Consider the following 55894-nt stretch of genomic DNA (forward strand, 5'->3'; position numbering starts at 1 on the left):
CTCGTACTGGACGTACTTGGCCGACTCCGACAACGCGGCGAGGTGCGGTGCCAGGCGTCGCGGGCCCGCGAAGATCGACCGGACAGGACCTAGGTCCTGTCCTTCGCCTCGTTCGGGTCCTTCGTCCTGAGGGCGAGGCCCAGCGCGTAGTCGGGCCACCACGTCCCGGCGGCCGGGCCGCCCCGGCAGGGGCCGTCCGAGTCGCCGGGGCGCTTGATCCAGAGATAGGCGTCCAGCAGCTCGTTGCCGGTGTTGGTGGTGGGCGGTGAGCCGAGCGCCCGGCCCGGCGGGTTGCACCAGGCCTCGTCCCGGTTGCCCCGCAGCGGGCCCGCGCCGTTCCTGCTGGTGTCGACGGTGAAGTGGACATCGCCGAGCAGCCCGGAGAGCCGGGTGCCGTACGCCTTGACCACGTCGTTCGTCTGGAAGTTGGAGACATTGAGCGAGAAGCCGTCGGCCGAGGCGATCCCGGCCCGCCGAAGCGGCTCGGTGAGCCTGGTGGGGTCGGAGATCCAGTCCGGATTGCCGGCGTCCAGATAGACCCTGGTACGCGGCTGCCGCTTGAGCCTGTCGATGGCGTGGGCGAGCAGCTCGTACCGCTCGTCATGATGCTCCGCCGGGGTGCAGCCGTCCGTCAGATGCGGGATGGCGTCCGGCTCCAGGATCACGATGGCCTCGGCGTCGCCGATGGCCTCGGCGAAGGCGCCGATCCAGTCGCGGTAGTACTGGGCGTCATGGGCACCGCCCGCGGAGTAGAGCCCGCAGTCGCGGTGGGGGATGTTGTACGCGACGAGGACGGCCGTGCTCCCGGTGTCCTTCGCGCCGCGTACGACCCGGTCGATCCCGGGCTCGGGGTTGTCGCCGGCCGGCCATTCGGCCACCGCGCGTTCGGAGATCCGCCGCAGGGCCTTCGCGTCGTCCGTACGCCCCTGCCTCTCCCAGGCCCTGACCTGGCGGGCCGCATCGCTCTGCGGGTCGATCCAGAAGGGCGAGGACGTGGTGGGGGCGACTTCGCCCCGGAGCGCGGAGGGCCCGGTCCGCCCGGCCCGCTCGGTCCGCTCGACGGAGTCCTTGCGGGTCTCGGGCGAGCAGCCGGTGGCCGCCAGCGCGAGCACCGCCGCGAGGGCGGCGGAGGTGAGCGAGCACGGGCGGCGGCGCGTCGCGTGCGGGCGGTGTGGTCCCCGGCTGGACATCCAGCCCCCTCGGAAGATGACTGGGCAGTGACAAGACCGGCATATCGTTACATAACACTGCATCGGTGGTGAGGCGCGACACCTCCCGGGGCGGCCGGGCCGACCGAACGGACCGAAGTTCGAGACAGGGCCCTCCGTGAAGTGACCTCTCGGTAGGGTCGGAGCCGTGCCGAAACCGCTCAGCCTTGCCTTCGACCCCATCGCCCGCGCCGACGAACTCTGGCAGCAGCGCTGGGGACCCATGCCGGCCATGGCGGCGATCACCTCGATCATGCGCGCGCAGCAGATCCTGCTGGCCGGCGTGGACGCGGTGGTCAAGCCGTACGGGCTGACGTTCGCCCGGTACGAGGCGCTGGTGCTGCTCACCTTCTCCAAGGCGGGCGAGCTGCCGATGTCCAAGATCGGCGAGCGGCTGATGGTCCACCCGACGTCGGTCACCAACACCGTCGACCGGCTGGTGAGATCCGGTCTGGTCGACAAGCGGCCCAATCCGAACGACGGCCGCGGCACGCTCGCGTCCATCACCGACAAGGGCCGCGAGGTGGTGGAGGCGGCCACCCGCGATCTGGTGGAGATGGACTTCGGGCTCGGGGCGTACGACGCCGAGGAGTACGCGGAGATCTTCGCGATGCTCCGCCCGCTGCGGGTGGCGGCCAGGGACTTCGACGACGCGGGCTGAGCCGGGGGGCCCGTCGGCGCCGAAAGGGCCCGGGATACGCTCGGGGCCATGAAACAGAGCGTGCTGTCCCGCTACCGGGTGATGGCGTACGTCACCGCCGTATGGCTGCTGGTCTTCACCGTGGCGATCATCCTGAAGTACGGATTCGACACCGGCGACACGATGCTGATCTCCCAGATCCACGGTGTGCTGTTCATCGTGTACGTCGTCTTCGCCTTCGATCTGGGCTCCAAGGCGAAGTGGCCCTTCGGCAAGCTCCTCTGGGTGCTGGCGGCGGGCTGCATCCCGGTCGCGTCGTTCTTCGTCGAGCCGAGGATCACCCGCGAGGTCCGGCCGCTGGTCACGGACCGCGAGCCCGCCACCGCCGAGGCCTGACGGGTCCGCCGGGTCCCGCCCGAGTCCGCCGCGGCGCCCCGCTTCCGCCCCTCGGGAGCCCCGCCCGCACGAGGTGTGGGCGGTTTGGCATCGACATTTACTTGGACGTCCTAGTAAATTTGAATCCATGGACGCCATGGAGGAGGGCCGCCTGCGCTGGCAGGCCCGGTACGACAAGGCCCGCAAGCGCGACGCGGACTTCAGCACGCTCTCCGGTGACCCGGTGGAGCCGGTCTACGGGCCCAGGCCCGGCGACACCTATGAGGGCTTCGAGCGGATCGGCTGGCCGGGGGAGTACCCCTTCACCCGGGGGCTGCACCCCACCGGCTATCGCGGCCGGACGTGGACGATCCGCCAGTTCGCCGGATTCGGCAACGCCCAGCAGACCAATGAGCGCTACAAGACGATCCTGGCCAACGGCGGAGGCGGGCTCTCCGTCGCCTTCGACATGCCGACGCTCATGGGCCGCGACTCCGACGACCCGCGCTCGCTCGGCGAGGTCGGCCACTGCGGGGTCGCCATCGACTCCGCCGCCGACATGGAGATCCTCTTCGGCGGAATCCCGCTCGGTGAGGTCACCACCTCGATGACCATCAGCGGCCCCGCCGTCCCGGTCTTCTGCATGTATCTGGTCGCGGCGGAGCGCCAGGGCGTCGATCCGGCCATACTCAACGGCACGCTCCAGACCGACATCTTCAAGGAGTACATCGCGCAGAAGGAGTGGCTCTTCCAGCCCGAGCCGCATCTGCGTCTGATCGGCGATCTGATGGAGCACTGCGCCACCTCCATCCCCGCGTACAAGCCGCTCTCCGTCTCCGGCTACCACATCCGCGAGGCCGGGGCGACGGCCGCGCAGGAGCTCGCGTACACCCTCGCGGACGGCTTCGGCTATGTGGAGCTGGGGCTGAGCCGAGGGCTGGACGTGGACACCTTCGCGCCAGGTCTCTCCTTCTTCTTCGACGCCCATCTCGACTTCTTCGAGGAGATCGCCAAGTTCCGCGCGGCCCGCCGGATCTGGGCGCGCTGGATGAAGGAGGTGTACGGCGCGCGGACCGACAAGGCGCAGTGGCTGCGCTTCCACACCCAGACGGCGGGTGTCTCGCTCACCGCGCAGCAGCCGTACAACAACGTCGTACGGACGGCGGTGGAGGCGCTGGCGGCCGTCCTCGGCGGTACGAACTCCCTGCACACCAACGCGCTGGACGAGACCCTCGCCCTGCCGAGCGAGCAGGCCGCCGAGATCGCGCTCCGTACCCAGCAGGTGCTGATGGAGGAGACGGGTGTGGCCAATGTGGCCGACCCGCTCGGTGGCTCCTGGTTCATCGAGCAGCTGACGGACCGGATCGAGGCCGACGCCGAGAAGATCTTCGAACAGATCAAGGAGCGCGGTCTGCGGGCCCACCCGGACGGACAGCACCCGATCGGCCCCGTCACCTCCGGCATCCTGCGGGGCATCGAGGACGGCTGGTTCACCGGCGAGATCGCCGAGTCCGCGTTCCGGTACCAGCGGTCGCTGGAGAAGGGCGACAAGCGGGTCGTCGGCGTCAATGTCCACCATGGCTCGGTCACCGGCGATCTGGAGATCCTGCGGGTCAGCCATGAGGTCGAGCGCGACCAGGTGCAGGTCCTGGCCGAGCGCAAGGGCGCTCGGGACGACGCCCGGGTCCGTACGGCCCTGGAGGCCATGCTGAGCGCGGCCCGCGACGGCTCGAACATGATCGCCCCGATGCTGGAGGCGGTACGGGCCGAGGCGTCGCTCGGCGAGATCTGCGGCGTGCTGCGCGAGGAGTGGGGGACGTACACGGAGCCGCCCGGCTTCTAGAGGAGCTGCACGCGGTGCGGGCGGCCGTCCCTGGTCGAGGTCGAGGGGGCGGCCGTCCGCCGTTTCCCTCCGCCCCCTCCTGCTCTCTGCTCGCGAATACCTCTGAGTGAGAGCTAAAATGGGGGAATGGCCACGGAGGAGTTCCCCGACTCGCTCGCCGTCGTCCTCGCGGGCGTCCAGCGGATGATGCGGCGGCGGCTGCGTGAGGGCTTTCCCGTACCGCCGCTGCGCGGCGCGCAGATCGAGCTGTTGCGGCTGGTCTCGGCGCGTCCGGGGATCCGGGTGTCCGACGCCGCCAAGGAGCTGTACCTCGCCGGCAACTCGGTCTCCACCCTGGTCAATCAGCTCAGCCGGGCCGGCTATCTCCTCCGTGAGACCGACCCGGACGACCGGCGTTCCGCACGGCTGCTGCCCACCCCGGCGGTCGAGGCGCGGCTGAGCGAATGGGACGTCCGCCGGCGCGCGCTCATGCGCGAGCAGGTGGAGCAGCTGTCGGACGAGGACCGCGAGGCGCTGGCGGCGGCCCTTCCGGCGCTGCGCAGACTCGCCGCGAACCTGCGTGAGGAGGGGGGAGCGGCGACAGCGGGAGTGGGGGGACGGAGAGTGGAGGGAACATGACCGACACACCGTTCACCGGCGACGCCGGGCGCGACGGCGCGGAGCCCGGGGGCGCCGGTCCTCCGACAGCCGGCCGGGTGGAGCCCGCCGGGCCCGACGCCGTCAGCTGCCGCGGACTGGACTACGCGTTCGGCGAGACCAGAGCCGTCCAGGACCTCGACCTCTCGGTCCTCGCGGGCGAGGTCTTCGGGCTGCTCGGTCCGAACGGCGCGGGCAAGACCACCGCGATCCGCTGCATCACCACCCTGCTGCCCGTCCCGGCGGGCATGGTGCGGGTGTTCGGGCACGACGCGGCGAAGGAGAAGATGGCGGTACGCCGCCTGCTGGGCTACGTGCCCCAGCAACTGTCCGCCGACGCCGCGCTGACGGGCCGCGAGAACGTGACGCTCTTCGCCCGCGTCTTCGACGTCCCGCGCCGCGAGCGGTCGGAACGGGTCGCGCAGGCGCTGGCGGCCGTCGATCTGACCGGTGCGGCCGACCGGATGGCCAAGACATACTCCGGCGGCATGATCCGCCGGCTCGAACTCGCCCAGGCGCTGGTCAGCGCGCCGAGACTGCTCATGCTCGACGAGCCGACGATCGGCCTCGACCCGATCGCCCGTACCAGCGTCTGGGAGCACATCAACGCCGTACGGCAGGCCACGGGCATGACCGTGCTGGTGACCACCCACTACATGGACGAGGCCGATCAGTACTGCGACCGCGTCGCACTGATGCATCACGGGCGGATTCACGCGCTCGGGACCCCCGGTGAGCTGAGGGCCGAGCTGCGCGAGCGCCGGGCGGCGTCGGGCGTGTCCGGTGCGCCGGCCGCGCGGGGCGCTGCGGGCGCTTCCGGCGCTTCCGGCGCTTCGGGCGAGAAGGACGCCCAGGACGCCCTGCCGACGCTGGAGGACGTCTTCAGAGACGTGGCAGGCAGCGGTCTCGACGAGGAGGGAGGCGACTTCCGAGATGTCAGGAGCACCCGCCGCACCGCGTCCCGCGTCGGCTGAGGAGACCGGCCCCGGCCGGCTGGACCTGCTGCTCGTCCCACCCCGGGCCCGGACCGGCTGGCGCGTGCTGCCCGCCAGGGTCATCGCGATGTGTGTGGTCGAGCTGCAGAAGCTGCGCCACGACCGGACCGAGCTGTACACCCGGGCCGTTCAGCCCGCGCTCTGGCTGCTGATCTTCGGTGAGACCTTCACCCGGATCAAGGCCATCCCCACCGGCGGCATTCCGTATATCGACTTTCTCGCGCCCGGCATCATCGCCCAGTCCGCGATGTTTATCGCGATCTTCTACGGCATCATGATCATCTGGGAGCGGGACGCCGGCATTCTGACCAAACTGCTGGTCACGCCGACCCCCAGAGCCGCGCTCATCAGCGGCAAGGCGTTCGCCTCCGGGGTGAAGGCGCTGATCCAGGCGGTGGTGGTGATCGTCATCGCCACGGCCCTGGGCGTCGGTCTGACCTGGAACCCGCTGCGGCTGCTCGGGGTGGCCGTCGTGGTGGTCCTCGGCTCGGCGTTCTTCTCCTGTCTGTCGATGACGATCGCCGGGATCGTGCTGACACGTGACCGGCTGATGGGTATCGGCCAGGCCATCACCATGCCGCTCTTCTTCGCCTCGAACGCCCTCTATCCGGTGGCGATCATGCCCGGCTGGCTCCAGGTGCTGAGCAAGCTGAACCCGCTGAGCTACCAGGTCGACGCGTTGCGCGGGCTGTTGCTCGGTACGCCGTCCCATCTGCTGCTCGACTTCGGCGTACTGCTGGTGGCGGCGGCCGTGGGCATCGCGGCGGCCTCGTCGCTGCTGGGACGGCTGGCGCGATGACGCCACCCACGACCCCTGTGAACCGGAGTCAGTCCTGTACGGCGGCCAGACCGCCGAGCAGCAGGGTCGTGAACGTACGCGCCCACTCCTCGTCGACCGGCACCGCGCTGACCAGGGTGCGATGGACCACCGCGCCGGCGATCACATCGAAGATCAGATCCGCCGTACGGGCCGCCTTCACGCTGTCCTGCTCGCGGGGGAGTTCACCGCGGGTCTGGGCGCGTTCGCGGCCCAGCAGCACCAGCCGCTTCTGGCGGTCGACGATCGAGGCGCGGATCCGGGCCCGCAGCGCCTCGTCCCGGGTGGACTCCGCGATCACCGCCATGAGGGCCGTCTTGGTCTCGGGCCGTTCCAGCAGCGCCGCGAACTGGACCACCACGCCCTCGACATCGGCCGCCAGGCTGCCCCGGTCCGGCAGCTCCAGCTCGTCGAAGAGGACCGCGACCGCGTCCACGACGAGCTCGCTCTTGGCCGGCCACCGCCGGTAGAGCGTGGTCTTGGCGACGCCCGCCCGGGTCGCCACATCGCCCATCGTCAGCTTGGACCAGCCCAGCTCACCCAGCGCGGCCCGGGTCGCCTCCAGGATGGCGGAGTCGGCCTCGGCGCTGCGGGGGCGGCCTCTTCGACTGCACATGACGGCGACCATACCGGCCAGTAGCCCAGGTGTTGTGAGCCAGTTCACCGGATGGATCTTCCCCGTCATACCGCCCGGCCGTTACGCTACGGGGCGTAGCGAAAGCGGAGGCCGGTACGCCCGTCACGCGGCGGTGTGCCTACCGCTTTTCAGAAGTGCGCGCGGAGGGGGGAGGATGTACTCATGCAGCCTAGGAACATGTCCATGAGCGGCGTCGTCGACCTCGCCGCTGTGAAGGCGGCCGGTGAGGCCAAGGCGAAGGCGGAGCAGGCCCGCGCGGAGGCGGCCCGTCAGGGCGGCACCGCTGCCGTACCCCCCTCCAGTCTGGTGATCGACGTCGATGAGGCGGGCTTCGAGCGCGATGTCCTCCAGCGGTCCACCGAGGTCCCGGTCGTCATCGACTTCTGGGCCGAGTGGTGCGAGCCGTGCAAGCAGCTCAGCCCGGTGCTTGAGCGGCTGGCGCGCGAGTACGGCGGCCGGTTCGTCCTCGCCAAGATCGATGTCGACGCCAATCAGATGCTGATGCAGCAGTTCGGGATCCAGGGCATCCCCGCGGTCTTCGCGGTGGTGGCGGGACAGGCGCTGCCGCTCTTCCAGGGCGCGGCCCCCGAGGCCCAGATCCGGGGGACCCTGGACCAGTTGATCCAGGTCGGCGAGGAGCGCTTCGGGCTGACCGGTATCGCGGTCGACCCCGGCGCGGAGCCGGACGCGGCGGACGGCGCCGAGCAGGAGGCCGCCGAACCGGAGGGACCGTACGACGCCCTGCTGGAAGCGGCCGTACGCGCGCTGGACGCCAATGACTTCGCCGGCGCCTCGCGGGCGTACCGCGACGTACTGGCCGACGACCCCGGCAACTCGGAGGCCAGGCTCGGCCTCGCCCAGGCCGAACTGCTCGCGCGCGTACAGGACATGGACCAGGCGCGGGTACGCAAGGACGCGGCGGAGAAGCCGGGCGATGTCCAGGCGCAGATCGCGGCGGCCGACCTCGATCTGGTCGGCGGACATGTGGAGGACGCCTTCGGCCGGCTGGTCGAGGCCGTGCGCCGGACGGCCGGGGACGACCGGGAGGCGGCGCGGGTGCGGCTGCTGGAACTGTTCGAGGTGATCGGCGGGGACGACTCCAGGGTGACGGCGGCGCGTTCGGCTCTGGCGCGGGTTCTTTTCTGATGCGTTGAGGTAGTTGAGGTATTCGCCGGTTTTCTGGTCGCCGACTCCGCGGTGTGCTCGCGGATTTGGCGACACGGCGTCGACAGCGGTCGCGCTTTACCAAAACTTGGTAAAAGCGGCTGCTGTTACTCGCAGTAAATCGCCCCCCTTGCCCTGTCCCGCTATGCGGGACAATCGCCGCTTCTGTCGCACCGTTGGGTCGCACCCTGTGTGGCCGCCCGACACCGCCGGGTCGCCCGCTGGTTATCGGGCCGTTACTAGCCAGTAACGAACCCCCTTGTGTCCCGGGCGCGAATGCACCACGATCGGCGACGCTCGGTCCAATTCCGCACCAGCACGGCAGCCAGCCGCGCCGTCGGTCCTGGGTCCCCACCGAGCGGACCGGCGGCAGCGTCCGCCGGCCCGGACAGGGGGGTTCCTGCCTACCCGGCAGGGCCTGTCCAGAGGTTGCGCGAAGGCGTGGCCAGTGGTTGTCGCTCGGGGGTGATCGCCGGTGGTTCCGGACGCGGTTGGCGCCTCGGGCACGGGCGCTCTCCTTCCCGAGGACGTAGCACTTCTCCCATCCCAGGACGGGCTCCCACCCGATCCGGAGATGTACGTCCGAGAAGGAGGACATTCATGGAGTCCCAAGTTCGAGGCGGGACCAGATGGCGGCGGTTCGCCGTCGTCATGGTGCCGAGTGTGGCCGCGACGGCGGCGATAGGTGTCGCGCTCGCACAGGGGGCGCTGGCCGCGTCGTTCAGCGTGTCGGGGCAGAGTTTCAAGGTGCGGGCCGAGAAGCTGGTCGGCTACAACTTCGTGCAGTACGGCGGCGTTGCCGAGGGCGTCGACTCCAAGGGCAACAAGGCCGTGCACCCGGTGGCCGTGTCCGGCTTCAAGAACGCCGACATCACGAACATGTGCCAGTCCGTGGTCACCCCGCTGCCCTGGGGCGGCCATGTGACGCTGGTGCTGAAGGCCGGCAACAAGGGCACGGACATCAAGGCGGAGAACCTCTACCTCGATGTCGAATCGCTCGACGCCGACGCGGAGTTCAAGAACATCGACATCGGTGTGGCGGCCGGCTCCACCAAGACCCCCGGCATCCAGCCGGGGACGAAGGCGGACCCGAACGGCTTCGCCCAGCAGGCCGATGAGGCCATTCTGAGGGACGTGAGGCAGACGGCGTGGGCGACCACCGCGGGCACGTTCAAGCTTCCTGACCTCAATCTGAGGCTCAAGATCGGTAACCCCGAGAAATACGAGTGCTTCTAGTGCGCCTCCCGGCGAGCTCTGCCCGGTCGCGCGGCAGACATCGCCGGTCATGGCACTAGGGCGTGTCTTCGACGTCACGTCTCAGGCACCGCTGACGAGTGGGTCGGGCGGTCCCCGGACTGTTCGGCCCGCTCGGCCCCCTGTCTTTGATCGCAATACCGCATACCGTTTTCCAGGGAGCTGTTTTTCATGAGCGCCGAGTCCACAGGTTCCCGCGGATTCACCTACTGGCGGCTTCGGTTCCGCGTCTGGCGAGGCGCCCGGCCGTTCTGGGCGGGCGTGTTCACTCTTCTCGGCGGGCTGCCGATCGCCTATTTCCCTTACGCCCAGCTCCATTTCGGCAATCTGACCCTGGCCATGTCCACCACGGCCGGCGCGGGTTCGCTGATCATCGGCGTACTGCTGGTGACCCTGGGTCTGACGATGTGGTTCCAGAGCGCCGTCCGGGTCTTCGCCGGTGTCGCCGCCATTCTGCTGGCGCTGGTATCGATCCCGGTCTCCAACATCGGCGGCTTCCTGCTGGGCTTCCTGCTCGCCATGCTCGGCGGCGCGCTCTCGATCTCCTGGGCACCCGACAAGTGGGTCAGGCCGGCCGCCGAGCTCGACACCCCCCACGGGGCACCGGAGTCCGACGGCGACGGTGACCCTTTCTTCCCCGGTCCGCGCGACGGGGAGGACCCGAACGTGACGGATACGACTGCCCATGCCAACGGCGGGAGGAACAGTGCGGGGTGACAGCACGCAGCGAGTCGCGGCCGGAGGCGATGATTCCCGGGTGAGAAAAGGGCCGCGGCACGCGGCCCCCAAGAAGTCGCTCCTGACCAAGCTTCAGATACCCGCCGGCAAGGCGATGGCGCTGGCGGCGATGCCGACGGCCGTCTTCGTGGGCATGGGGCTCACGCCCCGGCTCGCGCTGGCCGACGACAACAAGGACATCCCCTTCGCCCCCGGGCCGTGCGTGACCCGCTCGGACGAGCCGTCCGCCTCGGCGTCGGAGTCGCCGGGTCCCACGCCGTCCGCGTCGGAGTCGGGGTCGCCGGAGCCGGGCGAGTCACCGTCCGAGCCGGGGTCGCCGGAGCCGACGGCGAGCGGGAGTTCGGCGCCGGAGGAAGAGGATTCAGGTTCCTCGGACTCCGGAACGTCTGACTCCGGAACGTCGGACTCCGAGGCTTCGGACTCCCAGCGGCCCGCCGACGAGCCGTCCGGACCGGAGTCGACCCCGGCCCCCACGAGGACCAGGAACCCGCTGGACCCGCTGGGGCTGGGAGACGCGCTGGGAGACCTCCTCGGCGTACCGGACAAGGACAGCACGAGCAGCCCCGCGCCGAGCGCTTCCGCCACCCGGAAGCCGGACGCGGAACCGTCCGCGAAGCCGACGTCCGAGCCGGAGAGTTCCAGAACGGACAGCCCGGACGGTTCCGCCGATGGCGAGGGGACGAGCGACAAGCCGGCCGACAAGGCCGTCGACAGAGCCAAGGACGCCATCAAGGACGCGGCGGACCAGGTCGGCGCCGAGGTCGAGGAGCTGGACGAGGACGCGAAGGGACTCGACGCCCGTAAGGACGACGACATCCCCGCGGGCGCGGACGGCAAGGAGCCCTTCCCCTGCCCGACGGCCGACCCCGAGGCCCTGGCCGCGGCCGAGCAGGAGCAGGGCATCCCGCTCCTGCCCGACCACCCGTGGACGCTGCACAGTTCACTGCTGACCCTGCGTGGTCTGGACTACAAGGGGATCGTCGAGGTGAAGACGGGCAGCGGCAAAATCAAAAAGGCGCTGAAGTTCACCTCCACCTCGCTGGACATCAAGGACCTGCACCAGACCGTCGTCTACCCCGAGGGCAGGACGGGCCATGTGAAGGCGCGGGAGGGCTCCACGTCCACGATCCGCGACGGTGAGGTGACGATGTACACGGAACGGCTCAAGGGCAACCTCTTCGGCCTCATCCCGATCACCTTCAGCCCGGAGACCCCGCCCCCGCTGAACATCCCGTTCGCCTTCTTCACCGACGTCGAGGTAACCCAGGCGGGCCAGTTCGGCGGCACGCTGACGGTCCCCGGCCTCCAGAACTACCTCACGAACTGACGTACGACGGAGCGACTGTGGGCCGCGCCCCCTCAAGGGCGCGGCCCACAGCCGTACAAGCTCGTCAGCGTCGGGTGTACGCGTCAGTCGCGGTCGCCGCCGCCCAGGTGGTGGACGCGGACCATGTTCGTGGTGCCGGGGACGCCGGGAGGGGAGCCGGCGGTGATGATCATGGCGTCGCCCTCGTTGTAGCGCTGGAGCTTCAGCAGCTCCTCGTCCACCAGGTCGACCATCGCGTCCGTGCTGCTCACCCAGGGCACGATGAAGGACTCCACGCCCCAGCTCAGGGTGAGCTGGTTACGGGTCGACTCGTCCGTCGTGAAGGCCAGGATCGGCTGGGCCGCGCGGTAGCGGGAGAGACGGCGGACCGTGTCGCCGGACTGGGTGAAGGCGACCAGCGCCTTGCCGCCCAGGAAGTCCGCGATCTCACAGGCGGCGCGGGCCACCGAACCGCCCTGCGTACGCGGCTTCTTGCCCGGGACCAGCGGCTGGAGGCCCTTGGAGAGCAGTTCCTCCTCGGCCGCGACCACGATCTTCGACATCGTCTTGACCGTCTCGACCGGGTACGCGCCCACCGAGGACTCGGCGGAGAGCATGACCGCGTCCGCGCCGTCCAGGATCGCGTTCGCGACATCGGACGCCTCGGCGCGGGTGGGGCGGGAGTTGGTGATCATCGACTCCATCATCTGGGTCGCCACGATCACCGGCTTGGCGTTGCGGCGGCACAGCTCGATCAGCCGCTTCTGCACCATCGGGACCTTTTCGAGCGGGTACTCGACGGCCAGGTCACCGCGCGCCACCATGACGCTGTCGAAGGCCGCGACCACGGCCTCCATGTTGGCGACCGCCTGCGGCTTCTCGACCTTGGCGATGATGGGGACCCGGCGGCCCTCCTCGTCCATGATCTTGTGGACGTCCAGCACGTCGTGCGCGTCACGGACGAACGAGAGCGCGATCATGTCGCAGCCCATCCGCAGACCGAAGCGCAGGTCCTCGATGTCCTTCTCGGACAGGGCGGGGACATTGACCGCCGCGCCCGGCAGGTTGATGCCCTTGTGGTCGGAGATCACCCCGCCCTCGATGACGATGGACTTGACCTGCGGGCCGTCGACCTCGACCACTCGCAGCTCGACGTTGCCGTCGTTGATCAGGATCTGGTCGCCCTTGGAGACATCCCCGGGCAGACCCTTGTAGGTGGTACCGCAGATGGACTTGTCGCCGGCGACATCCTCGGTGGTGATGGTGAACTCGTCACCGCGCACCAGCTCGACGGGGCCCTCGGCGAAGGTCTCCAGACGGATCTTGGGGCCCTGGAGGTCGACGAGGACACCCACGGCGCGGCCGGTGTCCTCGGCCGCCTTCCGCACGCGGTTGTACCGCTCCTGGTGCTCCGGGTGGCTTCCGTGGCTCATGTTGAGTCGGGCCACATTCATACCGGCCTCGATGAGCGACTTCAGCTGCTCGTACGAGTCGACGGCGGGGCCCAGTGTGCAGACGATTTTGGAACGGCGCATGAGGCGGATCCTATCGGTTTGTTTCGATGCGGAATATTCCGTCTGGTGGAAAGTACAAATGGGCGGGAGGCCGCTCAGGCGTCGACCGTTCGATCCTCGACGACCAGTGCGAAGGTCTGTCGCGCGATCTCCAGCTCCTCGTCCGTCGGGACCACGGCCACCACGGTCCCGGCGGACTCCGGCGAGATGATCCGCGGCTCGTCGGAACGTACGGTATTGCGCTCCGGGTCCACCGCCAGGCCCAGACTCTCCAGACCTGCGACGGCAGCTTCCCGCACCGGCGCCGCGTTCTCACCCACACCCGCCGTGAAGACCACGGCGTCCACCCGCCCGAGCACGGCGGTATAAGCGCCGATGTACTTCTTCAACCGGTGGATATAGATGTCGAATGCGAGCGCCGCCCGCTCGTCGCCCTCGTCGACCCTGCGGCGGATCTCCCGCATGTCGTTGTCCCCGCAGAGGCCGACCAGACCACTCCTTTTGTTCAGAAGTTCATCGATCTCGTCAACGGACATTCCGGCGACACGCTTCAGATGGAACGTGACCGCCGGATCGATGTCCCCTGACCGTGTCCCCATCACCAGCCCCTCCAGCGGTGTCAGCCCCATCGAGGTGTCCACGCACCGTCCGCCCTCGACGGCGGACGCCGACGCGCCGTTGCCGAGATGCAGCACGATCACATTCACCTCGGACGGCTCCTTGCCGAGCAACTCGGCCGTCCTCCGGGAGACATACGCGTGCGACGTACCGTGGAAGCCGTAGCGGCGGATACGGTGCGCGTCGGCCGTCGCGGTGTCGATCGCGTACCGCGCCGCGTACTCCGGCATCGTCGTGTGGAACGCGGTGTCGAAGACCGCGACCTGCGGCAGATCGGGACGGAGCATCCGGGCCGTACGGATACCGATGAGGTTCGCCGGATTGTGCAGCGGCGCCACCGGCACCAGCCGCTCGATCTCCTTCAGCACGGTGTCGTCGACGAGGGTCGGCTCGCTGAACTCCAGCCCGCCGTGGACGACGCGATGACCGATGGCCGCCAGATCGGGGGAGTCGAGCCCCAGCCCGTCACGCGCCAGCTCGTCCGCGACCGCCTCCAGCGCCGCCGCGTGGTCGGCGATCCTCCCCGTACGCTCGCGCTTCCCACCGAGCCCTTCGGCGAGCGGGGTGTGCACCATCCGCGAGGTCTCCTCACCGATGCGCTCCACCAGACCGACCGCGAGCCGGGAGCTGTCCCGCATCTCCAGCAGCTGGTACTTCAGCGACGAGGAGCCGGAGTTGAGGACGAGGACACGGGTGGCGGGGGAGTGCGCGGTCACGGGCTGTCGGCCTTCTGTCGTAGTCATGGAGTCGTGGTCGTGGAGTCGTGGCAAGGAGTCATAGCCATGGAGTCGTGAGTCGTGGTCATCGTGGTGGGCGGCAGTGCTCACGCGCCCTCGCCCTGTGCCTGGATGGCCGTGATGGCGACCGTGTTCACAATGTCCTGCACGAGCGCCCCGCGCGAAAGGTCGTTGACCGGCTTGCGCAGCCCCTGGAGCACGGGGCCCACGGCCACGGCGCCCGCCGAGCGCTGCACGGCCTTGTAGGTGTTGTTGCCGGTGTTCAGGTCCGGGAAGATCAGCACCGTCGCCCGGCCCGCCACCTCCGACTCAGGCAGCTTGGTCGCCGCGACGGACGGCTCGACCGCCGCGTCGTACTGGATCGGCCCCTCGATCCGCAGATCCGGCCGCGCCGCGCGCACCAGCTCCGTGGCCTCGCGCACCTTGTCGACATCCGCGCCCGAGCCCGACGTACCCGTGGAGTACGAGAGCATCGCGATCCGTGGCTCGACCCCGAAACGGGCGGCGGTGGCGGCGGACTGGACGGCGATGTCCGAGAGCTGCGCCGCGTCCGGATCCGGGTTCACCGCGCAGTCGCCGTACACCAGCACCTTGTCGGCGAGGCACATGAAGAAGACCGACGAGACGATGGAGGCGTCCGTCCGGGTCTTGATGATCTCGAAGGCCGGCCGGATGGTGGCGGCCGTGGAGTGCACGGAGCCGGAGACCATGCCGTCGGCCAGCCCCTCCCGCACCATCAGCGTGCCGAAGTAGTTGACGTCCGCCACCACGTCGTACGCCAGCTCCACCGACACGCCCCGGTGGGCGCGCAGTTCCGCGTACCGCTCCGCGAAGGACTGGCGCAGCTCGGAGGTGGCCGGATCGATCAGCTGCGTCGTGGAGAGATCGATACCGAGGTCGGCCGCCTTCTTCCGGATGACATCCGGGTCCCCGAGCAGCGTCAGCTCGCACACATCGCGGCGCAGCAGCACATCGGCGGCGCGCAGCACACGCTCCTCCGCGCCCTCGGGCAGGACGACCCGGCGGCGGTGCGCGCGTGCCTGCTCCAGCAGTTCGTGCTCGAACATCATCGGCGTCACCCGGCCGCTGCGCGCCACCGACATCCGGGCCAGCAGCGCGGCGGTGTCCACATGCCGCTCGAACAGACCCAGCGCCGTCTCGGCCTTGCGTGGCGTCGCGGCGTTCAACTTCCCTTCCAGCCCGAAGAGTTCGGTGGCCGTGGGAAAGGAACGGCCCGGCACCGACACCACCGGCGTGCCGGGCGCGAGCCGCGCCGCCAGCGTCAGTATCGAGTCCTCGGGACGCTCGTCCAGCGTGAGCAGCACCCCCGCTATGGGCGGTGTCCCCGCGGAGTGGGCGGCGAGCGCCCCCACCACCAGATCGGCACGGTCCCCGGGGGTGACCACCATGCAGCCCGGGGTCAGCGCGCCCAGGAAGTTCGGCAGCATCGCGCCCCCGAAGACGAAGTCCAGCGCGTCCCTGGCCAGACCCGAGTCGTCCCCGAGCAGCACCGTGCCCCCCAGGGCCGCGGTGATCTGGGCCACCGTCGGGGCCGCCAGCGCCGGCTCGTCCGGCAGTACATAGCAGGGGACCGGGAGCTGGGCCGTCAGCCCCTCGGCGATCGCCTCACGGTCCTCGGCGGCCACCCGGTTGACGACCATGGTCAGCACATCGCAGCCCAGTACCTGGTACGCGCGGTGGGCGTTGCGCGCCTCGGCCCGTACGGACTCGGCCGTCTGCCCCTTGCCGCCCACCACGGGTATCACCGACGCGCCGAACTCGTTGGCCAGCCGGGCGTTGAGCGACAGCTCGTCGGGCAGCTGCGTCGCCGCGAAGTCCGTACCGAGGACGAGCACGACCTCGTACTCCCGCGCCACCCGGTGGAACCGCTCGACCAGCCGCGAGACCAACTCGTCGGTGCCCCGCTCGGCCTGGAGCGCGGACGCCTCGTGGTAGTCGAGCCCGTACACCGTGGCCGGATCCTGTGACAGTCGGTAGCGGGCCCGCAACAAGTCGAAGAGCCGGTCGGGACCGTCATGGACCAGCGGACGGAAGACCCCCACCCGGTCCACCTGGCGGGTCAGTAGCTCCATGACTCCCAGCTCCACGACCTGGCGGCCGTCCCCGCGGTCGATCCCGGTCACGTACACGCTGCGCGTCACGCGTGCTCTCCCGTCCCTGCTCATGGGACGTCCCACTCCGACGGGGTGGCCCCGTGGCCCGTAGGAGGTCCCGGCTCCTGTGATCAGCGATTCCCGTTAGGGTGGCAATGCCCTCTTGACAATACCTCCGGGGGTGGTTAAGTCGCCTGGGGAGTACGAGATCCCGCCCGGCGACGGAAAACCCCAGGTCGGACCGTTCCCGCCCGCCGAACGGACCCCCTGACCGGGCATCCGGGCACCGCCCGGCGAGACCGCCGGAGCCGCGATCGCCGCCCGGGCGGTCGGCACGTGGCGCGGATCACCCGTGGGAGGATCGGACCGCTCAAGCCCGGGCCCATCATTCCCGGACAAGCACAGCACTGGCGAGCACTAGCGAGCAGGAGACACAGCACGATGCGTATCGGAGTTCTCACCGCAGGCGGCGACTGTCCGGGCCTCAACGCAGTGATCCGTTCGGTCGTGCACCGGGCCATGACCGGGCACGGAGACGAGGTCATCGGCTTCGAGGACGGCTTCAAGGGGCTGCTCGACGGCCACTTCCGGCCACTGGACCTGAACGCCGTCAGCGGCATCTTGGCCCGCGGCGGTACGATCCTCGGCTCGGCCCGGCTGGAGCGCGGCCGGCTCCGCGAAGCGGCGGAGAACTGCGCCGAGTTGGCCCGCCGGTACGGCATCGACGCGCTCATCCCGATCGGCGGCGAGGGCACGCTGACCGCGGCGCGGCTGCTCTCCGACGCCGGGATGCCCGTCGTCGGCGTCCCCAAGACCATCGACAACGACATCTACTCCACGGACCGCACCTTCGGCTTCGACACGGCGGTCACGGTCGCCACCGAGGCGATCGACCGGCTCAAGACCACCGCCGAGTCCCACCAGCGGGTCATGGTCGTCGAGGTCATGGGCCGGCACGCGGGCTGGATCGCGCTGGAGTCCGGCATGGCGGGCGGCGCGCACGGCATCTGTCTGCCGGAGCGGCCCTTCGAGGTCGACAGCCTGGTCAAGATGGTCGAGGCGAGGTTCTCGCGGGGCAAGAAGTTCGCGGTCATCTGCGTCGCGGAGGGCGCGCATCCGGCGCAGGACTCCATGGAGTACGGCAAGGGCGAGATCGACCAGTTCGGGCACGAGCGCTTCCGGGGCATCGGCAACGTACTGGCGGCGGAGCTGGAGCGCCGCCTCGGCAAGGAGGCACGGCCGGTGATCCTGGGCCATGTCCAGCGCGGGGGTACGCCGACGGCGTACGACCGGGTGCTGGCGACGCGGTTCGGCTGGCACGCGGTGGAGGCGGCGCACCGGGGGGAGTTCGGGCGGATGACGGCGCTGCGGGGGACGGCGGTGGAGATGGTGCCGCTGGCGGAGGCGGTGACGCAGCTCAAGACGGTGCCGGAGAACAGGATGTTCGAAGCGGAGTCTGTGTTCTGAGGAGGGGTGCGTTTCGGCGGGCGCCGGTTTCCGGGTGCGGGTCGTGGTCCGGGGTGCGTTTCGGCGGGGGCCGGTGGTGGTGTGCGGTGCGCCTCCGGCGGGGTGCGGGTGCGTGGCCGGGTGCGGGTGGTTGCCGGTGGTCGCTCCGGGCTCGCGTCCGGGACTGCATGATTTACGGCGCGACACTGGCCACAGTCAGGACACGGGCGGTCGCGCGCCACAAATCACGCTCTACGTCCCGGACACGACCCCTGCGCGCCCCCCTTCACCGCCCGCTCAAGCGGCCCGGTCGTGCGCGAGGGGGCCCCGGCCCCCGGCAGCCGAACACGCACCGCAACCCAACGCCGTCACCCCTTAACCGCGCCGCCCAGCGCGAATCCCCCGCCCAGCCGCCGCGATATCAGCACGTACAGGATCAGCACCGGCGCCGAGTACAAGATCGAGAACGCCGCCAACTGCCCGTAGATCACCGACCCGTAGTTGCCGAAGAAAGTGAAGATCGAGACGGACGCGGGCAGTTGGTCCGGGCTCAGCAGCAGCATGAACGGTACGAAGAAGTTCCCCCACAGCTGGATGAACGTGTAGATCGTCACCACGGTCACCCCCGGCCCCATCAGCGGCAGCACCACCCGCGTCAGCGTCTGGAAGTTCGACGCCCCGTCCGTCCAGGCCGCCTCTTCGAGGACCGTCGGCACCCCGTCCATGAAGTTCTTCATCAGCCAGATGGAGAAGGGCAGTTGGGACGTGGCGAGAAAGAGGGACGTGCCGTACGTGGTGTCGATGAGGTCGACCTGGACGAACAGCCCGTACACCGGCACCATGATCGCCGTGATCGGGAGGCAGGTCGTGAACAGGATCGTCAGCAGATACGGCCGGTTGAAGCGCGAGCGGTAGCGGGAGAGCGGGTACGCCGCCAGCGCCGCGCAGATCACGGTCAGGACCGTCGCGCTGCCGCACAGCAGCAGGCTGTTGAGCATCGGCGTGAAGGTGATCTCGTCGGTGAGGACCGCGCTGAAGTTGTCGCCGGTGAGCGACGACGGGGCCCGTACGCGCAGATCCGCGTCGGCGTCGACCGAGGCGAGTGCCAGCCAGAGCAGCGGCAGGGCGAACGCGGCAGCGGTCAGGAGCAGCGCGGCGTCGGCCGAGAGACGGGTGCGGGTGTGCCGGCTCAGCACGTCAGACCTCCACCTTCATCAGGCGCAGATAGACGAGGGAGAAGAGCGAGCCGACCAGCAGAAGGAGCAGCGCGACCGCCGTTCCGTAGCCGATCAGGCTCTTCTGGAAGGCCTGGTCGTACATGAAGACCGGCAGGGTCTGGCTTCGGTTGCCGGGGCCGCCACGCGTCATCGCCCAGATCAGACCGAAGACGGAGAGGGTGGAGAGCGTGTTGAGCATCAGGTTCGTGCCGATGGAGCGGCGGATCATCGGCAGGGTGATGTGCCAGAGCCTGCGCACCCCGCTCGCGCCGTCGACCTGCGCCGCCTCCGTGATGTCCTTGGGGATCTCGGAGAGCGCGGCGGAGTAGATCAGCATCGAGAACGCCGTGCCGCGCCAGACGTTGGCGAAGGACACCGCCAGGATCGGCAGGGTGTACAGCCAGTTCTGGGAGGGGAGTTGGAGCCAGTCCAGGACCGCGTTGAGTGTGCCCTCGCGGCGGAAGAAGGCGTAGAGCAGGAACGCCGCGACGATCTCCGGCAGTACCCAGGCGGCGATGACCAGGGCGCCGGTGAGGGTACGGACCGGCCGGGACGCGGCCCGCATCAGGCCGGCGAGGGCGAGTCCCAGGGTGTTCTGGCCGACGATGGAGGAGACGAGGGTGAAGACCAGCGTCAGCCAGACGGCGTTGCGGAAGTTCTCGTCGGCGAAGGCCCGGCGGAAGTTCGCCAGGCCCACGAAGTCCGAGGAGGACGAGCCGGTGAGCTGGGTGTTGGTGAAGGCGATCCAGACGCAGTAGACGATGGGGCCGGCCAGGAAGAGCACCAGCAGAAGTGTGGCGGGAGCGAGTGGCACCCAGCGCCACAGCCGGCCCGGCCGGCGGCCCGCGTGCGCGGTGCTCACCTGCCGGCCACCGCGCCGTCGGTGAGGGTCTTCAGCTGGTCGTCGTACTCCTTCGCCGCCTGCTCGGGCGAGCCGTCACCCGTCGTCACCGTCTCCATCGCCTCGCCGATCGCCGAGGAGACCTGCGGATAGACGGGCAGGGCCGGGCGGTAGTGCGTGAACTCGACCAGCCCGGTGAAGAATTCGATGCCCGGCATGGACCTGAGATAGCGCGGGTCGGCCGCCACATCCTTCCGTACGGCGATCTGCGCGCCGACGATGTCCCACTCGACCGCGTTCTCCTTGGTCTGCTGCGTCGTGATGAACTCCCAGGCGAGATCGGGGTTCTTGGCCTTGGCCGGGATCGCCCATGTCCAGCCGCCCGACATCGACACCTTGCCCGGTGCCTGACCGTGCTGCGTCGGCATCGGTGTCTGCGCGAGATCCTTCGACCAGTCCGGCCACTCCTTGGGGCCCTTGTTGATCCAGTTCTGGCCCATCCAGGATCCGTCCAGAGAGATCGCCAGCTTGCCCTCCGGGAACCACTCCGTGGCGACGCGCGTGCCGACGTTGGGGTCGAGGGCGTCGGAGACATCCGGGCCGAGCTTCTCGCCGTACACCGTCCGGACGAAGCCCAGCGCGTCCCGGAAGCCCTGGCCGCCCGTCACCCACTTCTTGGCGGAGGCGTCGTAGAGCGGGTCGGCGCCCGTGCCGTACAGCAGCATCTCGAAGCCCTGCATCACGGCCGCCTCGCCGGGGCCCTTGCCGGTGTAGACGTTGAGCGGGATGACCCCGGGGACCTTCCGCTTTACGGCACGGGCCGCGTCCAGGACCTCCGCCCAGTTCTTGGGCTGCCAGTCGGCGGGCAGCCCCGCCTTCGCGAAGATCTCCTTGTTGAACCAGAGGCCGCGGGTGTCGGTGCCGTCGGGGACTCCGTATGTCTTGCCGTCCTCCGCCTTCGCCGCCGACTTCGCCGAGTCGACGAACTGGTCCCAGTCGGCCCACTTCGCCAAGTACTCGTCCAGCGGGCGCAGATAGCCGGCCTTGATGTCGGAGTTGATCCGGAACGTGTCCTCGTAGACCAGATCGGGGGCGGTCTTCGGGGAGCGCATCATCTGCTGCGCCTTGGTGGCGTAGTCGTTGTCCGGGGCCTGGATCGGGATGAGCTCGACCTTCTTGCCCGGATTCTCCTTCTCGAACTGCCGCTTCATGGACTCCAGATAGTTGTCCTTGAAGCGGATCTTGTTGTCCGTCGAGCGGTTGTAGGCGACCTTGACGGTGTCGGGATCGCTTCCTGAACCGCCGCCGCACGCCGTGAGCGAACCGGCGGCGAGCACGGCGACGAGGACCAGCGGGGCGGTGGGGCGCACGGGCACGACCTCCTCTGAGCCACAGTGGGCTGCCGCGACCGTAGGACTGGGCCAATACCAAGGTCAATCCCCGTGCAGGGTCGAGTGGTTGGCGCCCCGCGTACGGTGACTAGGCCCTGTCTGACAAATCCCGCCTGGCTCGCGACGCCTGGCACGCACGCTCGCCGCGTTGTCGGATCACCCCAGTACGTCCAGTACTGGGGAGACCCTCCGCCTTGCGATCGCCGCTCGGCATCCAAAGGAGCAGTCAAGGCGCCGAGACGGAGAGAGCGCAGCGAACGTAGTGCACCAGACGCCGCGAGCCCCACCCTTCGGGCGGACGGCGCTTTTTGTCAGACAGGACCTAGGGCGGCTTCCGGTACGCCTCGCGCGGATCGCGGTCCGGTCAGTGGGTCGCGGGGAGCCAGCGGTACTGCAGCTCGGGGCGCCCGACCTGGCCGTACTGCGGGCTGCGCTGCGCCCGTCCGTTGGTGACCAGATGTTCCAGATAGCGGCGCGCGGTGATCCGGGAGATGCCCACCTTGGCTCCGGCCTCGGCGGCGGTGAGTCCATCGGCCGACGCGCGCAGCGTACGGGTCACCGCCTCCAGTGTCGGGGCGCTCAGCCCCTTCGGCAGCGAGGCGGGCTGGGGCGCCCGGAGCGCGCCGAGCGCCCGGTCCACCTCGTCCTGGCCGCTCGCCTCGCCCGCCGCCGCCCGGAACTCGGCGTACCGTACGAGCCGGTCACGGAGGGTCGCGAAGGTGAAGGGCTTCAGTACGTACTGGACGACCCCGAGCGACACACCTTCCCGTACCACCGCGAGATCGCGCGCCGAGGTGACCGCGATGACATCCGCGTGGTGCCCGCCGGCCCGCAGGCTGCGCAGGAGCTGGAGGCCGTGTCCGTCCGGGAGGTACAGGTCGAGGAGGATCAGATCGATGTCCGTACGCTCCAGCAGCCGGCCGGCCTCCACCCGGGAGTGGGCGACGCCCGCGACGGCGAAGCCGGGGACCCGGCCGACGTACAGCTGATGGGCGTCCGCCGCGACCGGGTCGTCCTCGACCACGAGAACGCGGATCGGCGTACCTCCGGGGCCGGGGCTCACCGGGCCGCCTCCATCCCGTCGTCGGCGGTCCTGGCGGCGATGACCGGCCCGCCGGCCGGATCGGGGCCGGGCCGCCCCGCCAGCGGCAGCCGTACGGTGAACTCCGCGCCGCCCTCAGGACCCTCCGCGAGCTTCACCGTCCCCCGCGCGCGATGCACCGCCTGCCGTACGAGCGCCAGACCGAGACCGCGCCCGGGCCCCCGGGTCGACCAGCCGCGCCGGAACACCTCGTCCAAGTCGCCGGGAGCGACCCCGGCGCCGGTGTCCCGAACGCCCAGCAGTAGTTCGCCGCCCTCCACCAGGGCCGTCACGATGATCCGCGCGCCCTCGCCGCCCTGCGCCGCGTCCATCGCGTTGTCGATCAGATTGCCCAGGATGGTCACCAGATCGCGCGCCGGGAGCGTCGACGGGAGGACACCGTCGTCGATCCGGCTGTTCTCGGCGAGCTCCAGTTCCACACCGCGTTCATTGGCCTGCGCCGCCTTCCCCAGCAGCAGGGCCGCGAGGACCGGCTCGCCGACCGCGCCCACTACCCGGTCGGTGAGCGCCTGCGCCAGCTCAAGCTCCGCCGTGGCGAACTCCACCGCCTGCTCCACCCGTCCCAGTTCGATCAGCGACACCACCGTGTGCAGCCGGTTGGCCGCCTCGTGCGCCTGTGAGCGCAGGGCCTGGGTGAAGCCCCGCTCCGAGTCCAACTCGCCCGACAGCGCCTGAAGTTCGGTGTGGTCGCGCAAGGTGACGACCGTACCGCGCTGCTCCCCGCCGACCACCGGCCGCGTGTTCACGACCACGACCCGGTCGGCGGTCATATGTGCCTCGTCCACCCGGGGCTCCGAGGCCAGCAGCGCGCCGGTGAGCGGGGCGGGCAGCCCCAGTTCGGCGATGGGGCGGCCCACCGCGGAGTCGTCCAGACCGAGCAACTCGCGCCCGCCGTCGTTCATCAGCGCGATCCTGCGCCCGCCGTCGAGCATCAGCAGCCCCTCGCTCACGGCGTGCAGCGCCGCCTCGTGGTAATCGTGCATCCGGCTCAGCTCCGCCGCGTTCATCCCGTGGGTGTGCCGGCGCAGCCGCGCGTTGATCACATACGTACCCAGACCACCGATCGCCAAGGCCGCGCCCGCCGCCATGGCCAGCACCCTGACCTGCTGGGTGACCTCGCTGGAGATCCGGTCCACGGTGATCCCGACGCTGACCAGACCGGTGATCCGGTCGCCGTCCCGTACGGGGGTGACCGCCCGGACCGAGGGGCCGAGCGTGCCCGTGTAGGTCTCGGTGAAGGTCTCGCCGCGCAGCGCGGGCGCCGTGCGGCCCAGGAAGGGCATCCCGATCTGCGCCGGGTCGGGGTGTGTCCAGCGGATCCCCTCCGGGTTCATGATCGTGATGAAGTCGATTCCGGTGTCCAGCCGCACGCGCTCCGCGTAGGGCTGGAGTGCGGCGCTCGGATCCGGGGTACGGATCGCCTCCCGTACCGATGGTGAGTCGGCGAGCGTGTACGCCGTGGCCAGAACCTGCTTGCGCGCGGTCTCACCGGTATTGGCGCGACCGGTGACGAACGCGAAGACCGCGCACCCCGCGACGACAGCCGCGACCAGCACGACCTGCATCGCGAAGAGCTGGGCGGCGAGACTGCGGGGAAGCGGCAGATGCATGAAACAAGAATGCCTGGCCGGATTCATATGAACGAAATGAACGTAAGGGTGACCGGCATCACACGGTGGTGGATAGTCACCGGGACCCCTCGGGACAGGGACGGGGGATTCGCAGGAGACGAGTCGAGGAGGACCCGTGGCCGCAAGGCGGGACCGTACCCACTATCTGTACATCGCGGTGATCGTCGCCGTCGCGCTCGGCATTCTGGTGGGCTTCGCGGCTCCTGGCGTGGCCGTCGAACTGAAGCCGATCGGTACCGGCTTCGTGAACCTCATCAAGATGATGATCTCGCCCGTGATCTTCTGCACGATCGTGCTGGGAGTCGGGTCGGTCAGGAAGGCCGCCAAGGTCGGCGCGGTCGGCGGGCTCGCCCTCGGCTACTTCATGGCGATGTCGACCGTCGCCCTGGCCATCGGCCTGGTCGTCGGAAACATCCTGGAGCCCGGTTCGGGTCTCCACCTCACCGAGGCCACCCGTGAAGCGGGCGCCGCCCAGGCGACCGGTGCGAGCGAGTCCACCGCGGACTTCCTGCTCGGCATCATCCCGACGACGATCGTCTCCGCCTTCACCGAGGGCTCGGTCCTCCAGACGCTGATGGTCGCGCTGCTGGCGGGCTTCGCGCTGCAGGCCATGGGCTCCGCGGGCGAGCCGGTGCTGCGGGGCATCGGGCACATCCAGCGCCTGGTCTTCCGGATGCTCGCGATGATCATGTGGGCCGCGCCGGTCGGTGCCTTCGGTGCCATCGCGGCGGTGGTCGGCGAGACCGGCCTCGACGCGCTGAAGTCGCTCGCGATCATCATGATCGGCTTCTACATCACCTGCGCGCTCTTCGTCTTCGTCGTCCTCGGCGCGCTGCTGCGGCTGGTCGCGGGCCTGAACATCTTCACGCTGCTGAAGTACCTGGGCCGTGAGTTCCTGCTGATCCTCTCGACCTCCTCCTCCGAGTCGGCGCTGCCGCGGCTCATCGCGAAGATGGAGCACCTGGGTGTCAGCAAGCCCGTCGTCGGTATCACCGTCCCGACCGGCTACTCCTTCAACCTGGACGGCACGGCCATCTATCTGACGATGGCCTCGCTCTTCATCGCCGAGGGCATGGGTGACCCGCTCTCGATCGGTGAACAGGTCTCGCTGCTCCTCTTCATGATCATCGCGTCCAAGGGCGCGGCGGGTGTCACCGGCGCGGGTCTGGCGACGCTGGCCGGCGGTCTCCAGTCGCACCGGCCCGAACTGGTCGACGGTGTCGGTCTGATCGTCGGTATCGACCGCTTCATGAGCGAGGCGCGTGCCATGACGAACTTCGCGGGCAACGCGGTCGCCACGGTCCTGGTCGGCACATGGACCAAGGAGATCGACAAGCAGCGCGTGAACGAGGTGCTGGCCGGAAAGATTCCGTTCGACGAGAAGACCCTGGTGGACGACCACGGTCCGGCCGACGAGGCGGGGGACGCGCCCCAGAGCGTGCCCGAGCCGCGCGGCCTGGAGAAGGCGGACAAGGCGGGGGTCTGATCCTCCCTCTCGCACCATGATCCCGGCCGGGGTCTCCCCCCTCACCCCGGCCCCACGAAGACCGGCCGTACGGAGACGCTTCCGTACGGCCGGTCTGTCGTGGTGCCGGTTTGCTGTGCTGCCGGTTGTGCTGCCGGTCTGTCGTGCTCGTGTGGGTGGGGGGCAGGCCCTACCGCCACTGCGGAGCCGAACCCGCCGCCCTCGGTGCCGCCGCCTCGATCTTGGCCCTGATCTCCCGCATGACCACGACGATCCGCCGCTCGTGCTCCTCCGTCAGACGCGTGGTCGGCACCGAGCAGCTGACGGCGTCCGTGGCGGGTACGTCGTAACGCAGCGCGAAGCCGAACCCGGTGATGCCCGCCATGCTTTCCTCGCGGTCGATCGCGAAGCCGCGCTCCCGAACCCGTTCCAGATCCGCGGCGAGTGACGCGCGATCGGGGTGGGTACGGGGGGTCAGCCGCCGCAGCGGGCCCTCCGGCAGTGGCAGCCGTGCCGGGTCGCGCTCCGCGAGCAGCGCCTTGCCGAGCGCCCCGGCGTGCGCCGGCAGTCTGCGGCCGACCCTGCTGACCGGGCGCAGATACTCGTGCGACTCGCGGGTGGCGAGATAGACGACATCGCCGCCGTCCAGCCGGGCGAGGTGGATCGTCTCGCCGAGCTCGTCGGACGCCTCGTCAAGGAACGGACGCGCGGCGCCCACGCGCGGGTCGGCGTCCAGATAGCTGGTGCCGGTGAGCAGCACCCGGATGCCGATGCCGTACAGCGATCCCGTGGTGTCCGTACGGACCCAGCCGCGGTCGATCAGCGTCTGGAGCAGCGCGTACATGCTGCTGCGCGGTACGTCCAGCTCCTCGGCGAGCTCACGCAGCCGGGCGGGCCGGTCGCCCCGGGCCGCGAGGACCTCCAGCAGCTCGACGGTGCGGGCCGCCGACTTCACTTCGCGTACGCCGCCGCTGTCGTCGGACATGGCTCAGATCGTAATCGGCGGCGGTGCGGCGGGCGTACGGCTGCCGCACGGCGGCGATACGGCCGCTGTCGCTGCCGCACCCATTGACGACCCCGGTCCACATCCCTAATCTCCATCCTCATACGTAGACATCATCTATATGGGGAGACGATCGCATGGTGGCCCTCACGGCCGACGCGGCGACGACGACGGCCCGGCTGCGCGACGGCATGGAAAAGGGGGTGCTCTCCTTCCCGCTCACCAGCTTCACCGGCGAGCGGGGCGGGCCCGGCGGCCCCGCGCTCGATCTGCCCGCGTTCCGCGACTACCTCGCCGCCCAGATCGAGACGGGCCCCGGAGCGCTCTTCCCCGCGTGCGGCACCGGAGAGTTCTTCTCCCTCGACGAGGACGAGTACCGGCAGGTGATCACCGCGTCCGTACAGGAGGCCGACGGACGGCTGCCGGTCGTCGCCGGGATCGGTTACGGCTGGGCGCAGGCCGCGCGCTTCGCCCGGATCGCGGAGGAGGCGGGGGCGGACGCCGCGCTCGTACTGCCGCACTACCTCGTCAGGGCGCCGGGGGCCGGCCTCGTGGCGCAACTGCGCCAGATCGCCACCCGTACCCGGCTGCCGCTCATCGCCTACCAGCGCGACCAGGTCACCTTCGGCGTCGAAGGCGTCCGCGAACTGGCCGGGATCCCCGGAGTCATCGGCCTCAAGGACGGCCACAGCGACCTCGACCGGCTGCAACGCCTCAAGCTGGCCGCGCCGGAGGACTTCCTCTTCTTCAACGGTGCCGCCACCGCCGAGGTCCAGGCCAGGCAGTACGCGAGCATCGGCGTCACCGCGTACTCCTCCGCCGTGCACGCCTTCGCGCCCGAGATCGCCAACGCCTTCTTCGCCGCGCGGCGCGACGGCGACGACACGGCCGTCGAGCGGCTGCTGCGGGGCTTCTTCGTGCCGCTCGTCGAGCTGCGCGACCGCGGCACCGGCTACGCGGTCTCACTGGTCAAGGCCGCGGCGCGGCTGCGCGGGCTGCCGGTCGGGCCGGTGCGGGCACCGCTCACGGACCCGGGGCCGGACGATCTCGCGGCGCTCGAAGAGCTGCTCGCCGCGGGACTTGACCTCGTAGGAGCCACGAGCTGATCGGCCTGTCGGCGGTCGGGATCGTGGCGGCGGTGACGGTGCCGCCCGCCCCTGGACCGGCCGTCCGTATCGCTGCCGTCCGTACCGATGTGATCGGGCATCGGTACGGACGGCAGCGGCACGGACGGCGCCGGTCCGGGGCGGGCTGCCTACCAGGCCACCGGCAGCTCGTGCGGGAAGCGCCGGATCGTCTCCGTGTCCCAGCGCAGCTCCTCGGCGGGCACCGCGAGCCGCAGCCCCGGGAAGCGGTCCAGCAGACGGCCGATGGTGGCCTCCAGCTCCGCCATGGCCAGGGGAGCCGCGATACAGCGGTGGCCGCCCCACCCGAACGTCATATGCGGAGTGGGCGGCCGGTGCGGGTCGATGACATCGGGGTCGGGGAACCGCTCCGGATCGCGGTTCGCCGTCAGATACGACACATGGACGAAGTCACCGGCCCGGATCCGTACCCCGCCCATCTCCACGTCCTCCATGGCGACGCGCGGAATGCCCACCCCCTTGCGGAAGGGGATGTACCGGAGCAGCTCGTCCAGCACCTGCCTGAGCGACTCGGGCCGACTCCGCACCAGGTCCATCAGCTCGGGGCGGGTGAGCAGGAGGAACGCGATATTGCTGATCTGACAGGTCGCCGTGTCATGGCCGCTCAGCATGAGCGTCAGCGACATGACCGCCAGGTCCTTGTCGTCCAGGGCGTCATCGCCGTCCTTGGCGGCGGCCAGCGTGCTGATCAGATCGTCCCCGGGGGCGCGCCGCCGCTCCGCCACCAGCCCGCCGAAGTACTCCCGAAGCCGCGCCTTGGCGTCCGCGGCCGCCTGGCGCGAGTCGGGGGCCGTGGACAGCAGCTGATGGGCGTACTCCTGCATCCGCGGCCGGTCCGGCGGCGCGATGCCCAGCAGCTCGCAGATGGTGTGCTGGGGAAGCTTGTTCGACAGATGCCCGGCCAGGTCGGCCGGCGGGCCGTCCGCGGCCATCTCGTCGAGGAGCTGATCGACGATGCCCTCGACGGCGGGCCGCATCCGGTCCACATGCCGCGGCGTGAACGCCTGCGAGGCCAGCCGCCGCAGTCGGCTGCTGATGGGCGGGTCCATCACATTGATCGACTCGGGGGAGACGATCGGCTCCGGCGTCATCCTGGGGTAGTTGTGGCTCATGATCCCCGCGCGGCTGAACCGGGGATCGGTCGTCACCTGCCGTACCCCGTCGAAGTTCGTGACGAGCCACGCGTCCGCCTCACCGTAGGGCAGCCGGATCCGGGTGACGGGCCCCTGGGACATGAGGTCACCGAGCGAGGGATCGAAGTCCATGCCCTTGCTGAAGTCGAACGGACAGGTGGTCGTTTCCCCGATTTCGGTCATCGCGTACTCCAGGACGAGCGCGGACGTTGTGGGCGAGAGATAAGTACCTCGCCCATTTCGGGGATATGCCTACTGCCCGGCAAATGGGTACGGGGCGCGCGGGGCGCGCGGGGCGGCGGCGAGAAGACGCCAACCCCTCGTAGGGAGGCCCGGCGATCGCTTCAATGGTTGAGAGGTGATTCGGGTGACTTGTGAGGGGAGCGTCTGCCGATGGCTGAACAGATGAGGAAGAGCAAGGATGGCGGGGACGATGAGAAGAAGGACAACCTTCCCGGTGAGCCATGGAAACCGATCCTGGAGCCACATCCGGACGGCGGATCGCCGGACGGCGACGGGAAGCATCGCAAGTGACAGCTGTATCTGAGCAGGAACGCCGCGCTGGTGAGGAGCTGGCGCGGCATCTCCTCGACATCGGGGTCTTGACGCCTGAGTGGGCCGAGGCGCTCAGGGCGGTGCCACGATCACTGTTCCTGCCGGATCCGTTCTGGGCCTATGACATGACGACCAGCCTCAGCGTTCCTGTCTTCAGAAGCGATGACCCCGCCCGCTGGGCGAGAGCCGCGTACGAGAATGTCCCCTTGGTCACTCAATGGGATGACGGGCGGCACACGGGCGACAAGCCGGGATCGAAGGCAACCAGTTCGGCGAGCATGCCGTCGGTCGTTGTCTCCATGCTCCGTGATCTGGAGCTGAGCGACGGAATGCGGGCGCTGGAAGTGGGGACCGGCACCGGCTGGAACGCCGGGCTCCTCGCGCACCGTCTGGGCAACGGGAACGTGGTGAGCGTCGAGATCGACCCGGCGGTCGCGGCAAGCGCCTCGGCCGCGCTGACGCGTGCCGGACTCGGTCCACGACTGATCGAGGGGGACGGCCGGGAGGGCTGGCCCCTCGGGGCCCCGTACGACCGGGTGATCGTCACGGCGGGGGTACGGAACTTCCCGGCCAAGTGGCTGGAGCAGACGCGACCCGGCGGGATCATTCTTGCCCCCTGGGGCACCCACTACAGCCATCAGGACGGGCTCGTTCGGCTGGCCGTAGGCGAGGACGGGCGCGCTGTCGGCCCCTTTCTCCGCATGGTCGAGTTCATGAAGCTCCGAGACCAGCGTCTCGACTGGAACTTGTTCGTCGAGCACGTGAAAGAGTTCCCCGGCAACGCCGATGACTCCAGAACTTCGCTCACCCTGGCGGACATTGGGAGTCGTTACGACCCAGCCGACTTCGTCGTCGGGCTCTGCGTCCCTGACTGCGCCCATGTCGTGAACACGGGTGACTCGGGCGAAGAAGGAGACGCGAAGGCGTGGTTCTTCGACTTCCTCAGTCAGTCGTGGGCGGCCGTCGTCTTCAGTCCTGGCGCGCCGGACGCCACGGTCTATCAGTCGGGCCCGCGCCGCCTCTGGGACGAAGTGGAGCAGGCCCTGACCTGGTGGATCAGCCGGGGACGGCCCGCCGTCGACCGCTTCGGCCTGACCGTGGAACGGGACGGAACCACCCGCCCGTGGCTGGACGAGCCGACCGGCGTCCTTCCAGCGTTCGCCTGACGCCACGCCACGCCACGCCACGCCACGCGGGAGCTTGGGCGGGCGATGCGAGCCGTACTCCCGGGGGGTGGGACGGGCCGATGTTCCTGGGGCAGGATGAGCGCAGCCGTCAAGAGAGGGGCCGGACATGGCCGTCATCCACCGCACCACCCTGACGCCCGGCAAGCTTGAGCTTCTTGCCTCGTGGCTTCCCGCTCAGTCCTGGTACCTCGACGGGGGGCGCGAGGCGCGGCTGACCAAGGCCGGGGGCTTCCGGCTGGACGACCCGCAGGGCGAGGTGGGGATCGAGTTCATGGCGGTCACCGACGAGTCCGGGAGCGAGTCGATCACGTACCACGTGCCCCTCAGCTACCGCGGAGCACCGCTCCCCGGCGCCGATCACGCGCTCATCGGCACGTCGGAACACGGGGTGCTGGGCCGGCGGTGGATCTACGACGGAACCCACGACCCGGTTCTGGTCGCCCAGCTGTTCGCCCTCCTTCTCGGCGAGGCCGAGCCGCAGGCCCAGAGCGTGACCGACACCCCGGACCCGTCCGTCACCGCCCACTTCCCCGAGGCCGGTCATGCGGCCTCGATCAGCTCCGTGGACGTGACCGACGGGCCGCACGGTACGGATCTCCGCGTGCAGCCGAGTGCGTCGGCCGGGCAGCTCACCATCCGGGTGAACCGCGTGCTGCGGCCCGAGCGGGTCGAGTCGGCCACCCACGCCACCCACCCCGCACCGGTCCTGGGCCACGTCACCGCCGATTGGCTCCTGCCGGACGGCACGAAGACGCGCGGCCCGTACGCCGTCGTGGAATGACCCCCCACGGCCCGGCGGATCCGGCCGCGGTCCGGCCGCGGTCCGGGTCAGTTGACCAGTAGCACGAGCTTCCCGCGTACATGGCCCTCCTCACCGACGCGGTGCGCGTCGGCGATGTCGGCGAGCGGGAATGTCCGCACGGCCGGGGGTGCGAATCGCCCGGCTTCGATCAGCGGGCCGATCTCGTTGAGCACGTACAGCGCGCGGCCGGTGTCGCCCCGGCTGAATCTCACGCCGTGCTCCTGTGCGCCGGTGAAGTCGGCGATCGTCACGACGTTCGTGGGGGCGCCCGCGAGCCCGATGAGTTCGGGGAGTACGCCGCTGCCGGCGACGTCGAGGGCCAGGTCGGCGCCGCCGGGAGCCAGCGCGCGGACTCGCTCGGCCATGCCCTCGCCGTAGGCGACGGGTTCGGCGCCGAGCGAGCGCAGGTACTGATGGTTGGCCGGTCCGGCCGAGCCGATCACCCGTGCCCCGCGTGCCACGGCGAGTTGGACCGCGGCGCTGCCGATGGTGCCGGAGGCACCGTTGATCAGAAGCGTGGAGCCTGCCCCTACGCCGAGCTGGTCGAGCGCGCGGGCGGCCGTCTCCAGTGCGGAGGGCAGTGCCGCGGCGGCGGCGAAGTCGAGCGAGGGCGGGATGGGTACGTAGTGGTCCAGCACCGCTGATTCAGCCTGGGCCGCGCCCTCGCCGGAGAGGCCGAAGACGCGGTCTCCGACGGCAACGTCGGACACCCCTTCGCCGAGTTCGTCGACGACCCCCGACGCCTCGTGGCCGAGCGTCTGCGGAAGCTCCTGGTCCATCAGGCCCTGGCGCTTCTTCCAGTCGCTGGCGTTGACGCCGGCCGCGCGCACCGCGATCCGGACCTGGCCCGGCCCGGCATGCGGGGCGGGGAGATCTACGATCTCCAGGACATCGGGGCTTCCGAATCCGCTGAATTGAGCTGCCTTCATCGTCCGCTCCGGTCTCGGCCTCGGGACCCAAGGTGTCGCACGCTCAACACCGCCGGGTGTTCCGCCCCTCGCAGGCACTATAGATTGTCGACATCAGCCCGCCGTTCCAGATCTTCAGGACCGACGAGTCCTGCCGGGGCAGCCGTCACCCTCGTATCGCCCAGCAGCCGCGCCAGAGCGCCACCAGGATCGAGCCGCCGACGGCGGTGACCGCCACGACGTACAGGGCCTGGGCCTTGGCTGGGCTCACTGACCGCGTTCCCTTGCCGATCGGCGCAGTTGGTAGAGGACGGCCAACGAGCGCGTGGTGCCGGCGAGGGCGCGCATCACCTCGTACGCGTGCAGGGGCGGGAGCGGCGGCGCCGAAGGGGAGCAGAGGTCGAGCAGCCGACGGGCGTCCTCGCGCAGGGCCTCCAGCAGCGGACCGGGGTCGCCGAGGTCTTCGCGGAGCAGGAGTTGGAGGTTCCCGCGGAGCTTGAGGATGGTGATGTCCACCCAGGCGCGCTCGGGGAGAACGACTCGCCGAGCGAGAGCCGCGAGCACGGTGCGGGAGATCGTGACGATGTCGACGGGACAGCCGGCGTGGCCCGCGGCTCGTTGCTCACGACGGGCATGGCGGCGCAGGGCGGTCAGGAGACGGCGGTGGGCCTCGGCGTCGGTGGCGAAGACCAGCGGGCGCGGGCGCCAGTGAGCGCCGGGGGTACGGCGAGTCGGTGTCATCGGGTGCCCGCCTCCCGTGTGGCGACCACACACCAGGTGCAGGTGCCGCGCCTGCCCCACGCCCAGGAGAGCGCGTCCACCAGGAACATGCCCCGCCCGCTCTCCTCGTCGGGCGCCGGCTGCCGGACGGTGACCGACGCGGGGGAGTGATCGTCCACCTCGATCCGTACGAACCCGCTCCGCCCGTACGCCAACGAGAACCGGACACGCTCGCCCCGGCCGTGCACGACCGCGTTGGTGACGATCTCGCTGACCAGGAGTTGTACGGTCTCGACCGCGTCCGTGCCCAGGTCGTCCTGGCGGAGGAGAGCCGCGGCGACGCGACGGAGGTGCTCGACGCGGCGGGCGTGGGGCGCGAACGACATGTTCAGGCGCACGGCGTCCTCTATGCCGACTGCGGTGGGTGGGGCGGGAGTTGCGCTGTGCGTGGTGGGAGGCATCGAGAGTCCTTGTCGTCGATCTCCGGGGACTGCCGCATGGGTCGGCGTGCTCACCCAAAGCAGCGATTCGACTGCGCTGGGTGAGCTGTCGGTATAGCGTCGCATCAGATGCGTTACGGCTGGCACTCTCCAGCCGAATTCTGCGTGCGGGAATCGCCGTGAATCGCCCCTCTGGGGAGGGGGGTTCGCCCAGGCACGCGGTGGCTCCCGCTATGACGCAGAAAGTTCCTTGCGGAGGCGGAAGCAACGTCGACACACTGGACAGTGCTCTGAGAGGACGGCAGATGATCACGGACATCGAGTCGGCAACCCCGGCTCTGTGCCGCTTGCACCTGGGCAACGAGCTGCGTCATCTCCGGCAGAAGGCCGGGATGACCTCAACTCAGGTCGTCAGGAAGCTCTATTGGAGTCCGTCGAAGCTGACCCGGCTGGAGACAGGGGAGAACTCGGTCGTCGAACCGGTCGATGTCATGGCGCTCTGCCAGATCTTCGAGGCCGACGCGGAGACCACGGAGTTGCTGAAGGGATACGCGGCGGTCACCAAGCGCAAGCGGGACTGGTGGCAGTCGACGGAGTACCGCCCGGTCATCGCTCCCGGCTTCAGGGCGTACTTGGGCCTGGAGGCCACGGCGGTGGCACTGCACAACTACGAGTCCGAGTTCGTCCCCGGTCTGCTCCAGACCGAGGCATACGTGCGCGCGACCCACGAGAACGCGCATCAAGGGCTGAGCGAAGAGGACATCGCGCGCATGGTCGCGGTGCGGATGACACGGCAGGAGGCGCTGCGCCGGGAAGCGCCGCTGAAATTCTCGGCGATCGTCAGCGAGGCCGTGCTACACCGGCAGGTGGGAGGCGCGGAGGTGATGCGGGCGCAGCTCGCCCATATCGCGGAGGTGACCTCCCTGCCCAATGTCAGGGTCCAAGTGGTGCCGTTCAAGGCAGGTGCCCATCCAGGAATGAACGGTGCCTTCCATACGCTCCAGTTCCACGACCGCGACGCCCTGAAGCCGATCATCTACTTCGAGAACCTGGCCGATGCCTGGGTGAGTCGGCGTCAGTCGGACGTGGAGCTTCACGAAGAAGCGTTCACCGAACTACAAGCCATCGCTCTCGGACCTCAGGAATCCTTGAGTTTGATCAAGAAAGCAATGAAGGAGCTTTGATTCCGATGACGACCATGGCTGACGCGCTGACCGGAGCCGACTGGTTCAAGTCGAGCTACAGCAACGATCACGGTGGCGCGTGCGTTGAAGGCGCCCGTCTTCCCGACGGGGCCATGGCCGTACGCGACTCCAAGAACCCGCACGGCCCCGCCTTCGTGGTCGGCGGCAGCACCTGGACGACCTTCGTCGGCGCCCTCAGCGACGGGCGGTTCTAGAGGCGGCGCAGCCGGCCTCCCGTACCGAACGAACCCGGCGCACCGGCGTGTACGCATCGTCAAGTGGTCGTGCACCACACGTCAAAGACGGCACAGGCGGCACGGCACATCATGGGTGTGCGGCAGGCGAAGATCGCGCTGTCGAGTGCCGGCCTCCGTGGCCGCCGTCCACGGGGGAGACGGCGGCCACGCGACAGCCGGCTACGCCGAGGAGTCGAGGGCCTGGCGGCGGTAGTCCCGGGGCGGGAGGTCGTAGGCGGCGCGGAAGGCGCGGGTGAAGGCGGAGTGGTCCGGGAACCCGCAGCGGGCCGCGATCCGGTGGACGGGTACGGTCCGCAGCGTGTGGTCGGTGAGGTCACGGCGGGCGCGTTCGAGGCGCTGGCCGCGGATCCAGGCCGCGACGGTGTCGTCGCGCGCGCGGAAGAGGCGGTGCAGATAGCTGACGGAGATGTGGTGGGCCGCGGCGATGGCGCCGGGTGACAATTCGGGTTCGTGCAAGTGCTGTTGTACGAACGCCTCGATGCGCAGCAGCAGTGCACGCTGCCGGGAATCGTCCGGCACGCGCGCGTCGGCGTCGAGGTGGTGGGCGAGCACCGCGGTCAGCAGGTCGAGGGCGACCGTACCCAGCCGGGGGGCGTCGGCCGGCCGGTAGGCGGCGGAGTCGGTGGTCAGGCTGGTGAGGTACTGGGTGAGCAGCGAGCCCACGCCCTCGCGGCCCGGCAGCGGCACCGCCATCAGCGCCGCGCTCCGGTCCGCGGGCAGGGGCAGCAGCGCGCGGGGTACATGGGCGCGTACGAGCGCGGCTGTCCCGCGATTGGCGGCGATCTTCACGTCGAAGGGGCGCGAACTGTCGTACAGCGCGAAGTCGAACGGCCCCAACTCCGCCTCGCGGGTGTCCTGGACGACGCCGAGCCCACCGCGCAGGGCGAAGACGACCGAGTACAGCTCGGGGTCGCACCGCCGGATCAGCCGCGGTGTGCGCCGTACGTCCGAGGGCGAGCAGGTCAGCTCGACGACATTCACGGCCGCGAGATCCAGCGCACGCGCCGTGGCACTGAACCGCGTCGGCTCGCCGCTCTCCACCCGCATCGGATGCGGACTGTCGACCTGAAACGCGTCGAAGCGAGCCAGCCGCTCCATCGGCGGCAGGTCATCGCTGTGAAAGACCGTCTCCATCATGGTGCCCCCTCCCCGGAGACACCGTAGCCGCCGGGATCGACAGCGGGCGCGACGAAAGAATCTCTTCCGGCCACCCACCCGTCAGAACGTCACCGAACCCCTTCCCGGACACAGCCCGCCGACGTCGGTTCGCCTGTGCGCTTCACCGCGTACGACGAGAATCCGTGCGCCGTGCCGGTGTGCGTGAAACCGGCTTTCAGGAGCACCCTGCCGGAAGCTCGGTTCTGCACCTGGTGCTTCGCGTGTACGGCGGGGAGGGCCAGTGGGCCGAAGGCGAAAGCCAGCAGCCCGGACACGGCGTCCGTGGCGTACCCGCGTCCCCAGGTGTTCTGACGCAGGATGTAGCTCAGGCGGCCAACGCCTTCCGTCACGTTGAGTTTGACGACACCCACCAGGTCGCCGTCCATGTCGACGCCGAGGACATACCGCAGGCGTGGCTGGTGCGTCGACCAGATCAACGCGTTGCCGACGTATGCCGTGGCTTCGTCCTCGCCCATGACTCCCCGGCCGAGGAAGTGCACCGACCGGCCGCTGTAGATCTTCCGTACGGCTCGTGCGTCGTCCGGAGTCAGCTCCCGCAGATCGATCACGCGCCCTCCAGGATGGTGGCGAGTTCGGCGGCCGTGGGCCGGTCGTCCGGGCCGGACAGGAGAACCGGGCGCAGCAGGTCCTGGAACATCGGCCACGATGCCGTGGAGGCCAGGGGGATCTTGCCGGTGGCGATGGCAGCTCGCCGATTCGCCGGTCCGACATCCGGCGGGATGCCCGCCGCGGCGTAGTCCAGCGGCCACGGCGTCGTTGGCGGTGTTCCACGCGTCGCCGAGGCCCTCGGCGACGCGGGCGACGGCGAGGTGCCGGGCTACCAGAGCCTCCAGCGCCCACCGCAGCCCACGACGTGACAGCTTGGCGGCGGCACCACTGGTCGGGTTCCAGGACCCGACAGGCGAGCACGTCGACGGCCCGCTTCCTCAGGCCCCTGTATGGGACCGGCTTGTGCACCTGCTGCACGCGTTCATGGGCCTTGCGGGAGCAGCGAGAAGTGCTGCGGCGCGCGCCGACTTGCGGTTACCGCGTGGCCCTGGCCAGGGCGGCGCGGATCGCATTCGCGCCGACCGGCCGGCCTTCCTCTTCCGAGTACGGTCCATATGGCGTCCCCCACACCGGCGTGCTCGTCTCCTGCCGCCAGCTGTCGGCCAGCGGTCCTGTGTCCACCACGCTGTAGCCGATCGAGTCGATGAACTCGGCCACCGTCGCCTTGGCCTCAGTGGAGTCGCCGGCGATCGGCAGGTAGGAGCGGTCGGCCGCTCCTACAGGGCGGCCGAGTGACAGCAGGTGCTTGAAGAAGATGTTGTTGAACGCCTTCACCAGCACGGCGTCCGGGAGATAGCGCAGCAGTAGTGCGCTCGAAGTCAGCGACTTGTCGTCGAGTTCGGGGATGGGCCCATCCCGCTCGGGGCCGTAGTTGCAAGTATCGATGACTGTTTTCCCGACCAGTGGCGCGGCGGGCAGCCTAGGAAAGGCCCTGACTGGCACCGCTACCACGATGATGTCGCCGGCCGCCGCGGCATCCGTGCTCGACGCGGCCGACGCCTGCGGCCCCAGTTCCGTAATCAAGTCCGCGAGCGTTTCGGGACCGCGCGAGTTACTCAGCACCACCCGGTGCCCGGCTTCGATGGCGAGCCGCGCGACGGCGCTCCCGATCTGCCCACTTCCGATGAATCCAACCGTTGTCATAGTTCTGCTTCCCTTCTCGAAAGCACCTACTGTGTCGTTGCTACTGCTCGATGTCGGCCTAGGAACGACGTCCTCGAACACCGGTCGCCCTCGGATCACCGAGGCCGTGCCAGTCACACAGCCGCCCGACTACCTCACCCGATCAGCACGGGGCAGCCGAGACAGCCAGGTATTCAGTTGAGTTCTGCGCCGAGGGCGATGTCGAAGCCGGCGCCGTGGCGGGCCAGCCCCATGAGCAGGAGGCCGGTCCATTCAAGGACCGACGCCATCTGGAGCCCTCCGGCGTCGAGAGGCCGCATGCCGATGCTCTTCAGAAACGCCGCGACTTGGGCTTTCGCCTCTGCGTCGTCGCCGGCAAGAAACGCGTCCAGGGGCTTGTCGTGAGCGAGGACGTGGCCGAATATCGAGTTCAGCGCCTTCACGACCGGTGTGCCCTCGGGGGCGGCAGCGGCGATCTCCTGGGCCGCCGAGCGACCTGGGGTAGTCGCGAGCCCGTCGGCGTCGGTGTTGAAGGGATTGGAGATGTCGACGAGGATCTTGCCGGCCAACGCGCCGTCGTAGCGAATGACCGCGTCGACTGCGCCGGTGTACGGGACGGCCACGATGACGATGTCACCTGCCGGCGTTGCACCGAACACGCCGACGGTGGCTCCATTGCCGATCTGGTCGGCCAGCGCCTGTGCTTTGACGGTGTTGCGGCTCATGAGCTCGATGGTGTGGCCGTGCTTCGCCGCCCGGGTGCCGATGGCGGTGGCCATGTTGCCCGAGCCGATGATGCTGATGGTGGTCATGACGTTTTCCTTTGCTGTCTATCGATCAACTGCTGGGTAATAGGGGTCTTGCCGGTGTGGTGGGCTGCGTCGAGAGCATTGGCCGCGCAGGGCGGAGTGCTAAGAGCGTTCGCGGGCGACGTGTTCGCGTACGGCTGGGATGGTTTCCGCGGCGAAGCGTTCGAGTACGTCCGGGTCGTCGCTGGCCAGGATGAAGACGCTGACACCGTCCTCGACGGCCAACTGGGCCAGTTCCTCCGCGGTCTGCTGACTCGGGAAGATGTTCAGCAGCCGGGTGATCTCGCGGGGGTCGCGGTCAGCAGCCCGCGCGGCGTCGTCGATGATCGCGTTTCCCTTCTGGAGGCCGCCTGGCTCCATGACCGGCAGCGACGGCAACCAGCCATCGGCCTTACGTCCCACCAGGCCCTGCATCTTCGGCTTGTGGGCTCCGAGCCAGATCGGGATCTCGTGTGCGGGCGCGGGTCCGCGCTCGGCGCCGTGGACCGAATAGAACTCCCCGTCGACATCCAGTCGTCCGGGCCCGTCGGCGTCCCACACCCCGCGGATCACGTCGATCGCCTCGCTCAACGCCGCCACTGACTGCAACGGGGTCAATCGACGTCCGCCGATCGCCTGCACCGCATCCCAGTAGAAGCCGGCCCCGAGCCCGAGGCTGATCCGAGCACCGGAGAGCAGGTCGAGGCTGGCGGCCGCGCGGGCGAGCACGGCGGGGGGCTGACGCAGCGGCAAGTTGAGCACATTGCCAGACAGACCGATGCGCTCGGTCCGTGCGGCCACCCAGCTCAGCAGAGTCCAGGTATCGAGAAAGCTCGACTGGTAGGGATGATCCTGGAAGGTCACGAAGTCGAAACCGAGCCGCTCACTGAGCTGCGCCAACTCGACCGGACGGGTCGCCGGGGAGTTCGTGGGACCAATGAATGTTGCGAAACGCAGGGGATGACCGTAGTCAGCCATCGATGTCTCCTTCAGTCGTTCGTGTGTGGTCAGCCGCGACGCGCGACGTCGTCGCCCACGGCGTGTTGTCAGATCAGGGCGCTGACGATTCCGTCGAGAGGCTCGGGCTGGCCGGCCTCGTGGTGAAGGCTGGGTTGCGGTGGCGACGAAGGTGCTGATCAAGGCGACGCCGAGCGCTGAGCCGAGCTGCTGTGAGACATTGTTGAGCGCCCCGGCGGTGCCGGCGTCGCGCGGTTCGACGCCCATCTGCCCGACCGCGACGGCGACGGCGAATCATGATCTGGGCGGTGACGACGACGCCCAGAGCCATCCACCGTCGCTCGTGGTACGGATTGCGTGGAACCGTCGATTGCGCTGCGTCGGCTTTCGCGACGACTGAGACACGGGGGCCCTGGAGGGCTCGTTACTGCTCATTTTCTCTGCCCCTGGTGCGGTTAGGTCGGAGCGCCGACATGAGGCGCTTCTCTGGTCGTCGCGCGCTGTTAGATCTGGCTGAACCCGCCGTCGACGACCAGGTTTGCGCCGGTGACGAAGCTGGCGTCCGAGGAGGCCAGGAACAGCGCAGCAGCCCCGATTTCCTCGCTGCTTCCCAGCCGTCCCAGCGGGATGGCGGCGGTGATCTGCTCGCGAATCTCGGGGGATACGGTGCTGAAGAGCGCGGTGTCGATCGAACCGGGACTGACGACATTCACCCGGATGCCGCGGACCTTCAGCTCCGCGGCCCAGGTGCGGGCGAGTGAACGCACGGCGGCCTTGCTCGCCGAGTAGACCCCGGCACCGGGAATGCCCTTGGTCGCGCTGGTCGTGCCGTTCAGGATGATCGACGCACCGTCGCTCATCAGCGGCAGCAGGTACTGAACGGTGAACACAGTGCCGCGGAAGTTCACGCCCACCAGCGCATCGAACGTATCCGGGGTGATGCTTCCCAGCGGGTCCGAAACCGATCCGAGGCCGGCGCTCGCAAATAGGACGTCGACTCGTCCGTGACGCTCCCGCACGGTCTCGGCCAAGCGAGCCAGGTCGTCGAGATTTCCCGAGTCCGCCTGTACGCCCGTCACGTTGTGGCCGATGGAGGCGACCGCCTCATCCAGTCTGCGCCTGTCTCGTCCGGTGATGAACACGTCGGCGCCTTCGGTCACGAACAACTTGGCCGTCGCCAACCCCATCCCAGAGGTTGCTCCAGTGATCACGGCGACCTTGCCATCAAGTTTGGGCATGTTGACCTTCATCCTTCTGTCGGCCGAACGGCCGAACGGTGCGCGGACCCTGCGGGGCACGCGGGCCGGCGAGTACGCGCCGGTTGTGCGAGGCGCTCCGCAAACGGGACTGTTCTCCCGTTCGTGACTACACGCTCACCGTACCAGATGCGTGCGCACGCACCTAACTGGGAGGGCACTCAGTTTCCGGGTATGCTGCTGGGTGTGAAGGCACCCGTGTCGCAACCGCGAATCATTTCCCCGGACCAAGTCAAGGGCTGGTTTGCGCTGCTGTTCACCCACGCCACGGTTACCGGGCGGATCGACGCCGCGCTGATGGACCAGCACAAGATCTCGTTCAGCACCGTCGAGATCCTGTGCTGGCTCCTGGAAACCGAGCCTCAGTCGGTTCGAGTTCTGTCTGGCGAACTTGTCAGCGTGAGCCCCACGCGAGCATCACGGTTGGTCCAGAATCTGATCGATGCCGGGCACCTCCAGCGTGGCGCCGACCAAGGCGACGGGCGCGTATCGCTCATCAGCTTCACCAAAAGCGGACGGCACTTCGCCGAGACGGTCAGACGAACCTTCGAGGATTCGGTCAAGAGACACTTCGTCGATCCCCTCGACGACGATGACATTGCTGCCATCACCCGGATTTGGGCCAAGCTCGAAAACGCAGAAGGTCCTAGCTGAGGGAAATCCGGATCGCTGTGATCGCTATCCTCGTCCGGCGACACGAGACCGGTCAGCGACTGTCGTCCGCTGTCGGGACTTCGAGCGACAGGGACCGCGCGATGCGGCGGCGGATCGTGACCGCCAACGTCGTGGGCCGCCAGCCGAGCGGCTCGTGTGCGAGCCGCCTGGTCACCGTGTCACGCACGGTCCCCTCGCCACCGCAGCGGCGGCACCACTGGTCGGGTTCCAGGACCCGACAGGCGAGCACGGCCCGGTCGGGTGCGAGGCGCTGGCCGGTCACCTTGAGTCCGAGCTCATCGAGACGGCAGAACGTGGTCAGATCAGCGCGCGTGAACCCATGATCGGGGCGTGCCGCGACGGTAGCGTCGGGCATGTCGAGAGCGTCCAGATGGGCAGTGTGAGAACGTCCATCCTCGGGAGACCTCGACGCCTGTCCCGTCACCGACGCGCCGGTCCCAGCGGCGAGAACCACACTCTCATCTGTGAAGAGCCGGTTTGGGTTGCGCTTTGGATTTGGGTATTCCACATCGTCGATGACGTGTCGGCGATCGCGGATGGATGTCAGCAGAGCCTCGATGTAGGGCGCTGTCTGCATCGGGCCCGGGATGAGCCAGGAGGAGTAGATACGAAAGCGCCGAGTCCGCTCCCAGAGGGGAAGCACGGATTCCTGAGCGTGTTTGAGTCCAGCCTGCTCCATGCGACGCCATTCGACATAACTTCCCTCGATGCCGCGCGCCGCGGTCACCAGTTCCTCCGCGAGTTGCGGTACTTCGCAGTACAGCGCCCATGCTCTCAAGTCGGCCTCGGAAGGACGTCGGCTCCCGTTCTCGAAGCGGGAGCACTTCGATTCATGCCAACCCGCTCGCTGGGCCAAGGATCGAGCCGTGAGCCCGGCGTCTCTCCTGATCTCGCGCAGGCGCCGGCCCAGAGCCTTTGTGGCGTCTTTGACGCTCGATGAGGACGGCGGTGGTGTCGACGACGACCGCGGAGAGGGTTTCATGGCTCACGGAGTTCGTTCGCTTCGGCCAACTATCGTGTCGGCCGATACTTCTCGTGCGGTGTCGCGCGCTCCCAAACGGTCTCGAATGCCGAGGCGCACAGCTTTGCGACTTCGGGGTCGGCCGTCACCTCGTGCTCCAGCGAGTCGCCCTCCCCGTCGAAATGGTTGACGAGAACGAGACTCTCGTCGAACAGCCAGAAGTCATTGCCGGGAAGAGCGATGTCCGTTGCCCGACGGCGAGGAAGCCAGCGGACCTTCTCCCCGGCGGCGATGTTCAGCCCTTCCGTGACCTCGTACTCGAAGCGGATGTAGTCACTGACGGGTTCGGAAACGATGCGTGCGCGGCGTACCTGGACCCCGCGGTCCGTCGCCGCGGATACCAGCCCGAGCCAGTCGGCCCAGCGATCCGCCGGGTCGATCTTGAGTCCCGCGCTCCAGTCGACGAAGGCGGGGTCCGACCGCATGTAGCCGTCGCGCATCTCCAGATGAACTGCCGAGCTGTGGCAGGCATGGAACAGCTCGTCAAACGTGGGAACCGTCGTCACCCTTCACCTCCAAGAAGAACTGCGCCATACGCCGGGGGATCTCCACCACCGTCTCGTGTTCGGGGATCTCCAACTGAGCCAAGCGCTCCTTGTCCAGCACCTTCCAACCCTGGACAAGGTAGTTGTCCTTGGCGTCATCCAGGTACACCGTGGGGGAGAGGGGGGTGACGCGGCCACGCCAGGGCGAGGTCAGAGGAAGTAGTCCTCCGCGTCCTCCATCTCGCCGGCCGTCAGGCTCATCAGTGCCTCGTACTTCTCCCGTCCGAGGCAATACGCCCCGGTGTGATGCGAGAGGAAGAACCGACCGGTCTCGTCCATGAGTACGGTCGAGCCGTCGTACGTGTCGTATCCGACCGGGAAGAGCTTCGTGCCGAGATCCGCGGCCAGTTCGGAGATCTCTCCCGCGTCCCCCTTGAAGACGAGACGCGGCGTGAAGATCGCGTAGTTCTCCGGAGCGGTGTCGATGACGGCTCGAAGGAACGCGTGTTCCCGGATGAAAGCGACGGCAGGCGCGGAGGGCTCGATCTCCACACCGTACGAACGGTATCGCTCGATCACGGCCGCGATCGCCGCGCAGGCGTCCTCGCCGGCGTCGCGTCCCGGGTGCCATCCGGCTTCTGTCAGCCAGGCGTCTACTTCCTCGGCTGTGGAACGTACGGGCATCGATGCCTCACTGGATCGGGGCCGGGGGGCTCGCCCCTTACCCAAAGGGGTGGTTGTCGCGCGTTCCGCCGCGCGTGGCGGTGGTGTCTGCCACCCTCGGCCCAACGAGGCGTCATTCGCAACGAGTTCAGGAGTGGGCCGGTGCGGCTCACGGCCGGGGGAACGGCATGTCGGCAAAGCAGCAACTGATTCAGGGGTTCGCGCTCGTCGTGATGGGCGTAGGGAATTTCGTCATGGACGCGCCGATGTGGCTGTCGGTGTGGACCGTCGCGCTGGGCGGGTTCACCGTCCTCTTCGGGGCTTCCCAGTGGATGAAGGGGCAGTGATGGCGAGTCCGGCGGAGGAGTGGGTTCCGGGCTGGTCGTCGGCCCGGCTCGGACGGGCCGTGTAAGGCAGGGCGAGTACAGAGGGAGCAGGGGAGCAGGGGAACAAGGAGGAGTATGTCGGCCTCGCGACCAGCCACGGACCCGGAGTCGCCCGCGGTGGACGTTCAGGCCTTGGGGTGTCTGAACTCTCTGGCCGGGCCTGCCAGAGGCGTCGCGATTCTGTCGCCGCTGGTGCTGATTCCCTCGGTCGACGATGTTCCGGGGGCCGCCCGTGGGCTCTTTCCGCTCTCTGTCGGGCTGCTGATGGTCCTTGGGCTGGTACGGAGCGACGCCGGCCGGCATCTGCCACGGTACGGGCGCGCCATCCACCAATTCGCGCTGGCCGGCCCCCTCGTGGGAGTCATCGTGTTCGCGCACGGCTCCGCCGGCGAGTGGCTCGTGGCGCAGTGGCTGGGGCGGCCGGGGCTCACCGGCTGGGCGGGTGGGCTGCTGCTGGCCGGGCTGACCGTGCTGGCCGCCCTGATGGCACCGCAGGACCTGGGGCTCGCCACCATGCTCTGGCCGCAGCCGAGGTCCGGTGCCCGGTTCGGCCGGAGCGGGTGCGTGGTCGTGGCCACCGTTCTTCTGCTCCCCGTTCAGCTGGTGCGCGCCGTCTGCTGCGCCGGTGCTCTCCCGCTGTTCCTGGCCGGGGTCGCCGCACCGAGGCCCGAGCTCGTCCATGCCGCCCTGGTGGTGATTCTCGCCGAACTCGTCATCGCGCTCACCGTGCGGTGGTGGCTGAACGACTTCGGACCGGTGATGCTTCACTCGGCGACGATGGCGAAGAAGTGGGCCTCGCTCGGAGACGCGCTCGTAGAGTCCTGGGTACAGGACCGGCTCATCGCCAGGATCCACGGGACCCACCGGTCGGAGGGGTCCGGCGCGCCCGACTACACCCTGCTGATCCTGCTGGCGGCGCACGCCACCGCAGCGCCCGATACCCGGACCGGCCGACGCAACGCCCCCGGCTATCTACGGCTGTGCGACTCCATGCTGCTCGCCGCGGAGGCCGCCTTCCGCGCGGAACCGGGCATCGGAGAGGAGCGCCGCGAGGAACTGTGGCGCCTGCATCTGGCAGCACGCGGCACGGTCTCGTTCTCGTTCGCCGCGGTCGCCGACGGGGAGGGCGCTGTCGAGGACGCCGTCGCACGGAGCGCCGCCGCCGTCGAGGACCTGGAGGCGGCCGGATATGCCGATTTCGCCGCCGTGGCACGGTTCCAGTGGGCGGGGAGGCTGCGCAACGACTACCTCGCCGTGCGCGATGTGCTGCGCCCCCTCACCGAGGACGGCCGGGGCGCGGCCTGGATGTCACCGTTCGCCCATCGGTACCTGGCGAACGCCGCGCGCTCCGGCGCACCCGAACGGGTCGCGTTCCATGAGCAGGCCGAGGCCGCCGAGATGCTCGCGTCGAAAGGGAGCATCCAGTGGCGCGCGGAGGGGCAGGGATGGTTTCCACGGGCTGTCGTACCGGCGGTGCCCGACGCGGGGGTGAGGCGCTTCGAGCGCATGAGCTGGCGCGTGCATCAGCAGTGGTTCGAGTCCGGTGAGCTGAACCGTAGCTGGACGCGGGCCCCCGGTACGGGGTCGGGCGAGGCTTCGGGCGCGGTCGACCGGCCGGGCCTCAACGTCGACGGCATCAACTACTACGGCGAGTCCGTCGCCAGTATCGGCACGGCCTGGAAGATGGTGTGGCACGCCCAACTCCTGGCCCCCGTGGGCCGGTTCCGTACAGCGCGGTGGCTGCTGGAGCGGGCACGGAAGAAGTCCAGCGACATCGCCCTTCAGGTGGAAGCACTGGAGCTGCTCGCCTCGATCGACGAGGAGGAGAAGGACTGGCCCGCCGCCTACGCACGCTGGAGCGAACTCGTCCGGATGGAGGAATCGCGCCGCGGCAGAATCGCCGACGGCGACCGGCGTATCGACTATCAGGCCTCCCACTACAACCGCCTGATCCTCCTCCTCACCGGGCCGGAACGCGGGTACATTCCCGGTCTGCCCGCGCCGCAGTGGGCAGTGGCCTTCGACCACAGCGAACGGGACCGTTCGCGGGTGCTGCTGGAACTGCTGCGCCCCGGCCGGATGACCGCCGGCGGCTCCTCGGCGACTGTCGACTACGCCGAACTGACCGCCGTACTACGAGAATTCGAGCGGCGCGGCGGACAGCGCGGTCTCCTCGTCAGCTTCTATGTGTTCCATGCCCGGGTCGTCGTCTTCCTCGTCCGTTCCGGTACGTCATCGCCGGTGGTCGAGGAGAGGGAACTGCCCCCCGACCTGACGCTGCCCGACGCCCTGAACAGCTTCGGGCGGATGACATCGGCCGCGGCCTTCGATCAGGAAAGGCTGGATACGGACTTCGGAGCGCTGGTCGAGACGGTGACGCGCCACAGCGAGCCGGGGGAGCCGGTGTGCCTGGTGCCGCACGGCGTACTGCACGAGGTCCCCCTCCACGCGGTGGCCACCGGCGGTGTGCCGCTGGCCGTTCGCAACCCCGTTCAGGTGGTGCAGAGCGCCTCCCTCCTCGCGGACCTGTACCGGGACACCGCCCCGCCCGCCCCGCGCGGTCTGTGTGTCTTCGCCGACTCACGCTCCGATCAGCCGCTGGTTCACGCGCGCGCGGAGGCCCGCTCCATGGCCGGGGCGTTCGGTGAGCGCGCCGAAGTACTCTCCGGCGACCGGGTCACCCGGCGGACGGTCCTGGACCGGCTCGTCCACTCGGAGGCGACGGCCGTGCACTTCGCCTGCCATGGCGTCCTGGCACCCGACGACATCGCCGGCAGCGCGATCAGCTGCGCCGACGGACCGCTGACCATGGACGATCTGCTGGGGCTGCGTATCCGCGCGGATCTGGTGACCCTCAGCGCCTGCCGGAGCGGGGAGAGCAGAGGACGCCCCGGTGATGAACGGCTCGGTCTCGCACGGGCGTTCCTGATCGCCGGGGCCAAGTCCGTCCTGGTCACGCAGTGGCAGGTGGACGATCTGTCCACCGCGCTGTTCATGGAGCGCTTCTACGATCTGCTGGTGGCGGGGGCGCCGCGCGGGCGGGCGCTGCATGAGGCACGGGCGACGGTACGCGGGATGACCACCGACGCCGCCGTGCGATGGTGCGAGGACGCTCTCGCGCGGGCCGATGCCCGGGCCGATGCCCGAATCGATGCCCAGGTCAACGCCTGGACCGACGCCCAGGCCGATGCCCGGACCGACGTCCAGGCGGACGATGCTCACGTCCGCGACCACGACGAGGCCGGAGCCGCCGAGAGGGCGGCGTACGAGGCGGCGCTGCTCCGGCTGATCTGCGAGTCCGGTGATCTCGCCGCCGCGAAGCGGAGGTTCGCACGGCTCAAGGAGCGCACCCCGAGCGGCAGTCCTGAGCGAAGGGAGCTGATGGTGCTCTGGTCGCGGCTGCTCGCCAGTGCCGAGGCGAGGGGAGGCGTCGGCCACGGCGCCCGCCGTCCCTTCGAACACCCTTATTTCTGGGCCCCGTTCGTCCTGGTAGGAGACGCCCGATGACCCCACTTCCCGCGCGCACCCTGCTGGCGGAGCTGGCCAGTCCCGATTTCGCCACGGTGCACGGCCCTGGCGATCAGGATATTCAGGACTGCCGCTATCTGATCGGGCTGTCGGCCGACGGAACACCCACCACCCTCGCCGTCCGCACCCCCGGTGCGGCCCCTCGGCACATGCCCGCCGTGGTGCTCTCCGGCTCCGCCACCCTTCAGGACGTGATCGAGGGGTCGGCCCTGCTCCATCTGCTCGAACTCAGCCCCGACGCCGCCGTGGTGATGGACCACGCGAGCGGCGCGGTCACCGGCGTACTGGAACGCGCCACCGTCGACGCGTATCTCCGGCAGGACCGCTTCCCCGGCGGCCCCGTACGCGCGGGCGGGGGCGCGGTCACCGGCGACGACGGCTGTCTGTGCGGCACACACCGCACCCCGCACGCCCATGTCGTCTGCGCGTTCGACGGCTGCGGCCGTGTCAACGCGCTGCACTTCTACGACCCCGACGATCCCCCGCAGTGCCCGGGGCCCGGCGGTGCGGGGTCCGCGCACCCGTTGATTCTCTCCGTACGAGGGATACGAGGGTGAGGACGTGATCGCGGACGTGTTCCGGGACGCGCTGGCGGGTACGAGCCGGCGCCTGCTCCTCACCTCGGCCCTCCCCGCTCTCGTCTTCTCGGCCGTCCTCCTCGGGATCACTCTTGAAGCGGCCACGGAAGCGAGCTCTGCCGCCGAGCTCGGTACGGGGCCAGGCACCGGACTCGGTACGGCCATCGCCACCTGGAGCGACCGGCCCGCGAGCGTGCGTACCGTTCACGCGGCGGGCTTCGTCCTCGCCGTCACCCTCCTCACCGCCCTGCTGGCCGCCCACCGGGTGACCCTGTTGCGCTGGGCCGAGGGGTACTGGCCGGGGCGTTTCGGCCGACGGCTCGGGGCGCGACGCGCGAGCCGTCACGAACGGGCCCGCGCGGAGCTGCGCGGCGATGTACGGGCGGGCGGCCCGGACGCGTACGAGACGCTCTATCTGCACTACCCGCTGCCCGGCGTGCCCGTACTGTCGACGCGCCTCGGCAATGTCCTGCGCGGCGCCGAGGATTACCCCCGTACCCGGTACGGAATCGACGCCGTGCTCGTCTGGCCCCGGCTGTTCCCGCTGCTGCCCGCCCCGTTCACCGGCACGTTCGCGTCGAGCCGGGCCCGGCTCGACGCCGCGCTCGCCGCCGCCGCGCTGTCCGTGGTGTTCACCGTCGCCGCCCCGGTCTGCACGGTGGCGGTGGGCGGCGCGCCCTGGCTCGCCGCCGTCTGTTCCGTGGCCGGCGCGCTCAGTGCGCTGACCGGCTACCGGGCCGCGCTCGCCGCCGCCGTGGTGCACGGGCAGCAGCTCCGTGTGGCCTTCGACCTCTACCGGGGTCTGCTGCTGGACACGGCCCGGCACGGCGGCCGGCCGCCCACGCCGGAGGCGGGACCCGCGGAGCGGCAGCAGCCGCCGCCCGAGCCCGCGCCCGCGCCCGCGCCCGAGGTGCTCAGCAGCGCGGCCGAACGGGAGATCTGGGAGGGGCTGTGCGGCTTCTGGTACCGGAACATTCCGGTCGAGGCGCGGATCACCGCCCCGCGATCCGGCGGCTGAGTCCCGCCGCCCATGCCCGGCCGGTACGGACGCGGCGGTCCGTACCGGCCTGCTGGTGCCGCGTCGGGCGACGCCGAACCGCGTTGGCTGACGTTGATACGCGTCAGGCGAACGGGAGAACCGCGTCAGGCGAACGGGAGAACCGCGCCGCGCGAACGGGAGAACGGCGTCAGGCGAACGGGATCCGGATCACCGACTGGTTGCCGATCCCCAGCGTGCTCGCGCCGGTGCCGATGGCGTTCCAGACCTCGATCCTCACCTTCCCGTTGACCAGGTCGCCATGCGATCCGGTGGCCGACTTCAGGCCCCTGGCCTGGGTGTAGTGCTCATAGCCGGACACCGGATCGGTCGCGAAGTACTCGTAGGTCTCCGTACGGTCCCAGGTGCCATCGCCCGTACGGTCGTAACTCACCCTCACCTGCTGGCCGTTGCCGACCGATGTCCCCGAGTCCACGAACAGGTCGAACTGCGTGACGCCGCCGTTGTACGTACGCGTGATCCCGCTGGAGGTGAAGACCTGCGGGGTGTGGGGTGTGCCGTCGTAGTTGGCGCCGCCCGCCGTGGCGAGGGTGGCCGAGGAGGCCGAGCCGGTGGAGTCACCGAGTCCGGCGCCCGTCCGCGCGTACAGCGTGGCGGAACCCGACGGAGGCGGGTCGGTCGGGGGATCCGTCGGGGGTGTGCCGCCACGGGTCCAGACGGCCACGTAGTCGACGAGCATGGGGCGCCCCGGGACGGTCGCCGCGGTCGGGGTCCGGCCGCCGAGCGCGTCGGGGAACGCCCCGCCGATCGCCACGTTGAGGAGGATGAAGTACCCGGCGTGCTCGGTCATATTGGCCCAGGTACCGGCGTCCATCTGGTTCTGCCGCACGGTGTGGAAGAGCTGGTCGTCCACGTACCAGCGCAGCTCGTTGGGGGTGACCGCGCGGTCCCACTCGAAGCGGTAGGTATGGAACGCGGATTGGCAACTGGCCCCGGGGCAGGCGCGGTTGGCGCCGAGTCCGGTGGTCTCGTTGCAGGGGCCGCCCGGGCTCACCCCGCAGTGCAGCACGCCCCAGACGGAGTTGATCCCGTTGACGTTCTCCATGATGTCGAACTCACCGATACCCGGCCAGTTCCAGTAGTTGCCCCGGTACGGCGAGCCGAGGGCCCAGAAGGCGGGCCAGTAGCCGAGCGCGGCCTCGCCCGTCACGTTCGGCATCTGGATACGGCCCTCGATACGGAGGGTGCCGCCCGCCGGAGCCTTGAAGTCGGCGCGCCGGGTCTCGACCCGGGCCGAGGTCCAGTTGCCCGCGCCGTCCCTGAGCGGGGTGATACGGAGGTTTCCGTTGCCGTCGAGGCTCAGATTGTCCGGGCTCGCGGTGTAGTTCTGGATCTCGCCGGTGCCCCAGTTGCCGGGACCGCCGGGGTAGCCGTGGCCGGTGTCGGTCTGCCAGTCGGCGGGGGAGGGCGGGGTACGGTCCGCGCCGTTGAAGTCGTCGCTCCACTGGAGGTTCCAGCCGGGAGCGGGCGGTATCGCGCCCTGGGCGGTGCCGGCGCCGGTGACGCCGATGAACCCGGCGAGCGCGACGGTCATGGCGAGGATCGCGGCGATGAGAGGCGTGCGGGCGGCGCGGGGAGTGCGGGGAGTGCGGGCGGCGCGGGGAGTGCGGGGGGTGCTGGGGGTGCGGGGAGTGGCTCTGACGGGACTCGTTCTCAAGGAACACCTCCGGTGCGGATGGTGCCGAGGGGGACTGACGAGGGGGACTGAGAAGACTGGACTGAGAGCGCTCTCAGTGCGCTCTCAGTACGTCTTGTAGCGGCGCCGGGGCAGAGCGTCAATGCCTTTCTCCTTGCCTTGACCTCGGCTTGCCTTGACCTCGGCGTCAAGGATTACGGTCGAAGACATGCGAATCGGCGAGCTGGCGGAGCGGGCGGGGACGACCACACGGACTCTGCGGTACTACGAGTCACGCGGACTGCTGCCCGCCCGGCGGGCGGTCAACGGTTACCGCACCTACGACGAGAGCGATCTGCGCCTCCTGCGGCAGATCAGGACCCTTCAGGACGTCGGGTTCGACCTGGAGGAGACGCGGCCGTTCGTGGAGTGTCTGCGCGCCGGGCATCCGGCCGGGGACTCCTGTCCCGCCTCGCTCGCCGTCTACCGCCGCAAGCTCGGCGAGCTGGACGGGCTGATCGGTGAGCTTCAGTCGGTACGGGCCCGGGTCGGGGCGCAGCTCGCGCAGGCGGAGGCGGCGCGGGCCGGGCTGGCGGACCGGGCGGAGGTGCCGGGCGGTCCTGAGCCGCTGTGCGAACTGACACCGCATACGAGCGCGCGTGAATTCGGTCGTACCAATCGAGGAGAGACAGCGAAATGATCGTGATAGACGGTGTCGACGCCGTGACGGACACGGACTTCGACAACGAGGTGCTCGGGGCCGGACTCCCCGTGCTCGTGGAATTCACCGCCGACTGGTGCGGTCCGTGCCGGCAGCTCGCACCGGTGCTGAGCGCCGTGGCGGGGGAGCAGGCGGGCCGGCTCAAGGTCGTCCAGCTCGATGTGGACACCAACCCCGAGGTCACGGCGCGGTACGGGGTCCTCGCGATGCCGACGCTGATGGTGTTCCGCGCGGGCGAACCGGTGAAGTCCATGGTCGGCGCCCGCCCGAAGCGCAAGCTTCTCCAGGAGCTGGAAGAGGTGATCTGACGCTTCGAGGTGAGCGGGACGGGATCCCGTACATCCCGTACGGGTCCCACCCCGGCCCCTCCCCAAAGGCGACGACGCCAACGGCGGCTCAGCCGATGGGCGCCGGCATCCGCACCACGTCGTAGCCCAGCTCGATCACGTCCCCCGTGGCCGCGTCGCCCAGCTCGACCCGCCAGCGGTCGGCGAACTGGTCCACGCCCTCGGCCATGGGGATGGTGCCGGAGATCAGCACCGTACCCGGCACCAGATCGCCGCGTTCCCGCAGCACCTCGGCCCAGTACCCCGGAGTGAGCAGCTCCGCCAGCGTGCCGTCCTGGATGAGGTTCTCCTCCCCGGAGCCGGTGTGGGTCACCCACGCCCGCAGGGTGAGCGCGTCCAGCCGGTCCTGTACGTCGGCCAGCCGCCAGGCGCGCCGGGCGAGGACATCCGGGCCCGCGTTCTTGCTCCACGCCACACCGTGCACCTCCAGCTCACGGTCCGTGTGGTCGCAGGCGGCCGTCAGCAGCAGCTCCCCTTCGCCGTCCACCACCAGGGCCCATTCCGCCTCGCCCGAGGTGCGTCCGTGCTGGACGCTGACCCGGTCGGTGTGCTGGGCCAGATACGGGGCGACCGGGTAGAGCGCGGGCGTCACGGACGGCGCGGGCACCCCCAGCTCGGCGAGTTCCGCCACGTGCGCGGCGACATCGTCCTGGCTGCGGCCGGCGTATCCGGCGTTGAGCACCTGGACGACATCGACGCGCCTGGTGGTGCCGTCGGGCAGTTCGAAGGTCAGCAGCGCCATGGGGTTTCTCCACATCGATCGCGGTATCGGCGAGGTTAACTTTGCGCGGAAGGCTTGCGCATACGACCTGTATACAAGAAGTATGCCGGAAGGTCGATAGCGCACCTCAGCAAGGACGGACATCGTGAAGAACAGCACGAACATGGACACGAGCAGGGGTAAGGGAATGGAAACGCAATCGCTGGGCGGGTCCGCGGTCCGCCGCGCCTTCTTCGCCAGCCTCACCGGGACCGCCCTGGAGTGGTACGACTTCGCCATCTACTCCGTGGCCGCCGCGCTGGTCTTCGGCGATGTCTTCTTCCCCTCCGAGGACCCCGCCACCGGCACGCTCCTCGCCTTCTCCACCTACGCCGTCGGCTATGTCTCCCGGCCCCTGGGCGGCTTCGTCTTCGGCCGCCTCGGCGACAAGATCGGCCGCAAGAAGGTCCTCATCGCGACCCTCGTCCTGATCGGGGCCGCGACGCTCCTGATCGGTCTGCTCCCCTCCTACGCCACGATCGGCGTGGCCGCGCCCATCGCGCTCGTCATCCTCCGCTTCGCCCAGGGAGTCGGTGTCGGCGGCGAGTGGGGCGGGGCCGTACTGCTCTCCAGCGAGTTCGGCGATCCGCGCCGGCGCGGCTTCTTCGCCTCGGCCGCCCAGATCGGCCCGCCCGCCGGCAACCTGATGGCCAATGGTGTACTCGCCGCTCTCGGCGCCATGCTGACGGAGGATCAGTTCACCAGCTGGGGCTGGCGTGTGGCCTTCCTGCTCTCCGGGGTGCTGGTCGTCTTCGGGCTGTGGATCCGCGCGAAGCTTGAGGAAACCCCTGTCTTCAAGGCGATGGAGGCCGAGCAGAAGCGTCCCGAGGCACCGATCCGTGAGGTCTTCACCACGCATCCCCGCGCGCTCACGGCCGCGATCCTCAGCCGGGTCGCCCCGGATGTGCTGTACGCGCTGTTCACCGTCTTCGTCCTGACCTACGCGACCGGCGAACTCGGCATGTCGCGCGGCTCCGCGCTGGCCGCCGTCCTCATCGGCTCCTCGTTCCAGGTCTTCCTGATCCCGCTGGCCGGGGCCCTCTCCGACCGGATCAACCGGCGCCTGCTGTACGGCGTCTCCGCCGTGGCCGCGGGCGTCTGGCCGTTCCTGTTCTTCCCGATGACCAGCGGCGGCAACTGGCCGCTGCTCGCACTCGGGGTCGTGGTGGCGCTGGCCATCCACTCGCTGATGTACGGGCCGCAGGCGGCCTTCATCGCCGAGCAGTTCTCGCCGCGTCTGCGCTACACGGGCTCCTCACTCGCGTACACGCTGGCCGGGGTGATCGGCGGAGCCGTCGCGCCGCTGCTGTTCACCGCGCTGCTCGACGCGTACGACTCCTGGATCCCGCTGGCCCTCTATGTCGCGCTGACCGCCGTGGTCACGGTCGTCGGCCTGTCCCTGGGCCGCGACGGGAACCCGGCCGACGACGAGGAGCTGACCGGTACGGAACAGCCCCTCCGCGTACAGGCGTGAGCGGTACGCCGTACCCGAGATCCGAGCCCCGAGACCGACACCCGAGCCCCGAGCTCCGAGATCCGAGCCCCGAGCTCCGAGCCCCGAGCCCCGAGAAGGGAACCACCTCATGCGCATCGCGCTGAGCCAGCTCACCACCGGCCCCCACCCCGAGCGGAACCTCGAACTCCTTCGCGCCGAGGCCCACCGCGCCGCGGCGGAGAACGCCCGCGTCCTCGTCTTCCCCGAGGCCGCGATGGCCTGCTTCGGCACCCCCCTGGCGCCGCTCGCGGAGCCGCTCGACGGCCCCTGGGCGACGGCGGTGCGGCGGCTCGCCGAGGAGACCGGACTCGTCGTGGTCGCGGGCATGTTCACTCCGGCGCCGGACGGCAAGGTGGCCAACACCCTGCTCGCCACCGGCCCCGGCGTCGAGGCGGCCTACGACAAGATCCATCTCTACGACGCCTTCGGCTTCGCCGAGTCCGACACCGTGGCGGCGGGCTCCGAGGTGGTGACCATCGAGGTGGACGGCGTCCGGATCGGCCTGGCCACCTGCTACGACGTCCGCTTCCCCGAACTGTTCCGGGCGCACGCCGACGCCGGAGCGGTGCTCTCGCTGCTCCCCGCCTCCTGGGGCGCCGGCCCCGGCAAGCGCGAGCAGTGGGAACTCCTCATCCGCGCCCGGGCGTTGGACGCCACGCTCTGGCTCGCCGCCGTGGGCCAGGCGGATCCCGCGGCCTCCGATCCCGCGGCGTCCGGTACGAAGTCGACGGCTCCCACCGGGATCGGCCACAGCGCCCTCGTCGGTCCCGACGGGACCGTACGGCAGCGGCTCGGCGCCGGCCCCGGGATGCTGCTCGCGGATGTGGACCTGGACGAGGTCGCCGCGGTCCGCCGCGCCGTTCCCGTTCTGGCCAACCGCAGGCTGCCCACCCCGAGCTGACGACCCGGAGCTGACCACCCCGATCGACCGGTCCCGTGTGGCCAACCCAGTTGCCCACCTCAATGGCCCAACCCGATTGCCCAACACAAGCCGAACGGCCCTGAGTTGAGCCGAAGCGGTACACACGCGTCGGCTCAACTCGACTGCCCGGCCACTTCACTTCGGCCGCTTCACTTCGGCGTCCTCTGCCGTCACACTTCACCCAGCGGGTAACTCCGGTCTCCTGCACCCCCCTCCGTATTGGCCGACCTTTCATCGCTCCGACATCCGGCGATGCTCGACGCGTCAACGAGGGCGGGCGAAGCTGAGCCGGGCATGTCAACCGGACCGCGTACCCCCCACGTCGCGGCCGATCAGGAGGACGCAGTGAAGAAAAGCTCGCGCATCCGCAAGGTCTCGCTCATTTTCGGCAGTGCCATCGCGCTGGTCGTCGCTGTACCGGGCAGCGCGCTCGCCGATCCCCCCAAGGCTCTGCCCGGCAACGCGGACGGTCTGGAGCAGACGTTCCAGCCGGCGTTCGACTACGACACGGACGGCTGCTACCCCACTCCCGCCATCGGCCCGGACGGAACCATCGCCCCCGGCCTCAACACGACCGGGGCCGTCAACGGTTCGTGCCGCGACTCGTGGGACCTCGACAACACCAACGGATACGCGCGGTCCAAGTGCAACAACGGCTGGTGCGCGACCATCTACGGCCTCTACTTCGAGAAGGACCAGGCCGTGGCCGGCAGCGGGCTCGGCGGGCACCGTCACGACTGGGAACATGTCGTGGTGTGGACGCAGAA

General features: G+C 69.5%; 55 protein-coding genes and 3 pseudogenes (1 of these 58 cut by a window edge). 29 read left to right on the forward strand and 29 right to left on the reverse strand.

Going from position 1 to position 55894, the window contains the following annotated elements; all coding sequences use genetic code 11:
* Positions 1–89: 89 nt before the first annotated feature.
* Positions 90–1190, reverse strand: a complete 1101-nt coding sequence (locus AB0M67_RS16600) for a glycoside hydrolase family 6 protein (RefSeq protein ID WP_365746093.1) — start codon at positions 1188–1190, stop codon at positions 90–92.
* A 166-nt stretch (positions 1191–1356) separates the two neighbouring features.
* Here AB0M67_RS16600 and AB0M67_RS16605 point away from each other — a divergent pair, with 166 nt between their 5' ends.
* From AB0M67_RS16605 to AB0M67_RS16630, 6 genes are all read left to right on the forward strand, one after another.
* Positions 1357–1869 (forward strand): MarR family transcriptional regulator, encoded by a 513-nt coding sequence (locus AB0M67_RS16605; RefSeq protein WP_365746094.1) that lies wholly within the window; start codon positions 1357–1359, stop codon positions 1867–1869.
* 48 nt (positions 1870–1917) lie between these two features.
* Complete coding sequence (locus AB0M67_RS16610) at positions 1918–2244, forward strand: DUF3817 domain-containing protein (RefSeq protein WP_365746095.1); 327 nt, start codon at positions 1918–1920, stop codon at positions 2242–2244.
* A gap of 127 nt (positions 2245–2371) precedes the next feature.
* On the forward strand, positions 2372–4066 hold the full coding sequence (locus tag AB0M67_RS16615) for a methylmalonyl-CoA mutase family protein (protein WP_365746096.1): 1695 nt from the start codon (positions 2372–2374) through the stop codon (positions 4064–4066).
* A 126-nt stretch (positions 4067–4192) separates the two neighbouring features.
* The gene (locus AB0M67_RS16620) at positions 4193–4684 is read left to right on the forward strand and encodes a MarR family transcriptional regulator (RefSeq protein ID WP_365746098.1); all 492 of its coding nucleotides are present in this window, start codon (positions 4193–4195) and stop codon (positions 4682–4684) included.
* Positions 4681–5676 carry an ATP-binding cassette domain-containing protein gene (locus tag AB0M67_RS16625; protein ID WP_365746099.1) on the forward strand — a complete coding sequence of 332 codons (996 nt, stop codon included), beginning with the start codon at positions 4681–4683 and terminating at the stop codon, positions 5674–5676. The genes AB0M67_RS16620 and AB0M67_RS16625 overlap by 4 nt, the downstream gene beginning before the upstream one ends.
* Complete coding sequence (locus tag AB0M67_RS16630) at positions 5636–6496, forward strand: ABC transporter permease (RefSeq protein WP_365746100.1); 861 nt, start codon at positions 5636–5638, stop codon at positions 6494–6496. Before AB0M67_RS16625 ends, AB0M67_RS16630 begins: the two co-directional genes overlap by 41 nt.
* A 28-nt stretch (positions 6497–6524) precedes the next feature.
* Here AB0M67_RS16630 and AB0M67_RS16635 read toward each other — a convergent pair whose 3' ends face one another.
* Complete coding sequence (locus AB0M67_RS16635) at positions 6525–7130, reverse strand: TetR/AcrR family transcriptional regulator (protein WP_365746101.1); 606 nt, start codon at positions 7128–7130, stop codon at positions 6525–6527.
* A 183-nt stretch (positions 7131–7313) separates the two neighbouring features.
* On the opposite strand from AB0M67_RS16635, the gene AB0M67_RS16640 reads away from it, so the two are divergent.
* The 4 genes from AB0M67_RS16640 (at position 7314) to AB0M67_RS16655 (ending at position 11634) form a co-directional block, all read left to right on the forward strand.
* A complete protein-coding gene (locus AB0M67_RS16640; protein ID WP_365746102.1) occupies positions 7314–8297 on the forward strand; it encodes a tetratricopeptide repeat protein in 984 nt (327 codons plus the stop codon).
* Between the two features lie 618 nt (positions 8298–8915).
* Positions 8916–9551, forward strand: a complete 636-nt coding sequence (locus AB0M67_RS16645; protein WP_365746103.1) for a DUF6230 family protein — start codon at positions 8916–8918, stop codon at positions 9549–9551.
* Positions 9552–9740: 189 nt separating this feature from the next.
* On the forward strand, positions 9741–10286 hold the full coding sequence (locus AB0M67_RS16650; protein ID WP_365746104.1) for a DUF6114 domain-containing protein: 546 nt from the start codon (positions 9741–9743) through the stop codon (positions 10284–10286).
* The gene (locus AB0M67_RS16655) at positions 10276–11634 is read left to right on the forward strand and encodes a hypothetical protein (protein WP_365746105.1); all 1359 of its coding nucleotides are present in this window, start codon (positions 10276–10278) and stop codon (positions 11632–11634) included. The genes AB0M67_RS16650 and AB0M67_RS16655 overlap by 11 nt, the downstream gene beginning before the upstream one ends.
* A gap of 83 nt (positions 11635–11717) precedes the next feature.
* Here the strand turns inward: AB0M67_RS16655 and pyk are convergent, their stop codons facing one another.
* The 3 genes from pyk to pta all read right to left on the reverse strand — a co-directional run bounded on the left by pyk (position 11718) and on the right by pta (position 16644).
* Positions 11718–13148 (reverse strand): pyruvate kinase, encoded by a 1431-nt coding sequence (pyk, locus tag AB0M67_RS16660; protein WP_365746106.1) that lies wholly within the window; start codon positions 13146–13148, stop codon positions 11718–11720.
* 74 nt (positions 13149–13222) lie between these two features.
* Positions 13223–14488 carry an acetate kinase gene (locus AB0M67_RS16665; protein WP_365746107.1) on the reverse strand — a complete coding sequence of 422 codons (1266 nt, stop codon included), beginning with the start codon at positions 14486–14488 and terminating at the stop codon, positions 13223–13225.
* Positions 14489–14568: 80 nt separating this feature from the next.
* Positions 14569–16644, reverse strand: coding sequence for a phosphate acetyltransferase (pta, locus tag AB0M67_RS16670; RefSeq protein ID WP_365746108.1), 2076 nt, complete (start codon positions 16642–16644; stop codon positions 14569–14571).
* Positions 16645–17037: 393 nt separating this feature from the next.
* Between pta and AB0M67_RS16675 the strand changes: the two genes are divergently transcribed.
* On the forward strand, positions 17038–18063 hold the full coding sequence (locus AB0M67_RS16675; protein ID WP_030351931.1) for an ATP-dependent 6-phosphofructokinase: 1026 nt from the start codon (positions 17038–17040) through the stop codon (positions 18061–18063).
* Between the two features lie 347 nt (positions 18064–18410).
* Here the strand turns inward: AB0M67_RS16675 and AB0M67_RS16680 are convergent, their stop codons facing one another.
* The 5 genes from AB0M67_RS16680 to AB0M67_RS16700 all read right to left on the reverse strand — a co-directional run bounded on the left by AB0M67_RS16680 (position 18411) and on the right by AB0M67_RS16700 (position 24203).
* A complete protein-coding gene (locus AB0M67_RS16680; protein ID WP_365746109.1) occupies positions 18411–19238 on the reverse strand; it encodes a carbohydrate ABC transporter permease in 828 nt (275 codons plus the stop codon).
* A gap of 1 nt (position 19239) precedes the next feature.
* Positions 19240–20121: a sugar ABC transporter permease gene (locus tag AB0M67_RS16685; protein WP_365746111.1), complete on the reverse strand. Its 882-nt coding sequence runs from the start codon at positions 20119–20121 to the stop codon at positions 19240–19242.
* Positions 20118–21470, reverse strand: coding sequence for an ABC transporter substrate-binding protein (locus tag AB0M67_RS16690; protein WP_365746112.1), 1353 nt, complete (start codon positions 21468–21470; stop codon positions 20118–20120). The genes AB0M67_RS16685 and AB0M67_RS16690 overlap by 4 nt, the downstream gene beginning before the upstream one ends.
* 385 nt (positions 21471–21855) lie before the next feature.
* On the reverse strand, positions 21856–22554 hold the full coding sequence (locus AB0M67_RS16695; protein ID WP_365746113.1) for a response regulator: 699 nt from the start codon (positions 22552–22554) through the stop codon (positions 21856–21858).
* Entirely contained in the window at positions 22551–24203 is a 1653-nt protein-coding gene (locus AB0M67_RS16700; protein ID WP_365746114.1) for a sensor histidine kinase, read from the reverse strand. Before AB0M67_RS16700 ends, AB0M67_RS16695 begins: the two co-directional genes overlap by 4 nt.
* Positions 24204–24339: 136 nt before the next feature.
* On the opposite strand from AB0M67_RS16700, the gene AB0M67_RS16705 reads away from it, so the two are divergent.
* Positions 24340–25710, forward strand: coding sequence for a cation:dicarboxylase symporter family transporter (locus AB0M67_RS16705; RefSeq protein WP_365746115.1), 1371 nt, complete (start codon positions 24340–24342; stop codon positions 25708–25710).
* Positions 25711–25879: 169 nt separating this feature from the next.
* Here AB0M67_RS16705 and AB0M67_RS16710 read toward each other — a convergent pair whose 3' ends face one another.
* Positions 25880–26674 (reverse strand): IclR family transcriptional regulator, encoded by a 795-nt coding sequence (locus tag AB0M67_RS16710; RefSeq protein WP_365746116.1) that lies wholly within the window; start codon positions 26672–26674, stop codon positions 25880–25882.
* Positions 26675–26829: 155 nt separating this feature from the next.
* Here AB0M67_RS16710 and AB0M67_RS16715 point away from each other — a divergent pair, with 155 nt between their 5' ends.
* Positions 26830–27798 carry a 5-dehydro-4-deoxyglucarate dehydratase gene (locus AB0M67_RS16715; RefSeq protein ID WP_365746117.1) on the forward strand — a complete coding sequence of 323 codons (969 nt, stop codon included), beginning with the start codon at positions 26830–26832 and terminating at the stop codon, positions 27796–27798.
* A 149-nt stretch (positions 27799–27947) separates the two neighbouring features.
* On the opposite strand, the gene AB0M67_RS16720 is transcribed toward AB0M67_RS16715, so the two are convergent.
* Positions 27948–29153 (reverse strand): cytochrome P450, encoded by a 1206-nt coding sequence (locus AB0M67_RS16720; protein WP_365746118.1) that lies wholly within the window; start codon positions 29151–29153, stop codon positions 27948–27950.
* Between the two features lie 210 nt (positions 29154–29363).
* On the opposite strand from AB0M67_RS16720, the gene AB0M67_RS16725 reads away from it, so the two are divergent.
* The 3 genes from AB0M67_RS16725 to AB0M67_RS16735 all read left to right on the forward strand — a co-directional run bounded on the left by AB0M67_RS16725 (position 29364) and on the right by AB0M67_RS16735 (position 31493).
* A complete protein-coding gene (locus AB0M67_RS16725) occupies positions 29364–29504 on the forward strand; it encodes a hypothetical protein (RefSeq protein ID WP_365746119.1) in 141 nt (46 codons plus the stop codon).
* On the forward strand, positions 29501–30691 hold the full coding sequence (locus tag AB0M67_RS16730; protein WP_365746120.1) for a methyltransferase domain-containing protein: 1191 nt from the start codon (positions 29501–29503) through the stop codon (positions 30689–30691). Before AB0M67_RS16725 ends, AB0M67_RS16730 begins: the two co-directional genes overlap by 4 nt.
* Before the next feature lie 127 nt (positions 30692–30818).
* The gene (locus AB0M67_RS16735) at positions 30819–31493 is read left to right on the forward strand and encodes a 1,4-alpha-glucan branching protein (RefSeq protein WP_365746121.1); all 675 of its coding nucleotides are present in this window, start codon (positions 30819–30821) and stop codon (positions 31491–31493) included.
* Between the two features lie 47 nt (positions 31494–31540).
* Here the strand turns inward: AB0M67_RS16735 and AB0M67_RS16740 are convergent, their stop codons facing one another.
* The 3 genes from AB0M67_RS16740 to AB0M67_RS16750 all read right to left on the reverse strand — a co-directional run bounded on the left by AB0M67_RS16740 (position 31541) and on the right by AB0M67_RS16750 (position 33603).
* On the reverse strand, positions 31541–32443 hold the full coding sequence (locus AB0M67_RS16740; RefSeq protein ID WP_365746122.1) for an NADP-dependent oxidoreductase: 903 nt from the start codon (positions 32441–32443) through the stop codon (positions 31541–31543).
* A 246-nt stretch (positions 32444–32689) separates the two neighbouring features.
* On the reverse strand, positions 32690–33163 hold the full coding sequence (locus AB0M67_RS16745; protein WP_365746123.1) for a hypothetical protein: 474 nt from the start codon (positions 33161–33163) through the stop codon (positions 32690–32692).
* A complete protein-coding gene (locus AB0M67_RS16750; RefSeq protein ID WP_365746124.1) occupies positions 33160–33603 on the reverse strand; it encodes an ATP-binding protein in 444 nt (147 codons plus the stop codon). Before AB0M67_RS16750 ends, AB0M67_RS16745 begins: the two co-directional genes overlap by 4 nt.
* 284 nt (positions 33604–33887) lie before the next feature.
* Here AB0M67_RS16750 and AB0M67_RS16755 point away from each other — a divergent pair, with 284 nt between their 5' ends.
* Together AB0M67_RS16755 and AB0M67_RS16760 are read left to right on the forward strand one after the other, a co-directional pair.
* Positions 33888–34766, forward strand: a complete 879-nt coding sequence (locus AB0M67_RS16755) for a helix-turn-helix transcriptional regulator (RefSeq protein WP_365746125.1) — start codon at positions 33888–33890, stop codon at positions 34764–34766.
* A 5-nt stretch (positions 34767–34771) separates the two neighbouring features.
* A complete protein-coding gene (locus AB0M67_RS16760) occupies positions 34772–34981 on the forward strand; it encodes a DUF397 domain-containing protein (RefSeq protein ID WP_365746126.1) in 210 nt (69 codons plus the stop codon).
* Positions 34982–35182: 201 nt separating this feature from the next.
* Here the strand turns inward: AB0M67_RS16760 and AB0M67_RS16765 are convergent, their stop codons facing one another.
* The 6 genes and pseudogenes from AB0M67_RS16765 to AB0M67_RS16790 form a co-directional block, all read right to left on the reverse strand.
* On the reverse strand, positions 35183–36160 hold the full coding sequence (locus tag AB0M67_RS16765; protein WP_365746127.1) for a helix-turn-helix domain-containing protein: 978 nt from the start codon (positions 36158–36160) through the stop codon (positions 35183–35185).
* 89 nt (positions 36161–36249) lie between these two features.
* Positions 36250–36750 (reverse strand): GNAT family N-acetyltransferase, encoded by a 501-nt coding sequence (locus tag AB0M67_RS16770; protein ID WP_365746128.1) that lies wholly within the window; start codon positions 36748–36750, stop codon positions 36250–36252.
* Positions 36751–36930: 180 nt separating this feature from the next.
* Positions 36931–37068, reverse strand: a pseudogene (locus AB0M67_RS16775) (ISL3 family transposase); the annotation flags it as partial.
* Positions 37069–37225: 157 nt separating this feature from the next.
* The gene (locus AB0M67_RS16780) at positions 37226–37894 is read right to left on the reverse strand and encodes an NAD(P)-binding domain-containing protein (RefSeq protein ID WP_326633871.1); all 669 of its coding nucleotides are present in this window, start codon (positions 37892–37894) and stop codon (positions 37226–37228) included.
* A 173-nt stretch (positions 37895–38067) separates the two neighbouring features.
* The gene (locus AB0M67_RS16785) at positions 38068–38685 is read right to left on the reverse strand and encodes an NAD(P)-binding domain-containing protein (protein WP_365746129.1); all 618 of its coding nucleotides are present in this window, start codon (positions 38683–38685) and stop codon (positions 38068–38070) included.
* 99 nt (positions 38686–38784) lie between these two features.
* Positions 38785–39639: an LLM class flavin-dependent oxidoreductase gene (locus tag AB0M67_RS16790; RefSeq protein ID WP_365746130.1), complete on the reverse strand. Its 855-nt coding sequence runs from the start codon at positions 39637–39639 to the stop codon at positions 38785–38787.
* A gap of 139 nt (positions 39640–39778) precedes the next feature.
* Between AB0M67_RS16790 and AB0M67_RS16795 the strand changes: the two genes are divergently transcribed.
* Complete coding sequence (locus tag AB0M67_RS16795; RefSeq protein WP_365746131.1) at positions 39779–40018, forward strand: hypothetical protein; 240 nt, start codon at positions 39779–39781, stop codon at positions 40016–40018.
* Between the two features lie 103 nt (positions 40019–40121).
* On the opposite strand, the gene AB0M67_RS16800 is transcribed toward AB0M67_RS16795, so the two are convergent.
* Entirely contained in the window at positions 40122–40856 is a 735-nt protein-coding gene (locus AB0M67_RS16800) for an SDR family oxidoreductase (protein WP_365746132.1), read from the reverse strand.
* 204 nt (positions 40857–41060) lie between these two features.
* On the opposite strand from AB0M67_RS16800, the gene AB0M67_RS16805 reads away from it, so the two are divergent.
* A complete protein-coding gene (locus tag AB0M67_RS16805; RefSeq protein WP_365746133.1) occupies positions 41061–41528 on the forward strand; it encodes a MarR family winged helix-turn-helix transcriptional regulator in 468 nt (155 codons plus the stop codon).
* Between the two features lie 106 nt (positions 41529–41634).
* Here AB0M67_RS16805 and AB0M67_RS16810 read toward each other — a convergent pair.
* The 5 genes and pseudogenes from AB0M67_RS16810 to AB0M67_RS16830 form a co-directional block, all read right to left on the reverse strand.
* A pseudogene (locus tag AB0M67_RS16810) lies at positions 41635–41904 on the reverse strand (ISL3 family transposase); the annotation flags it as partial.
* Positions 41905–42303: 399 nt separating this feature from the next.
* Positions 42304–42531: pseudogene (locus AB0M67_RS16815) on the reverse strand (helix-turn-helix transcriptional regulator); the annotation flags it as partial.
* A gap of 29 nt (positions 42532–42560) precedes the next feature.
* Positions 42561–43076 (reverse strand): DUF6879 family protein, encoded by a 516-nt coding sequence (locus AB0M67_RS16820; protein ID WP_365746134.1) that lies wholly within the window; start codon positions 43074–43076, stop codon positions 42561–42563.
* Entirely contained in the window at positions 43054–43269 is a 216-nt protein-coding gene (locus AB0M67_RS16825; protein ID WP_365746382.1) for a hypothetical protein, read from the reverse strand. Before AB0M67_RS16825 ends, AB0M67_RS16820 begins: the two co-directional genes overlap by 23 nt.
* On the reverse strand, positions 43266–43739 hold the full coding sequence (locus AB0M67_RS16830; protein WP_365746135.1) for an SUKH-3 domain-containing protein: 474 nt from the start codon (positions 43737–43739) through the stop codon (positions 43266–43268). The genes AB0M67_RS16825 and AB0M67_RS16830 overlap by 4 nt, the downstream gene beginning before the upstream one ends.
* Positions 43740–43906: 167 nt before the next feature.
* Between AB0M67_RS16830 and AB0M67_RS16835 the strand changes: the two genes are divergently transcribed.
* From AB0M67_RS16835 to AB0M67_RS16850, 4 genes are all read left to right on the forward strand, one after another.
* On the forward strand, positions 43907–44065 hold the full coding sequence (locus tag AB0M67_RS16835; RefSeq protein WP_365746136.1) for a hypothetical protein: 159 nt from the start codon (positions 43907–43909) through the stop codon (positions 44063–44065).
* 114 nt (positions 44066–44179) lie between these two features.
* Positions 44180–47611, forward strand: coding sequence for a CHAT domain-containing protein (locus AB0M67_RS16840; RefSeq protein WP_365746137.1), 3432 nt, complete (start codon positions 44180–44182; stop codon positions 47609–47611).
* The gene (locus AB0M67_RS16845; protein WP_365746138.1) at positions 47608–48189 is read left to right on the forward strand and encodes a hypothetical protein; all 582 of its coding nucleotides are present in this window, start codon (positions 47608–47610) and stop codon (positions 48187–48189) included. The genes AB0M67_RS16840 and AB0M67_RS16845 overlap by 4 nt, the downstream gene beginning before the upstream one ends.
* Before the next feature lie 4 nt (positions 48190–48193).
* On the forward strand, positions 48194–49228 hold the full coding sequence (locus AB0M67_RS16850; RefSeq protein WP_365746140.1) for a hypothetical protein: 1035 nt from the start codon (positions 48194–48196) through the stop codon (positions 49226–49228).
* Positions 49229–49397: 169 nt separating this feature from the next.
* Here the strand turns inward: AB0M67_RS16850 and AB0M67_RS16855 are convergent, their stop codons facing one another.
* Positions 49398–50801, reverse strand: a complete 1404-nt coding sequence (locus AB0M67_RS16855; protein WP_365746384.1) for a glycoside hydrolase family 16 protein — start codon at positions 50799–50801, stop codon at positions 49398–49400.
* Positions 50802–51111: 310 nt separating this feature from the next.
* Between AB0M67_RS16855 and AB0M67_RS16860 the strand changes: the two genes are divergently transcribed.
* Positions 51112–51582: a MerR family transcriptional regulator gene (locus AB0M67_RS16860; protein WP_365746141.1), complete on the forward strand. Its 471-nt coding sequence runs from the start codon at positions 51112–51114 to the stop codon at positions 51580–51582.
* Positions 51579–51911 carry a thioredoxin gene (trxA, locus tag AB0M67_RS16865; RefSeq protein WP_365746142.1) on the forward strand — a complete coding sequence of 111 codons (333 nt, stop codon included), beginning with the start codon at positions 51579–51581 and terminating at the stop codon, positions 51909–51911. Before AB0M67_RS16860 ends, trxA begins: the two co-directional genes overlap by 4 nt.
* 88 nt (positions 51912–51999) lie before the next feature.
* Here the strand turns inward: trxA and AB0M67_RS16870 are convergent, their stop codons facing one another.
* Positions 52000–52692: a DUF2848 domain-containing protein gene (locus AB0M67_RS16870; RefSeq protein WP_365746143.1), complete on the reverse strand. Its 693-nt coding sequence runs from the start codon at positions 52690–52692 to the stop codon at positions 52000–52002.
* Positions 52693–52858: 166 nt separating this feature from the next.
* Here AB0M67_RS16870 and AB0M67_RS16875 point away from each other — a divergent pair, with 166 nt between their 5' ends.
* The 3 genes from AB0M67_RS16875 to AB0M67_RS16885 all read left to right on the forward strand — a co-directional run.
* Positions 52859–54184, forward strand: coding sequence for an MFS transporter (locus AB0M67_RS16875; protein ID WP_365746145.1), 1326 nt, complete (start codon positions 52859–52861; stop codon positions 54182–54184).
* Between the two features lie 109 nt (positions 54185–54293).
* Complete coding sequence (locus AB0M67_RS16880; RefSeq protein WP_365746146.1) at positions 54294–55106, forward strand: carbon-nitrogen hydrolase family protein; 813 nt, start codon at positions 54294–54296, stop codon at positions 55104–55106.
* 366 nt (positions 55107–55472) lie between these two features.
* Positions 55473–55894 carry the 5' portion of an NPP1 family protein gene (locus AB0M67_RS16885; protein ID WP_365746147.1) on the forward strand. It continues 346 nt past the right edge of the window, so 422 of the gene's 768 nt are visible here — the first part of the coding sequence; it begins with the start codon at positions 55473–55475; its stop codon lies off the right edge, out of view.

The organism is Streptomyces sp. NPDC051662, assembly GCF_040681655.1.
Classification (GTDB): Bacteria; Actinomycetota; Actinomycetes; order Streptomycetales; family Streptomycetaceae; genus Streptomyces.

Coding starts and splice junctions, on each gene's coding strand:
- AB0M67_RS16665 (WP_365746107.1), bottom strand. CDS start 14,488: ATGACTACGACAGAAGGCCGACAGCCCGTGACCGCGCACTCCCCCGCC.
- AB0M67_RS16620 (WP_365746098.1), top strand. CDS start 4,193: ATGGCCACGGAGGAGTTCCCCGACTCGCTCGCCGTCGTCCTCGCGGGC.
- AB0M67_RS16840 (WP_365746137.1), top strand. CDS start 44,180: ATGTCGGCCTCGCGACCAGCCACGGACCCGGAGTCGCCCGCGGTGGAC.
- AB0M67_RS16800 (WP_365746132.1), bottom strand. CDS start 40,856: ATGCCCAAACTTGATGGCAAGGTCGCCGTGATCACTGGAGCAACCTCT.
- AB0M67_RS16830 (WP_365746135.1), bottom strand. CDS start 43,739: ATGCCCGTACGTTCCACAGCCGAGGAAGTAGACGCCTGGCTGACAGAA.
- AB0M67_RS16735 (WP_365746121.1), top strand. CDS start 30,819: ATGGCCGTCATCCACCGCACCACCCTGACGCCCGGCAAGCTTGAGCTT.
- AB0M67_RS16790 (WP_365746130.1), bottom strand. CDS start 39,639: ATGGCTGACTACGGTCATCCCCTGCGTTTCGCAACATTCATTGGTCCC.
- AB0M67_RS16870 (WP_365746143.1), bottom strand. CDS start 52,692: ATGGCGCTGCTGACCTTCGAACTGCCCGACGGCACCACCAGGCGCGTC.
- AB0M67_RS16725 (WP_365746119.1), top strand. CDS start 29,364: ATGGCTGAACAGATGAGGAAGAGCAAGGATGGCGGGGACGATGAGAAG.
- AB0M67_RS16765 (WP_365746127.1), bottom strand. CDS start 36,160: ATGATGGAGACGGTCTTTCACAGCGATGACCTGCCGCCGATGGAGCGG.
- AB0M67_RS16710 (WP_365746116.1), bottom strand. CDS start 26,674: ATGTCCGACGACAGCGGCGGCGTACGCGAAGTGAAGTCGGCGGCCCGC.
- AB0M67_RS16645 (WP_365746103.1), top strand. CDS start 8,916: ATGGAGTCCCAAGTTCGAGGCGGGACCAGATGGCGGCGGTTCGCCGTC.
- AB0M67_RS16875 (WP_365746145.1), top strand. CDS start 52,859: ATGGAAACGCAATCGCTGGGCGGGTCCGCGGTCCGCCGCGCCTTCTTC.
- AB0M67_RS16740 (WP_365746122.1), bottom strand. CDS start 32,443: ATGAAGGCAGCTCAATTCAGCGGATTCGGAAGCCCCGATGTCCTGGAG.
- AB0M67_RS16880 (WP_365746146.1), top strand. CDS start 54,294: ATGCGCATCGCGCTGAGCCAGCTCACCACCGGCCCCCACCCCGAGCGG.
- AB0M67_RS16720 (WP_365746118.1), bottom strand. CDS start 29,153: ATGACCGAAATCGGGGAAACGACCACCTGTCCGTTCGACTTCAGCAAG.
- AB0M67_RS16835 (WP_365746136.1), top strand. CDS start 43,907: ATGTCGGCAAAGCAGCAACTGATTCAGGGGTTCGCGCTCGTCGTGATG.
- trxA (WP_365746142.1), top strand. CDS start 51,579: ATGATCGTGATAGACGGTGTCGACGCCGTGACGGACACGGACTTCGAC.
- AB0M67_RS16630 (WP_365746100.1), top strand. CDS start 5,636: ATGTCAGGAGCACCCGCCGCACCGCGTCCCGCGTCGGCTGAGGAGACC.
- AB0M67_RS16785 (WP_365746129.1), bottom strand. CDS start 38,685: ATGACCACCATCAGCATCATCGGCTCGGGCAACATGGCCACCGCCATC.
- AB0M67_RS16750 (WP_365746124.1), bottom strand. CDS start 33,603: ATGCCTCCCACCACGCACAGCGCAACTCCCGCCCCACCCACCGCAGTC.
- AB0M67_RS16780 (WP_326633871.1), bottom strand. CDS start 37,894: ATGACAACGGTTGGATTCATCGGAAGTGGGCAGATCGGGAGCGCCGTC.
- AB0M67_RS16860 (WP_365746141.1), top strand. CDS start 51,112: ATGCGAATCGGCGAGCTGGCGGAGCGGGCGGGGACGACCACACGGACT.
- AB0M67_RS16760 (WP_365746126.1), top strand. CDS start 34,772: ATGACGACCATGGCTGACGCGCTGACCGGAGCCGACTGGTTCAAGTCG.
- AB0M67_RS16855 (WP_365746384.1), bottom strand. CDS start 50,801: ATGACCGTCGCGCTCGCCGGGTTCATCGGCGTCACCGGCGCCGGCACC.
- AB0M67_RS16745 (WP_365746123.1), bottom strand. CDS start 33,163: ATGACACCGACTCGCCGTACCCCCGGCGCTCACTGGCGCCCGCGCCCG.
- AB0M67_RS16610 (WP_365746095.1), top strand. CDS start 1,918: ATGAAACAGAGCGTGCTGTCCCGCTACCGGGTGATGGCGTACGTCACC.
- AB0M67_RS16650 (WP_365746104.1), top strand. CDS start 9,741: ATGAGCGCCGAGTCCACAGGTTCCCGCGGATTCACCTACTGGCGGCTT.
- AB0M67_RS16715 (WP_365746117.1), top strand. CDS start 26,830: ATGGTGGCCCTCACGGCCGACGCGGCGACGACGACGGCCCGGCTGCGC.
- AB0M67_RS16600 (WP_365746093.1), bottom strand. CDS start 1,190: ATGTCCAGCCGGGGACCACACCGCCCGCACGCGACGCGCCGCCGCCCG.
- AB0M67_RS16755 (WP_365746125.1), top strand. CDS start 33,888: ATGATCACGGACATCGAGTCGGCAACCCCGGCTCTGTGCCGCTTGCAC.
- AB0M67_RS16615 (WP_365746096.1), top strand. CDS start 2,372: ATGGACGCCATGGAGGAGGGCCGCCTGCGCTGGCAGGCCCGGTACGAC.
- AB0M67_RS16635 (WP_365746101.1), bottom strand. CDS start 7,130: ATGTGCAGTCGAAGAGGCCGCCCCCGCAGCGCCGAGGCCGACTCCGCC.
- pyk (WP_365746106.1), bottom strand. CDS start 13,148: ATGCGCCGTTCCAAAATCGTCTGCACACTGGGCCCCGCCGTCGACTCG.
- AB0M67_RS16700 (WP_365746114.1), bottom strand. CDS start 24,203: ATGCATCTGCCGCTTCCCCGCAGTCTCGCCGCCCAGCTCTTCGCGATG.
- AB0M67_RS16675 (WP_030351931.1), top strand. CDS start 17,038: ATGCGTATCGGAGTTCTCACCGCAGGCGGCGACTGTCCGGGCCTCAAC.
- AB0M67_RS16640 (WP_365746102.1), top strand. CDS start 7,314: ATGCAGCCTAGGAACATGTCCATGAGCGGCGTCGTCGACCTCGCCGCT.
- AB0M67_RS16625 (WP_365746099.1), top strand. CDS start 4,681: ATGACCGACACACCGTTCACCGGCGACGCCGGGCGCGACGGCGCGGAG.
- AB0M67_RS16845 (WP_365746138.1), top strand. CDS start 47,608: ATGACCCCACTTCCCGCGCGCACCCTGCTGGCGGAGCTGGCCAGTCCC.